Source organism: Pseudomonas sp. RW3S2, from assembly GCF_014268955.1.
Taxonomy (GTDB): Bacteria; Pseudomonadota; Gammaproteobacteria; order Pseudomonadales; family Pseudomonadaceae; genus Aquipseudomonas; species Aquipseudomonas wayambapalatensis.
In genome coordinates, this window is record NZ_JABWRM010000021.1 from 1 (window position 1) to 56,577 (window position 56,577).

Below are 56,577 nucleotides of genomic sequence, written 5' to 3' on the forward strand. Positions count from 1 at the left end.
GTACGAAAGTAGCGGGTCAGCCCTTCGAATTGAGGTGTGAAGGCTTGCCAGGGCCAGGGGAAGTGCGAGGTGATGCGGGGGCGCGGTAAACCCTCTGGTCCCTCATCCATGAAGCGGCGGATGAACTCCCATTCGTCTTGCAGCTCCGTGAAGTTGTTGGCGGCCTTGCCTACGTGGACGAGTTCGGGATGAAGTGCGCCGGCGTACGAGGGTTGCCACATGAGATCCAAAGGAAGGCCCAAGCTACCGGCAGCGGCGTATTTTTTATCAGAGCCACTGCACATGACACCGTGCCAAGGAAGTGTGACGATGCCGCCACAGTACGATGGGCGATGCAGGTAGACTTGTTGGGTAGTGCGGTTGAAACGTATCAGCAAGTGGCGGGATGTGAACATCTCGAATCGTGTGAAGCGAAGCCCAAATTTTAAGTAAAGCCATAATGTGCCTATGCCCATGGTTAGGAAGAATGATGCTAGAAAAAGTCGTTCGCCATAGGGCTCGCCGTTGTAGCTGAGTGATAGGCTGAATAGGAATTTTATGTCTTCTAAAACAATCGTTATATTTACTAATGAGTAGACTATAAGTGCGACGGATAATATGCTTATCAGTCCCCGTTTATTCTCCCACATGCCGCAACGCATTTCCAATATGTGCTCGTTGTAAGCGTAGACTGGTCCTCGACTTTTGGGGGTGTTGCTAGCTGATTTTTTTGCAGATTCAATCATCTCCTGTTCGTCGCTTTCATATATGGTTTTCCTTTTCGCTTTATTATGCTGTTTTTCAAAAGCATCGCGTTCTTCTTTTGGGTCGATGTAGGCAAGCCATGAGAGCCACTCAACAAAATACATTATATGATCTCGCTAATTGCACTGAACAAGTCTTCAAGTTCTTCTGCATCCTTTAAGTAACCTTTGTGAGATAGCTGAAGGCGGAAGCAGCATTTGCTGCACCATTTTTCTAGCGCGTTTTCATCGAGAATCAATAAGGCGATACTGGTGGCGAGCACGATGGCGCCTCCAATCCAACTCAAACGACTAAGCCAAAGCATGGCCGCTCTGTTCACCGCCAATCGTGTAGATAACTTTGAAAAGGCCGCGCCTAAGCTACTTCTGAATATATTGAGGTCACTAATCGATAGCCAGTGGAAAAGCGCACTAGCCTGTGAAAACGCTATTCCTCCTTGCCCTACGAGCAACGCGAAAGTAGCGCCTGTTCTAATTCCATAAGCTGAGGCTAATATTGATTTAGATTTATTCCGTGCTTCTAGGGCGTCGGAGATGTCCCACGTAATACTGACAATCCCCCCCACCGCCGCCAACCCGGCCCCCCACAGCCGATAACGTCCCAAGCTAACTTGCGCACCTCGCGCAGTGACGCTGTTCTCACCAACACCTCTGAGCGTCACTTCAGTACCCACTGCAAGTAGTTCCATCCCTGCGGCGGCACTGGTCAATGCGGCCGCAGTCACTTCACTCCAGAAGCGTCGGTTCTTGTCATCTTTTCTTCCTTGTAACAGCAGCAACCCCGCTTCCAGCAGAAGTAGCGCACTGGCCACGCGCAGGCGATAGAACTGATTGCCGTGTACGCCTTGCAATGTCTCGACATAAGCTCGGTCGAGGCGGCGCACGACAGGTGCTGCAACGCGACCGCGTGACGGGGTTTGGCCTTCCAGCGCCTGCTCACTCAACCGCAGGTTCAATGCTTGCTCACCCAGTGAGGCGATGAGGTAGGTGCTCAGGCGTCGGTAAAGCAAGCGATCGGCGCTACCAGGGGCACCCACTGACAAGCTCTGTCGCCCCAATTGCCCGAGCCAGGCCAGCGCGCCGGCCGTGTTGGCGGGGCTGTGTTGCGCGAGCAGGTCCAGATGGCTATCGACCTGGCTGAAGTGTGCGGCGAGTTCCTTGGCTTGTTTGAGCGCTGTATCCAGTTGCTGCAAAGGATCGTCACCCTGCGGCAGTGCGTCCAGCGTTGTGCGTGTTTGCGCAAGCACCTCGGCGATTGCGCGCTGGTTGAAGACAAACGAGCGCAGCGCCAAGTTGTCGGGGGAGATACTGTCGGCGCGCCACCATTGGGCAAGTAACTCTGCGCCGGCGGGCACGCCTTCGAGGCCGACCACGCACAGCCCCGTCTGCTGCGTAAAGCACAGGCCATTGGCGAGGTCGTTCTCGTCGTAGTGGGCAAGCGCCTTCAGAAGCTCGGGGGACTTCAACCACGTGAGGTGATCTGCCGCTCTGGACTCGGCAAGACGTTGTGCTTCGAGGCTCTGCGCATTGAACATGTCAAGGTGTTGATGCATGCCTTGCAGGTTGACCTTTGACAGGTAGCGCTCTTGGAAATGCTTTGCAAATTCGCCGTTTCTCGCACGGGTCTCAAGGTTCTGCCTTTTTAACTCACTGGCGCTGTCGAGAATGTCCTCTTTGGTCTGCGCCCACCAATCGGCCATCTGCGGGTGAACACCCTGGTCGCTGCGGGCGAGATAAGCGCGCATCGCCTCTTTATGGTGATCGACCAGCGCGGCGACTTTGCGCTCAGTGAATTGCTGATGCAATTCGCTGAATGCCTGTGCGACCAAAACCTTGCGCTCGTTACTAGGGCCGGCTTTCTCGGTGCTGGCTTCCAGCCAGTGCTTGAGGTGTTCCATGCCGGCGTTGCGCCAGGCATTGAGTTCTTGAGTAATACCGATGGCGTCCTCCACCACGATGGCGACACCCCGAGCTTCAGGTCTGTCGCCCAAAGGAGCCAGTGCTTGCCGCGCCGCAGCCAGCGAGCTGATGCTGGGTGTACTGAATACCTGGGAGTCCAATAGCCTGCGCAACAAGTCGTTGGATTCGGCGGCAAAGTCGGCGACAAGCTCCAGTTGGTCATGACGTATCGTGTAAGGCCTGGGGGTCGGACAGCTGGGACCGGCGAAGGGCGCTATATCCACGGCCGGTAGCGCGTCGCGTCGACGCAGCAATTGTCGCTGTGCCGCGAGGGTCAAAGGATCAGGGCTGTAGAACAGGCGAAGCTCAAGCAAATCGTCGAGATCCTGAACCTTGAACGCCCAAGTCATATTGCGCACGACATCCTGGAGGGTGTGGGTACCTGACGGTTGAGGCTCGGTGTTTTCAGGGTCTATGAGCGACAGGGCCCCGTTCGCGGCGATTCGATAGGGTAGATGCAGGCTGTAGCGCCCGCTGCGTTTGCGCTTTTCCATGACATACAGGAAGCCTTCACGAAGCGGGCGAATGGCGTAATCGGCATGACCCAACGCAGTGACGCGATGAGGGTGGCGCAGATGCTCAGGCAGGGTAGGTAATCGTTGGCGCTGGTGGGCACTGCCGCCAACGGCGGCATAGCGTAATGGCAGCACAGTGAAGGTCCGAGTACATGTGACGTCAGGCCCAACTGAAAAAGGATCTTGCAGTGCCTCGCAGTTCTGCCGATTGATTTCAAGCAGCGTCTCCAGATCGAGCATGAGAGGTCCTAGTGAAGTAAGCGGTGCAGATGTGTTTGAAGGCGGTGAGCAAATGGCTGTCGTTGCTCGAGTGATTCCTTCATAGCGGCCTGCCAAATGGGATCGAGTGTCAATCTGTCGCCGAGCAGCGCTGAATAGGTGACATAGGTGATCAGGTCTTGTTGCTCGATGAATCCTGCTTCTCGCGCGGCAGCGAGGTACTTGCGTACCCGACCCAGGCGCACGCTGTGGCATTGTTTAGCTTGCCCACTCGCGGCCAGTGAGCTTTTCAATTGATCGGCGAGTCGATGTTCAAGTGGGTCTCCTGCCAGCGCCTCCCAGCACGCAGGGTCTAGTGTTAGGTCGTTGAGTTCTTCGGTTGCAGATCTGTCGCCACCCATCAAACAGCACCAGGTTTCTTCATTGGCATCTGGATAAGGCACCCACCAACTATGGATGGGTGCGAACCATTCGACGATTTTGGGCAGATCCTTTCGGGCATGCAGCACACGCAGGCATTGTTCGGTGTGATAGCGCAGTAAGTAGCGTTGGCCGTCAGGTGCCCGAACTGTGTTGGCTTGCGCCAGGTGAGTGGCTAACGCAGCAGTAGGCAACGAGCTGATGATCCAGCCGCAGATGGCATCGGCTGCGAACTCGCTCAACTGCCAGAAGAGGTCGGATTGGTTCTGTAAGTTGGCGTCGGTGTTGGCCGCATATAGACCGGTGCCGAACGGGCGCAGGTTGCTGAGCTCATCCTGTTGCATCAGCGGACACAATATTCCGTGCTCCCGCTGTGCGAGGCTTTCCAACTGTTCAGTGCTTAGCTGGGAAAGTTCAAGAACAGCGGAAAGTCGATAGCCTTCTGCTTGTCGTAGAGGACGGAGTAATTTTTCGACGAAGAGGTCTTTCATTCGTGATCCCCCTCCATGCGAATGACATTGCGACCTTCTGCGATGGCTTTCAGCAAACAGCTGATGCAGATGGCTTCCGCAGGCGTTGGAGTGGAACTGATGGCTAGGTTATGCGTGCTTCCTGTTGGACTTTGTGCTACAGGGCCTTTGATTTTGATTGCAATGGCGTCAAGTGTGATGCCGCTGCCGTCAAGCGTTAGCGTTGCTCCCGGCGCCTTGATGGTTAGGCTTTGTGACACTTGGAGCTCTATGACTTGCGTTTCTTGGCGAATCGCTTGTCCTGCCCGTAGCTCGACATTTCCGACCACGTGTTGCTCCAGATGGCCGCCAATCTCTATCGAGTGATTCGCTGTGGTTTTGTCATATCTGTTGTTACCCACCTGCTCCGTACGATCTTCTGCTGTGGTGATCATGCGATGGCGGCCAATTTGAAGCAGGTCATCCCGACCTGTTTCACGATGATGGTCTCTCCCAATTTTCAGACCTTGGTCGTTACCCACTTCCTCGTGTCGGTCATGGCCAATACTGATCTGCTCATCCCGCGCTACACGTTCAGACCGATCATTTCCAATCTGTGTGGTTTCATCATGCTTGACCACATTGTTCTGATTCCGCTCGGCATGAATGAACACCTCCTGCCGCCCCAGTTCATCCTCGAAGCGCAGCTCGTTGAAACCATCCCCTTTGTGGGTCTGGCTCTTGATGGTCATGCGGGTCTTGTGTTCGGGCAGGTCGTAGGGCGGCAGTTGATCGCCGCAGTAGGTGCGGCCAGTGATCATCGGTTGGTCGGGGTCACCGTTGACATACTGGATGATCACATCCTGGCCGATGCGCGGAATGGCCATCGAGCCCCAGCTGCCACCGGCCCAGCCTTGCGATACCCGCACCCAGCAGGAGCTGAACTCGTTATTCTCGCTCTCGCGGTCCCAAGGGAAACTGACCTTGACCCGGCCCCACTCATCGCAATAGATCTCTTCGCCCTTAGGTCCGACCACAGTGGCCATGTGCGGGCCGTCGATGCGCGGTTTTGCCAGCGGAGAAGGTCGCCATTCGGTCCGACCGGGGACCAGCACGGCGGTCTGCTCATAACGCGTGCTCTGGTCGATCCCTGTGGCTTCTTCCTGCAGGCTGGTGAACTGGCTACCTTTGTGGGTAACCGCATTCACCCGCCAATGGGTATTGAGGTCATCACGCGGATGACCCGTCAGCGTGAAGCTCAAGCCCGGTTGCAGGCGTACGTCATCACCTTCGACTTGCGCCAGTCGTACATCATGACGCAGTGCCGTGATGCGGTTTTCGGTGAACGGTTTACCTACGACATCGCGCTTGTAGCGGCCTGGGTAATCGAAATATTCGTACTCGTTGGACTGATGCTCCAGGAAGGGGCCGGAGGCCCTGTGTTCCTGGCGGTAAGCCGGGTTGGTGAAGGTGTAGTCGCGCTGAACCTGGCGTGCTGTGCGCACCTGCTCGCTGTAGCTCAAGCGGCGCAAGCAGGGAACAGGCTGGTCGCCACCGCTGCTGGCTTGGTACAGCACGCTGTCAGGGGCTACAGGCTCGTCGTTATCAAAGAAGCCCTCGTCTTCATCCTCGGGCTTGATGGCGCCATGGCTGATCAACCCCAGCGATTGCAGCCGATCAGTGATGATCAGCTTGTGCAGCTTCTCACTGTGGGCGAAGCGATAGACGAAGCCTTCCTCAGCAGCAAGACGAGCGATGAACGCCAGGTCTGTCTCGCCGGCCTGGACGCAGAACTCGCGGACCTGGTGGTCCATGCTGGCACGCAGTTCGTATTGGTCGATGCCCTGACGCTTGAGCATCAGTTCAAGAATTTGCGGCACAGTCTTCTGTTGGAAGATACGCCAGTTCGAACGCAGGTCGGCGCGGGCCAGTTGCGGCTCGACCAGCGCCTGATAGTAAGTACGGTAGAAGCCGCTTTCAGCCTGGCTGAAACGGCTGACCAGGCCGTGCACGTAGCGCACAGGGCGTTCGCCATGCCAGATGGTGAACAACACCGGCTTGTCGAGCAACTGACCGAAGTCGATGTCGTTTTCGTGGCTGATCAGCTGAAGTTCGAGCGTGAACGGCTGGCTGATGCCCTCCTTGAGTGTGAACGAAACCACTTCGAATTCTGCTTTGCCAGCAAGTGGCAGAAAGCTGTAACGCAAGTCAGATTGGCTAGGCATAAGCAATCCTTGTCCGCCGTCCGAGATTCGAAATGCCCAGGCAGCGATGACTGCCGGGGCATTTCTGTTAGATCAGGCGATCGGTTTGCGCCAGTCGTCGGAACCCTCGGTGCCCGCAGTCACGTGGGTCCAAGAGATCTTGCGGTATGACAGCGAGACCTCGATAAGCTGGGTGAAATCAGCGTTATCCTTGTCTTGTGCGTGAGGCAGCACCGTATTGATATCAACGATGGTTGCATCCTCCATCTTGGTCGTGAAGAAGTGCTCCTGCTTGCCCTCTACCGAGGTGCGATACCAGTTGACTTCGACGGTGGGCAGCATTTCACCGCTGGCCAAGGCTTGATACATCAACGGCGTGGCCTTGTTCAGCGAACTGGTGAAGATGAACGGTTTGTGTACCCGTTGTCCGGCGGGCTGACCGCTTTGCGGATCCGTAGGTACGGTCACTTGGTGCTTGATTTCCTGTACCAGAATCTCGTCTTCGTGACCTTCGACGAAGACATTGCCCACCGAGTCGGAGGTGAAGGCGCCCGCAGTAATGTTGCCTTGGGTCTGGCCTTCGATCTTGATGTAAGCGGGTGTTGGCATGGCAGTTTCTCCTGCGTCCATGTGGATTGAGCACGCGCACACACGGTGGCGTGGCCATCGGAAACGATGGGCTTGTCAACGAAGCCATTGCCTCGTCAATTCGTTGAGTTCCGTTACGCCGGATGTCGGCGGGTTACTGCTGCAAAATGCCGTTGAGCGATGCCAGCACCTCTGTGGTAATGAGGTGCAGGCGGTAGCTGTAGGTGCTGTAGGCCACAGCCATGGCCGCGGCGGAAATTGCCAGTGGGCTCCACCATGGCCATTGCCGGTTCATGCGGAAGTTGCGTGGAGCCACGTTGGTGTAGGGATCGCAGACATGTACCGGTGTTGGTCCACGTAGTTCACGGATGATCCCGTGGAGCTTGTGGATCAAAGCGTTCAAGGACTCATCGCCTTTCGGTGCGATGGCGTACTTGCCCTTCAGGCCCAGGCACAGCGCGAAGTACATGAACTCCAGTACGGCTTGATAACGCTTGGGTTCTTGCATCAGGCGCGCGAGCACCGTGAAGAGTTTTTCTCCACCCCAGGTTTCGTCATGAAAGATGCTGAGCAGCGGCTCTTGGCTCCAGCAACTGGTCTTACCCCAGGGCCTGTCCATGACCGCTTCGTCGATATAGAGGCACAGCCCGTACGAGTAGGCGAGCAACTGAGGATGCTCGTAACCGTGCTGGCGCATCTCTTCCCGGATGTTGTCGATCTGGTTGCGCACCTGTTGATGCACATCCTTGATGTTGGGCAATGAATCCAGTGTGCGCAGGCGCATCACCAGGCCGAACAGGGGGGCGGCGGCATCCAGCATGGGATTGGCATAGCCGCCCCGCAGTTGGAAGTCAGGGTCGGCGAAGTAACCTTGAAAAGCAGGTTGTGCCTGCGCATTCGTGGCGATGTTGTCGGAGGATCTTTTGGCGTCCCTACCTGCGTTGGCTAACGCGTCGAAGAGGCCCCTGTTGCCATCCTGGCTGTCGTGAACACCATCTCTCATCTCATTCACTCCTGATTGCCCAGAACTGAATTTCAAGCCCTGGGAACTCGCCTGCGACATGAATGCCGAAGCCACTGGACGTCTTCATGCCAGCCCAGGCTGGGCCTCGACGGTCCAGTTCGAAGTAGGTGAAACCTGCGTGGAATGGCAAGTCCCTAGGCGCCACGGGCAGCGGCACCAATGGAATACCTGGCAGTTGCAGCGGCACAGCTTCATTCAACGATTCCAGCGAGACGACTTTTGCCTTCTGCACGAACATCTGGCGCAACGTGTGCGGTGGCAGATTGGCACGTACCGCCAGGATGAAGTCGGCTTGGTCGATCAGGCGACGGTCTTCCAGGGTGGTCGTCATCACGCCGTACTCCAACGTTTGCAATGGCAGCGAGACGGCGCGGGGTTGCAGCACAGTGCTCAGTGCCCGGCGCAGTGTGTCCTCCAGCGGCTTGAACGAGGTGCGCAATGCGGTGTGGTGATAGGCGGGGTAGTCCTGTGGTAGCCGGGTTTCGTCGGTGAAGGTGACGAACTCGCCACAGGCCTGGCTCATGTGCAGATACAGCTGCTCGGGGTGGGTCTGGCCTTGCCTGGTCAGGTGCTGGAAGCACGGCCACCAGCGGTTCATCGCCTGCAGCAGGTTGAAGTCGCGGATGTCGGCGATGCCCGACTGCCCAGAAGCGCCGATGCGGGCGGCCAGGTTGCGTGCGCGTTCGCGCAGCGTATTGGTGATCTCTTCCAGAAAGCGCTGCAGTGCCGGTATGGCGCGTACCGAAACGCTGGTGGGGTAGAACCCTTCGTCCAGTTGCAGGCTGCCATCGGGGCGCCGCTCAAGAATCCGGGTCACGGCCAAGCGGGTATAGGCGCTGCTGTCGTCGGCTTTGCGCTTGAGTTGCAAGTTGGGTACTGCCAGGTCGACCTGTACCAGGTCACCGTCTGCGCTGTGGGTGTCCTTGATTTCCTCGGCTTGAGCGCAGTATCGGAAATTGGCGGGATTGTCGGGCCAGCTCACCTCTCGGCCACCTTCGGTGCGCAGTGGCAGGCACAGGTAGATCTCGCTGTCTTTCGCCCCGTCGTCCTCGATTTCCAATGGTGGCGGGGGCGGCAGGTCGGCGGGTATATCGAACACTGTGCCGTCCGGCATGATGCCCCGCGCACGGGTGATAGCGATCTTGCCCAGGCTCAGGTACTCGTCGTTCAACTGCAGTTCGCTGAAACCATAGAACGCCGCATTGAGGCTGCCGAGGCGTTGGTGCAGGGCTGCTTCGCTGGCCCGGGCCGCCTGTTGAAAATGCTGCGGTTTGACGAACAGGCCTTCAGGCCACAGTACGGGGTTGCGTGAACTCATGAGCGCTCCGTGTCAGCGTGAGTAGGTGAGGTAGTCTGGCGTGGCATCAGTCTTCCTCCTTGAGCTGGACCTGCGTGTCGTTGAGCAACACCGACAGGATGATCTGGTGGCCGCGAGGGGGAATGCGCAGCACTTGACTCCAGGTGGCGTTTTCCTGGTTGCGGTAGTCGGCGATCACCGCGATGAAGCGGGTTTCGGGATCGATGGGCGCGAAGGGAATGAACTTGAACTGGCCCGGTCGCAGCAGGTAGTCGTCATCGCGGATGTAGGTGCTGCGCAACGCCTTGGGCGGGTCCTTGTCCAGCAGTTCGTAAACGCTGTTGCGCAGTAGCGAGTCGTCGCGCAGTTGCAGGATCTTGATCGCCATGGGCGTAGCGACAGGCTCGGCGGCCACGGTCGTGGTGTGGGGTAAGGTCAGGACCACGGCCGGGTCGTCGTAGCTGCCAGGAGTGCTTTCTTCCATGGGCGATCGCAGCAGGTCGTCGTCCTCGTCCACTGGCATCGTGACTGGCGACATGGCGGGGAACTGTTGCTGGAGATATTCGAGCAAGGTCCCGACTTTCTCGGTCAAGGCGTACGGGTCACCAGCGCTCAAACTGACGGCGTAGGGGCTCGCTTCCAGGGCGCCAGGCTGCTCGACGGATACCTCGACGCTGTGAGCGTTGCCGTTGAGCGTCGGGCTGGCGTTGATGCTGAACGCGACTTGGGTCGGGTGTTCCTTGGGCGGTCCGACGGGCACCGAGGGGTCCACGATGACCTGGCCGATCTTGCTCAGAGAAGTGCAGCCGCAGAGCCCGAACAGCGCCGTCAGCAGAGCGGCTGCGAATGGGTAACGGATCATGGGCGTTCTCCTGCAATCAGGCTTTCCAGGGGGGGCTGCTGCGCAGGTCCTGTCTCAGTATCCAGCGCCGCCAAGGGATCGCTGCCAACCCCTGGTTCGAAGACCGAGCAGATTTCAACGACGGCCTCGCGGGTGGCACAAGCCGATTGCCAGGTCTGGGCGGGTATATCGATTAGCCGTTGATCAAAGGTTCTCTGGTCAAGGCTGAACAGGTCTTCCAGCGAGCGCACATCCGCTTGTGAAAGCTGAATCTGCAGCCGGTAAGCGCCGATGCGCAGTTGGTCACCTTCGAGCAGGCGTCGGGCGGTGAGCGCCCCCACGCAGTCGAGACTGTCGTTCAGGTAAGTGCGCTGGCAGTGATCGATGACGCAGAAGCTGCCTTCGATCCAGCGAATCTCGCAGTGGACCGGCGCAACGTTCCCCTCACGATCATTGATCCGCCAGGTAGCCCCTGCGCTGCCGATGGTGCCACCGATGCGATCGAACTGATGTCGTGCCGTGACGTCGTGCTGCAACTGTTCAAGGTTGGTGATGCTCAAGGTCAAGGTGCTCATGAGCGCCCCCGAAACCGCACAACCGGGGTGATCTGGCCATGGCGGTCATCGACGAAACTGGTCCAGCCCAGGTAGGCGCCTTGGCTGGCGTGCAGGCAAAAGGGCGATAGGGCGTTCTGCTTGAGACGCAGCTCCAGGTCGTAGGCCAGGCCGTCGCGCAGCAGGAAGTCGATCAGTGCACGCAGGCGATTGAAGTTGATGCCGCTGGGCAACAGGTTGCGCAACTGATTCTGGTCGAGCTCACTGATCACGATGGTGAACTTGCTGCTGCGGGTTCGCGTGCGGCTGCCGACCATGAGCGAACTGCCCAACTGGCCATTGCTGCGGCCTAGGCTTACCAGTTGCTGGGTCGTGGTGGGGACCAAGCGGGTTTCGAACTCGCGGATCTGCACCTGCTTGAGGTCGAAGCAGTGGGCGATGATGCCGGCGACAGTGCCGGGCGCACGGCTGCGGCTGGCGATGACGCCGGCGAAGCTGAGCAGCCGACTCCAGGGCAGTGCTGTGTCGCCGCGCAGCTGTTTATCATTCAACCCGAGCAGGGCAAAGATGTACTGCGAGAAGCCGTCGGTAGCACCCGGCTGGAAACGAATGTAGTAGCGGTACTTGCGCCAGATGCGGTGTAACAGGCTGAGCAGGTAATGATTGAAGAAGTCGAAGAAGGCCGGGCGCACACCGATACCCTGCGCATGCTCATACGCCACCTGCTCCAGGTAGTAGGACGGCAGGGGGGAGTCCGTACCATGCAGGCCCATGAATGTGGTGCAGACGCGGTAGCGGTCTTGCGCCGCAGGCATGCGCTCGGCTTTGTATACGTCCGAAACAGGAAAGGTCAGCCGCGGGTCGCAGGCAAGCCGCACGCGCAGACGTGTGGCTTTGTCTGGCCAACGCGGTTCCAGATCATCACCGTGCAAGCCGTGCAGGCGCTCCAGCAACTGGAAGAAGTTGTACTGGTGTGCCTCGGCGAGCAACGTGTCGGCTAGATCAGCGGTTGCTTGCCGGTCTGGATTGGCCATGTGTAGTGCTCGGTATTGGTGATGTTGATAACTTCCAGTTGATGGAAGGAATTGATGCTGGCGTAGAGGGCGAAGAAGTGTGCGAGCACGCAACCGAACAGGTAGAGGTCGCCCTCGCAGAGGAACGCCGCCTGATCCAGCTTCAGTCGTGTGCGCAGGCCACGAACGGGCTGTCCCTTGATCAGCCAGTCCAATGGCTCTGTTTGAACATCCCTGATGCCATCGAGGCGTTTGCGGGTGGTGCGTGTCTGCTGGATATCGTGCAGCGCCGCGAAGTCGTAGGCGCGAATGACCGCCTTGAGCGGTTCAGCCGAAAGCAACGACAGGTAGTTCAGTGACATGTTGGAGATCAGGGCCCACTGCAACTGGCCGTCCAACACCGGTCGATACGGGCGGGTTGGGGCACAGATGTTGCTGTAGCTGGCAAGCGGTGGCGTCACCTCGGATATCACGTTGATGTCATCGATCGCCAGTGCCAGCGGTAGGTCGCGATTGGTACAAGTCAGGTCGATGGACGCGGTTTCCAGCTCACCGATGTAGGCGTTGGCGTCCGCGCGCACAAAGGCAATGCGGTGCGTGACCCCATCACCGCGCAGGGACTCTTCGAGCGTGTAGCGGTAGTACAGCGCCTTGCGCCCTTGAACATGCTCGATCTCATGAGCGAACGATTCGAAAGGGCGGAAGGTCCGCAGGTGTTCGCCGGCACTACCGTCGGTTGTCGTGCGGGTGCTGATTACCTGGTCGACACTGAAGATCTCATAGGCATGCCGCGCGTTCCCCCTGGGAGTGAGCTCGACCTGGGCAGCCTCATTGGACAGGTCGATTGGCTCGGCGCTGTGTGCGAACAAATTCACCGCAGGGGTACAGCACAGGCTGAAGTCTGCTTCTGCGACACGCAGTGAGTCAGGTAACTGGCGGGAGAAGTGAAATTCAAGGCCTACTTGCTGGGCCGCTTGATCAGGCCAGATCTTCTCCAGCCCCGTTAACTTGAAGAAATGGAAGCGCTCAGGGAAAACGAAGTATTCCTGGAGGATTCGGTAGCCGTCGAAGACGTTCTGCGGGTAGGGCAGTAAAGCCTCGTCTGGCCTGAAGCCTGGGAAAGCGAGGCTACTGGCGGGTAGTCGACGAACTTCACCATTGATCATCACACTGACATATTTGAGGTACTGAGCGATCCAGAGATACAGAGTGCGGGCGGTCTGGGTGTCACCGCTCAGGTGAAAGTCCAGGCTGTGGCAGCTCATCGTATTCAACGGCCGCTCTGCCAAGGTTCGCAGGTCGAGCCGAACCACCGAGCTGTCGAGTGTCTGGGTAGCGTGTACCTTTTCGATCGCGAACGGGTGGATGTCCACCTCGGTGCAGGTGCGAAATTCGCAGGGCACCCCATCCACAGGTTTGGAAAACAACCGCGAGCCCCTCGGGATACGCTGGGATTGACTGAGTGCCTGCTTGCGTGGCGTGAACTGGATGATCGTGGCGCTCGGCAGCGGCCGCAGGTAGTTGGGCCACAGCAGTTGCAGCATGGGGTGCGTCAGCTCAGGGAGGTCGTCTTCCAGCTTGAGCCGCAGCTTGGCGGTGAGGAAAGCGAAAGCCTCCATCAACCGTTCGACATCCGGGTCGCTGCCACCCTTGCCGAGCAATCGTGCAAGTTGTGGGTTGTCTTCGGCGAAGTCGTTCCCCAGCTCATGGAGGTAACGCAACTCTTCGCTGAATCTGTCCTTGAGCGACATGCGTCACCTCACTCGGGTGTGGCGGTTATGGCCGTTGACCAGCAGCTCCAGTTGCAACTGCTCTGTGTGGTTGTTGACCTGCACGTGGCAGTCCAACCTGAAATGCAGCTCCAGCGGCGCGTGGCAATCGGGCACTGCCTTGAGCGAACGCACATGCACGCGGGGCTCGAAGCGCAGGATGGTGCGGCGGATGTCCGCGCTCACTTGCTGCAATAGGTCGCCACTGCTTGCGTCGTGTCCATTGAAGTCACGCAAGCCCAGCTCGGGGCTGCTCTGCGAGCAACCCTGGCGAGCGTTGAGCAAGGTTTCGAGGTGACGCTTGATGGCGGCGAACTTTTGGCTGGCGTTTTCTTGCCGGGACGGCTCCCGGCAGACGGACTGATCCACCGTCAAGCGATCGAAAAATCCACTCATTGCGTATCGAGCCGTCCAACCAAGGAGATTTCGAAGTTCGCGCCCATGTACTTGAAGTGCGGGCGTACGGCGAGCGACACCTGGTACCAGCCTGGATCGCCGGCAACGTCCGATACCTCGACTCTGGCGGCACGCAATGGCCGGCGGCTGCGCACATCGGCAGAGGGGTTTTCCTGGTCTGCGACGTATTGCTTGATCCATTTGTTGAGCTCGGACTCAAGGTCACGGCGCTCCTTCCAGCTGCCGATCTGTTCGCGCTGCAGCACCTTGATGTAGTGGGCCAGGCGGTTGACGATGAACAGGTAGGGCAGTTGGGTGCCGAGCTTGTAGTTGGTCTGCGCTTGCAGCCCTTCCGGGGTCTTGGGGAAGTTTTTCGGTTTTTGTACCGAGTTGGCGGAGAAGAACGCGGCGTTGTCGCTGTCCTTGCGCATGGTCAGAGCGATGAAACCCTCTTCGGCCAGCTCGAACTCCTTGCGGTCGGAAATCAGCACTTCGGTCGGGATCTTGGCCTGCAGCTGGCCGAGGGACTCGTACAGGTGCACCGGCAGGTCCTCGACGGCGCCACCGGACTGCGGACCGATGATGTTCGGGCACCAACGGTAGCGGGCAAAGCTGTCGTTGATGCAACTGGCCAGCAGGAAGGCAGAGTTACCCCACAGGTAGTTGTCGTGTTTTCCGTCGATGTCCTCGTAGTAGTGATAGCTCTGGACGGGATTTTCTTGGGGGTGATAGGCCGAGCGCAGCATGAACCGCGGGCCGGTCAAGGCCGCGTGCCGGGAGTCCTCACTTTCACGGAATGCACGCCACTTGGCATGACGTGGGCCGGCGAAAATGTCCTTGATCTCTTTCAGGTTGGGCAGCTCTTCGAAGCTGCTCAGATTGAAGAACTCGGGGGACGGCGCGGCGAGGAAAGGGGCGTGAGACATCGCACCGACGGAGGCCATGTAACTCAGCAGTTTGATATCGGGGGAAGAGGGGCCGAAGTTGTAGTTGCCCACCATGGCTGCAACCGGCTCGCCGCCAAACTGACCGTAGCCTGCCGTGTAAACGTGTTTGTACATTCCACTGCAGGTGATATCGGCAGCATTCTCGAAATCATCGAGCAAGTCTTCCTTGCTGACATGCAGGACTTCAAGCTTGATGTTTTCGCGGAAGTCAGTGCGATCGACCAGAAGTTTGAGGCTGCGCCACGAGGATTCGAGCTGCTGGAACTCAGGCTGGTGCAGGATCGCATCCATCTGTTTGCTGAGCACCCGATCCACTTCGGCGATCATCTGATCGACGCGGTGTTTGTTGATTAATTGATCTGGGTCATCACTTTTAAGTATTTCGGCGATAAAGGCCGAGACGCCCTGCCTGGCGACCTGATAACCCTCTTGTGCAGGCACCAATTTGGTTTCTGCCATGATCTGGTCGAGCAAGCTGGCTGTGCCCAATGTGTCGACAGTTGTTTCAACGGCCACGGTAGTGCTGTTTTGCTTAGGCATGGGACGCTCCGCTGTCTCAGTCTTCTTTTGGCGCTTCGAGCACCAGGTCCAGTTCTTCGGCGAGTTGTTTTCGGGCGTGCTCGTTGCTCAACAGATGCTGCAGTTGCTTGCGAAACGCAGGCACATTGCCCAACGGCCCTTTGAGGGCAACCAAGGCTTCGCGCAGCTCCAGCAGCTTGTTCAGCTCCGGTACCTGACGGGCGATCCGGTCTGGCCCGAAGTCGTTGATCGACCGGAATTGCAACTGCACGGCAAGCTCTGTGCCTGGAGCCGCGTTGAGCATGGAGGGCACGGACATGCCCAGGCTTACGTCCGCGTCATTCAGTACGTTGTTGAATGTGTGTTTATCGATGCGCATGACAGGACGATCTTCCAGCGCACGGTTGTCATTCAGGCCGAAATCGCCCATGACCAGCATCTTGTGGGGAAGCTCTATTTCGGCTTGTTCATCTCCAGTGGCCGGAACATATTTGATGTTTATGCGTTCCTTGGGCGCGACTGAGCCAATATTCTTAGCCATAAAATCTATCCTTGGTCTGTAGGAAGTTTCCGTGATGCGTGAGCTTTGCAAACTTACTTGTAGGAAAGTTCTCTAAGTGTGGGGCGAATTTTCACTTTGATAGTTAGCGGTAACTTCATCATTAAAAACCTTGCATTGAGTGGTGTTAATTGGTCGAGCGGGAATTTGTAACTAAATATTTGTTTGTTGTTTTTCTCGCTTATGGCCTACGCTTTCGCCAGTTTTAAGATGCGACTGGAATTAAGCGATGCGCAGGTCTGGTCTCGGGTAAGTGCAGATTTAGAACAGGAAGTTATTGTCAGTGATTGTGCGCAATACATACGGCGTAGGGATTTCTCTGCTACTCAGTTGTATGCCGATGCCTGCATACGCTGATCGAGATTGCCCAAGGATCGTGTCCAATCTTGAGCGCCTGGCATGTTTCGACAAGTCCGCAGGAACACCGGCTCGCGTTGAGCCGCTGAGGTGGTCCGCGCCGGAGCAGGACTCACCCACCGTGCGCCGCGTGTTGGCTCATGAAGCGAGTCGGCCGCCAGAGGACCTGACGTTTCGCCTCAGCGCTGAAGGGGAGGGGTTGCTGATATCCGCACCCGCCATCGCATCGGCAACGCCGTCCCCATACTTGGTCATCAGCTGTGTGCAGAACATCTCCAGGTTGCAGTTGGTCGTTGGACGCCCGCTCGATGTAGGCCGGGTGACGGTGCAGTTGCTGGGCGAACGCCGCAATACCAACGCGACACCATGGCAGGTAATGGAAAACGGTCAGGTCCTCGACGCTGGTCGAGGTTTGCCGGGGATCGAGCAGATCAAGCAACTGATCGGCGCCCACCGCATTCACGTTCAGAGCGACAACCCGGCCATCGATGGCTTGATCTTTGATGCCCAGGGGCTTGACCCACTCATCGATGAGGCGCGCAAGACATGTCGCTGGTAGCACAGGTTTCGGCTGAAGAAATCGCCCGGCTGCTTGCGCCGATCGACCCACAGGCACCGGCTGGCCTGTTCGATGTGGAGGATGAGACATACCAGGCCATTGACCAGGAGATGGTCAAGCTGGGAGGGTTGCAGGAGACCTCGATCGACTGGACCTACATCGAAGAGGCTTCCCGGCAGTACTTGGCCCAGCAGTGCAAGCATTTGCGAATCGTTACCCACCTGAGCGCGGCATGGCTGCGCGCCGATTGCTGGCAGCGCTGGGGATTTACCTTGGAGCTGTTGGCGGGTGTGGTTGAACGCTATTGGGAAACCGCTCATCCAAAACCGGGCCCCAAGGGCTATCTGGGCAAGCGCAAGCTGGTCACCATCGTGGTCACCCGCTTGATCGAGGCGCTGCCGCGACTAGACCGCTTCACCTACAACGCCTCTCATGCCGCCCTGGCTGAGGACGGCTTGAAGCGTCTGCAACAGCAACAGGACGCCGCACAGTTGGATTCCGCGGCACTGGGCGAGCTCGAGCACGTGTTGGGCAAACACCTGGAACTTGCCAGCGGCGCTGGCGAGTCTTCGCCTACGGCTGCTGCACCCAACATCAAACCTGAATCTCTGGCGCAAGTCATTGCCAAGCCAACGCCACGCGTGTCGCTGGGCAACGAGCGAGAAACGCGGCGTGCCGTACTGAGCATGGCCGAGCTCATCAATCAGCAGGACCCCTACGACCCTACCGGCTACCAGCTACGCCGCTTCGGCCTGTGGGCACATATTCAGGCCGCGCCGCAGACCAGGCAGGACAATCGAACGGAGCTGATGGCGGTTCCGCAGGATATTGCCGGTGACTATGAAGAGGCCATCGCGGGCACGACGGTTGATGCGGCATTGCTGCAGCGGATCGAGAAAAGTGTGACGGCTTGCCCTTACTGGATTCGCGGCAGTTTCCTCGCGGCGGCCGCCGCAACCCGGTTGGCGATGGGCGAAGTGGCCGAGGCCATTCGCGCTGCCACCGCGCGGTTTGTGCTGCGCATGCCAGCGTTGCAGCAATTGTGTTTCAGCGACGGCCGTGTATTCGTGGATGACCAATGCCTGGCCTGGCTCAAGGGATCCCAAGGGCAATCCGATCAGGGTGCAGGCGCTCAGGAGTTTGCAAGCTTGCGTGAAGAGTTGACCGGCCAACTGGAAGTCGGTGGCGTCGAACCGGTTCTGCTCAGGCTGCAAGGGATGCAGGCCGATCTGCGAACGCCTCGGGAGCGCTGCCATACCACGGTGGTCGCTGCTGACTTGCTGGCTGCGCGGGGGGTGTCCTGGCTGGCGCAGGACCTGTGCGCGAGCGTTGCCCGGACGATGCAGCACACCACTGCCAGCGCCTGGGAGCCGGAGGTCTTTCAGCGGCTTCAGCAATATGCCGCCCCCCAGTTGCTGGTTGAACGGAGCAAGGAGCAGGAATCTTGATGAAGCAATTATGGAAGCAACTCAAACGCAGGGGCTTGCCGCTGGTGACGCGCATTGGCCTGGCGATGCCGCTGCTGCTCGTGCTGGCTGCTGTGCTGATGCTCGTTGCCATCTGGTGGCTCGGTCCGCAATGGACGTGGCGCGAGCAGCGACCGTTGGCCAGCATTGCCCATCGAGGGCTGGCAAGCCTGGTGCTTGTGCTGATACCCCTGGTGTGCTGGCTCGTGGTGTTGCGCAGGCGTTTTCGCCATCTGCAGGCAGAGCGCAATCAGGCAGCAGCCGTCGAACTGGATCAAACGTTGCCGTTCGTTCAAGCGCAAGAGAAGGCATTGGACCAAGGGCTTTCGCGATTTCTACACAATGCCGGTGGGCGACGAGCGTTGTACCGACTGCCCTGGTATCTGGTAGTGGGCGACCAGCATGCAGGCAAGACCAACTTCCTCGACCGTACCGAACAAAGTTTCTCTCTGACTCGCATCGACAAGGCACGGGCGCGTGGCCGACCAGTGCAAGCACTGACCTATCCGATCGGTTGGTGGATCAGCAACGATGCGGTGATCATCGATCCGCCAGGCGCTTTTATCAGCCAGGGGGCTGGGGTCGCTTCGCCTGCCGAGGAAGCAGACGCAGTGCCAGTACCTCCCACCACTTCGGCCAGATTGTGGCAGCACCTACTGGACTGGCTGCTGCGCAACCGAAGCCAGAGACCCCTCAACGGTGTGCTGCTGGTTGTCGATCTGCCTGCACTGTTGCACGGCACACCTGAGCAACGTGTCGCGCTGGCGCATGTCTTGCGCGCGCGGCTGTACGAGGTGAGCAGCCAACTGGGCTCACGCCTGCCGCTGTATGTGGTACTGAGCAAGTTCGATCTACTGGATGGTTTCGATCAGCTTTACGCCGGGCTTCCCGCTGCGGCGCGGGAAAAGATGCTGGGCTTCACCTTCAAGCTGGATGCAATTGGAACGTTCGACGCCTGGCTGGACGAGTATGGCGATCACTACGATCGGTTGATCAGCCAGTTGTTTGAGCAGGTGCTGGACCGACTCGATACATTGGGCGATGCATCACTGCGGGCGCGTCTCTTCTCATTGCATGCCCAGCTGGTTGGGCTGCGCCCGATACTACTGAGATTCCTGCAAGAAGCACTGGCAAGTGACCGTTTCACCACGCCTGCGCTGGTGCGTGGTGTGTACTGGTCTTCGGTAGTGCAGCAAGGCGACATGCTCAATGCATTCGTTCGCGAGGCTGCCCAGCCCTACAAGACAAAACTTCCGCTGCGCGAGGGTAAGGTCCAAGGCAAGGCTCTGGTCTACTTCATCCAGCATGCCTTCAGGCGCGTCATCTATCAGGAAGCCGGGCTTGCCGGGGACAACATCAGAGTGGCGCGTAGCAAGCGGCAGTTGCTCTGGGTTGGCACGGGTGTGGGCGCACTGGCTTTTCTTGTCGCCATCGCCAGTTGGCAACGCTACTTCGATATCAATGGTGCCAAGGCCGCCAACGTGCTCGCCAAAAGTCGGGAGTACAGTCATCACGAAGTGGACCAGCGACTGGACCCGACCGGGCACAACCTGCTGGAGCCGCTGGATCAGATCCGCGACGCGGTGTCGGTATTTGGCGACTACCGTGGCGCATGGCCGGGTGTGGCTGATTTAGGTTTGTATCAGGGGCGTGCCATCGGTCCGCGTGTCGATGAGGCCTACCTTAGTTTGCTCTCGAAACGCTTCCTGCCGGCCTTGGCCAGTGGGGTAGTCGATGCCATGGATGCGGCCCCGCCAGGTAGTGAACAGCAGATGGCTGCCCTGCGGATATACCGGATGCTGGAGGATCGCCAGAACCGCCGATCCGAATGGGTCGAGGAGTGGATGGCTCGCCAGTGGCAGCAAAAATTTCCTGGCCAGGGCCAACTGCAACGCGACCTCATGCGGCATCTGAAGTACGCGATGGCGTATGCCGATACCGAACTGCCGCAATACAACCAGCGAATCGCCGAGGTGCAGCAGATTTTACGCAAGGCGCCGCTGCCAGAGCGGGTCTATGCGAGCCTCAAGCAGCAGGCGGGGGAGCAGTTGCCTACAGGCCTGGACCTGCGTCATCAGGTCGGGCCGACCTTCGACGTGGTGTATCAGTCGTCTGTCGGTGCCAGGTATGGTGAAAGTGTGTTGGTAGCACCCATGCTTACGGCCAAGGGCTTCAGAGAATACTTCGAGCCGCGTAGCCAACGGTTCGCCGAAATGGCCATGGTCGACGAGTGGGCACTGGGCGAGCGCGGCCAGCTCGACTACTCGGATGCAGACCGAGAGGCGCTGGGTGAACGGCTGCGCAATTTGTACAGCGCCGATTTCATCGACAGTTGGCGGCGTGCCTTGAATGCTTTCTCGGTGGCCGACTTCCGCGATCTGGATCATGGGGTTGAGGTGCTTCAGCAGTTCACCGGCCCAGCCGCACCGCTGCATCGGCTATTGGATACGGTGAGGGTCAATACTTCGCTGTCATCTGCTGTGGAGGCAGATGCAGTTGCGCAGGCTGAGGCCTTACGACCGATAACCCGCAAGCCCGAGCAACAACAGGCGTGGGCTATTCAGCGTGCCTTTGCCGGGCTGAGCGCGATGTTGCAGGCAACGGGTGAAAAGCCCAGCTATTACGATGAAACCCTTGCTGCCATTGCCGCTGTTCATGATTACGCCAAGGCAGTGCAGGACAGTCCGGACAGAGGCAAAGCAGCACTCCAGGCAGTACTTCAGCGCTTCTCGATGACAGGACCCGATCCGATCGGCACCTTGCAACGCGTAGCCACCGGCTTGCCAGAGCCAATCAACCACCAGGTTAGAAAAGTGGCCGATCAAACGGCACAAGTGCTCAACATCGAAGCCCTGCGCGAACTGGAGCGGCGCTGGGATGCCGAGGTGTACAGCTTCTTCCAGCAGCGCCTGGCTGGGCGTTACCCCTTCGTGGTGCGGGCACCCGATGCTTCGCTGGACGACTTTGAAGCCTTCTTCGGGCCGAAGGGACGGCTGCAGCAGTTCAACGATCAGTACCTGCGTGTTTTCCTGAAGGACAATCTCGAAGCCCTGCAGGCTGGCCAGCAAGGGCGGTCGTTGATTCGCAGCGATGTGATCGAACAGTTGGAGCGAGCAGATCGCATCCGCGAAACCTTCTTCGATCAGCGTGGCAACCTGAGCGTGCAGTTCAGCATTGAGCCGCTGGGGCTCAGCGCTAACCAGCGTACCAGTCTGCTGGACCTCGATGGCCAGCTGATTTCCTACACCCATGGTCCGCGCCAGATCACCGGTATCGTCTGGCCTAATACTCTGGGGCAGCACGTGCGTAGCAACCTGACCTTGCTCAGGCAGAGCGGCAACAGTAGCAGCTTGGAGTACCGCGGGCCTTGGTCGATGTTCCGCTTGCTCAGCCGTGGCTCGCTCAATGGACGCACCGCGACCAGCGTGGACTTGAGCTTCCGGACCGGTGACGGCGTGATGCGCTATCGACTCAACGCGGAGAAGGCCTTCAACCCTATAACGCAAGAGCCTTTCAAAGGTTTCCAGTTGCCACGAGGATTGTTGCAGCAGTCGCCCAAGCTGGAGCCAACTAAGCAGGCCCGGCTATAAGCGACGCCAGCTGGAGCGATGCTGCTCGAACGTCTGGGCAACCGCAGCACGCTGACCGTACCACTGATGGCGGTGCTGGTGTGCTGGCGCGTGGCCCACGGTGTGAGTGGTGCGATTCTGTGCCTGTACGTGCTGTTCCACCTGGCCAATCATCTGACCGGGCTGGTCGGGCCCGAGCTGCACGTTGAGGTCATGGACCTTGGCCGTACCCTTTACCGGGCGGGCTTCATTGAACCGCTGCTGGTACTGGCATTCGTCTTCCAGGTGGTCAGCGGCCTGCATCTGGCCTGGCGTTGGAGCGCGCGCGTGCTGCTCGATCCCTGGAACATCCGCCTGGTGCCGCACTACGCCCTGGGTGTGTTCCTGGTACTGCTGCACCTGCTGCTGGGGCTGCGCGTGGTGATGCAGGCGCACGGTTTACAGGCTCGGGCTGTGCGTCTGATCTGGCGCAGTGGCGTGATCGCCTGCGCGGCCATTGCGCTGGCGATCATTGCCGGGATGTGCGGGGTGCGGCTGTAGCGCCGGGGGCGGCGTTCAGTTCCCCTGCGAGTCCCGTCCCCTGACATGAGTAAGCTGGTTCGAAGCCTCCGGCAAGCCTGTCACCTTGATCGAGCGCGCGCCGACGGCAAACTTGGCGCCGACCTTGGAGAAGCGTTCGAGCAACTGGAAGTTGATCGCCTGCTGGATGTCCATGTACAGGTTGTAGCCCGGGTCGAGCACGATGTAGACCGCTTCGAACTCCAACGCCTCCTTGCCGAAGCCGCGCAGGTGGGCGCGGTCGAAGCGCACCTGGCCCTGGGCCTTGATCGACTCCTCGACGATCGCCGGGGCCTTCTTCACCGCCTCGGTGGGCGTGTCGTACGACAGGCCGAACTCGAAGACGATGCGCCGTTCCTGCAGGCGCTTGTAGTTCTGGATGGTGCTGCTGATCATACCGGCGTTGGCCATGACGATCTGTTCGCCGCCGAGGCTGCGGATGCGCGTGGTCTTCAGGCCGATGTTCTCCACGGTGCCAGCGAGCGAGCCGATGACGATGAAGTCGCCGACCTCGAACGGTTTGTCGACGGCAATCGACAGCGAGGCGAACAGGTCGCCCAGCACATTCTGCACCGCCAGCGCCACGGCGATGCCGCCAACGCCAAGGCTGGCGACGAAGGCGGTGATGTTCACGCCCAGGTTCGACAGCATCGCCAGCAGCACCACCGACCACAACAGCACCCGCGCGCCCCAGCCCGACAGGGTCGCCAACGCGCTGCCGCGGTAGGCATTGCCGGTGTCGTGGCGGGCGAAGTAGCGGGTCAGGCCGAGGGCGATGGCGCGGTTGGCCCACAGGCCGATCTGCAACGCAGCGACCACGAACCACAGGCTGCCGACCCGGTCCAGCCAGCGTTCCGGCAGGTCCAGCACGCCAAGGCCGACCAGCAGCGAGGCGAGCATCAGCAGGAAGTTGCTGGTGCCTTCGAGTACCTGGGTGATGAGCTTGCTGAGCTGCCCGTCATGGCTGGACCACTGGCGGGCACGGCGCTTGAGGAAACTCAGCGCCCAGCGCGTCACCAGGAAGGTGATAACCGTCACCGTCAGTGCCAGCAGCAGGTTGAGGATGGAGATGCCGAATACCGTGGTGGTGGTCAGCAACTGCAGAAATCGTTCGTCCATCGGGTCCCCCTCCGAGGTGTTGTTGATTGCAGGGTGTGCCGTGGGCACAACCTGTTTAGAAGGGGGAGGTGGGTGAGGGTTTAATTGGATTTTGCCGGTGGCCGTAGCCGCCGCTTCGCGGGCGGATGACAGCAGGGCACCTTGGCGAGCGGATGAGAAATAATTAGAATCACTCGCATTCGTATCTCATCCTCCCTCAGCGTGCCTCCGAATGTCCGACCCCGCCGCGGCAGCCGAACCCAGTTTCAACACCCTCTATCGCGACCATCGCAGTTGGCTGCAAGGTTGGTTGCACCGGCGCCTGGGCGATGCCTGGACTGCGGCGGACCTGACCCAGGACACCTTCCTGCGGGTGCTCGCGGCGCAGCAGGGCAACGCCGTGCCGAGCCTGCGCGAGCCACGGGCCTACCTGCTGACGGTCGGGCGCCGGTTGCTGGTCAACCACTACAAGCGGCGCAGCCTCGAACAGGCCTATCTGGATGCCCTCGCCAACCTGCCCGAGGCGCTGGCGCCGTCGCCGGAGCAGCGCTGGTTGCTGCTGGAAACCTTGCAGGCCCTGGATGACCTGCTCGATGGCCTGCCTGCCGTGGTACGCCGGGCCTTTCTCTGGTCGCAGCTAGAAGGGCTGGACTACGCCAGCATCGCCGGGCGCCTGGAGGTGTCAGAGCGAACGGTGAAACGCTATATGGCCAAGGCATACGAACACTGCCTGCTGGTGGACCTGTGAGCACCCCGGTGGATGCTGGTGCACGCCAGTTGGCCCGTGAGGCGGCGCAGTGGCTGGCCTTGCAGGATGCCGGCCAGCTCGACACGGAGCAGGCTGCTGCACTGCAACGCTGGCGAGCCCGCAGTGCCGCCCATGAAGCATTGTGGCAGAAGGCCGAGGGTCTGCGTCAGCGCTTCGCCCAGGTCCCGGCGCCACTGGCGGTGGCTTGCCTGGACCGTCCCGATCCGGATCGCCGCCGCCTGCTGGGGCAAGTGCTGGGCTTCGGCGCACTGGCACCGCTGGCCTGGCTGGGTTATCGGCAGTTGCCGCTGGACGACTGGCGTGCCGACCTGCGTACCGCCACGGGCGAGCGCCGCGGCTTGACCCTGCCCGATGGCAGCCGGTTGCAGCTCAACACCGGCACTGCGGTCAATCTGGACTTCGCCGAAGGTCGCCACAGGCTGCAACTGGTGCAGGGCGAAATTGCCCTCGACACCGTGGGCCCGCTGCAGGTGCAGACCCGCGACGGTCTGGTGCGGGTGCATGGGGCCAGTTTCTGCGTGCGTGAGCGTGCGCAGGGCTGTGTGGTGTCGGTGACACGTGGCCAGGTCAGCCTGCAACCGCTGGCCGGGCCGTCGGTTCGCCTGGAGGCCGGGCAGCGGGCGATGCTGAGCGCCTCCGGGGTGACAGCCAGCCAGCCGTTCGACGCCCAACTGCCGGGTTGGCAGCAGGGGTTGTTGATCGTCGACGACCAGCCCCTGGGCGATCTGCTGCGTGAACTGGATCGCTACCGCCCCGGGCTGCTGCGTTGGGACCCGGCGCTGGAGCAGTTGGCGGTGACCGGCACCTTCCAGCTCGATGACACCGACCGCATTCTCGCCCTGCTGGCGGCGAGCCTGCCGCTTCAGGTGCATTACCGCACCCGCTACTGGGTGTCGCTGACCCCTCGCAAGAAAATTGCCTGAAGCCTGTCCCTTTTTTTGCGCCCGCTTGTCATCAAGGGTATCCACCCCTGACCTGAGAGCGTTCCGGATGTCCCGCACCCCTTTGCTTCGTCCTCTATCCCTGCACCTGATGCGCGCTGGCCTGCTGCTTGCGCTGGGGCTACCTGCGCCGGGTTGGGCCGATGAAGCGCGGCGCAGCTACCAGGTGCCGGGCGGCAGCCTTGGCGCGGTGCTGACACGCTTTGCTGGCCAGGCTGGGGTCAGTTTGTCGGTGGACCCGGCGTTGGTTGCCGGGCGCAGCAGCCTGGGGCTTGCGGGCGAATACGGGGTGGAGGAGGGCTTCGCCGCGTTGCTGCAGGGCTCGGGCCTGATACTGGTCTCGGCAGGGCCCGGTAGCTTCACCCTGGTGCGCCAGGCCGCGCCGGTCGAGGGCGCGCATGTGCTGCCCGACACCAATGTCCATGGCCAGGGCGCTGCGCTGGCAGGCGACGCCTACGCCGGCGGCCAGGTGTCGCGACGCGGCAGCCTCGGCATGCTGGGCGAGCGCGACTACATGGAAACGCCCCTGAGCATGACCTCCTACACCCGCGAGATATTGCAGAACCAGCAGGCCCGCACCCTTGCCGATGTCGTCGCCAACGATCCCTCGGTGCGCAGCACCAACCCCGCAGGTGGACGCTTCGAGCAGTTCTCCGTGCGCGGTTTCAGCCTGTACAACAGCGATGTGGCCTACGGCGGATTGTATGGCGTGCTGCCGACCTATTCGATCGACATGGAGATGGTCGAGCGGGTCGATATCCTCAAGGGGCCGGGCGCGCTGCTGGGCGGCCTGGCGCCCAATGGCAGCATTGGCGGCGGGGTCAACATCGAGCCCAAGCGCGCTGGCCAGACACCGCTGACCGAGTTCACCGCGTTGTACGCCTCGGCGGGACAGGGGGGCGGTCATCTGGACATCGGTCGGCGTTTTGGTGACGAGCAACGTTTTGGCGTGCGCCTGAACGCGGTGCGCCAGGCCGGCGACACCGAGTGGGATCACCAGCACATGGACCGCGAGGCGACGGTGCTGGGCCTGGACATGAAAGGCGAGCGTACCCGCCTGTCGCTGGATATCGGCCATCAGGCGCGTGACGTGGATGCGCCGATGGAGCGTGTCGGCCTTGCCGCAGGGCTCAAGGTGCCGGATGCCAAGGACATTCATCACAATTTCGCCCAGCCCTGGAGCTACTCGCGGGCCAAGGATACCTTCGGCGCCGTGCGCGGCGAGTACGACCTGAGCGACAACTGGATGCTGCTGGGCGCCCTGGGGGCGCGCAAGGGCGACTACGACTTCATGCGCCACGCCGTGCAGGTGGTCAACGATGCCGGGCGCTTCACCGTCAGCCCGCGCGCCTTCCAGCGCGAGGAAGACGTGGTGACTGGCACGGTCGGCGTGCGCGGCTGGTTCAACACCGGCGCGGTCGGCCATACCCTCAACATCAGCCTCAATCGCTTCGACCTGACCTTCGACAACAGCGGCGCACGCTACGCCAACGGCGTCAGCAACCTGTTCGACCCGGTGACCTTGCCCGCACCGGGCGCGCCGTTGTCCGACGACAACCCGACCCACACCAACACCGTGCTGTCGAGCCTGGCCCTGGCCGACACCCTGAGTTTCGCCGACGACACCCTGCTGCTCACCCTTGGCGCGCGCCTGCAGCGTGTCGAGGTCGACAGCTCCGAGCCCGGCGAGCCCGACCAGCGCTACGACGAGCGCGCCACCTCGCCGGCCATGGGCCTGGTGTGGCGCACCACCGAGCAGCTGTCGCTGTACTTCAACTACATGGAGGGCCTGACCCAGGGCCAGGTGGCACCGGAAACGGCGAACAACGCCGGCAAGGTCTTCGCGCCGTACCGCAGCAAGCAACTGGAGGTCGGCGCCAAGTACGACATGGGGCGCTTCAGCACCACGGTCAGCCTGTTCCGCATCGAGAAACCGTCGTACTTCACCGATGCCCAGAACAACCTCAGCGCCGACGGCCAGCAGCGCAACCAGGGCCTGGAAATCAGCCTGTTCGGCGAGCCACTGGACGGGGTGCGGGTGTTGGGTGGAGCGATGTTCCTCGATGCCGAGCAGACACGCACCGCCAATGGCCGCAACGATGGCAACCGGGCCATCGGCGCGCCGGTGGTCAATGCCAACCTTGGCGTTGAGTGGGACCTGCCGGCCATCGACGGGCTGACCCTCAGCGCCCGCGTCATCCATACCGGCAACCAGTACCTGGATGCCGCCAACCGGCAGAAGATCGACGCCTGGCAGCGTTATGACCTGGGCGCGCGCTACGCGCTCAAGCTCGGTGACAAGGACGTCACCCTGCGTGCCAGCGTCGAGAACGTGCTGGACAAGACCTACTGGGCCTCGGCCAACGTTCCCGACGGCACCGCCACCGGCCTGACCCTGTCGACCCCGCGCACGTGGTTGCTGTCGGCGACGGTCGGGTTCTGAGGGGCCGTTGCCCTGGGGGCGGCCAACAAGCGAGCAAAAATATGCTCAGCCCCCAGGCAAATCCTAGGCTGCACTGGCCGCACGCATGCCAGCCACTAAGGTAAGGTGAGAGGAAAATTCCGCGCGCCGCCCACGGCGCCCCAGAGGTGCCCATGGCTTCCTATACCTTGCGACAACTCAAGTACTTCGTCACCACGGTGGAGGCCGGCAGTGTTGCCGAGGCTTCGCGCCAGCTGTACATCGCCCAGCCGTCGATCTCCACCGCGATCAAGAGCCTGGAAGAGAGCTTCGGTGTGCAGTTGTTCATTCGTCACCACGCCCAGGGCGTGTCGCTGACCCCCAGTGGCAAGCGCTTCTACGCCAAGACCAAGGCGCTGCTGCAGATGTCCCACGAGTTCGAGCAGAACGCCCTGGCCGACAACGATACGGTGGCCGGGCAGATCGACATCGGTTGCTTCGAGACTGTCGCGCCGCTTTATCTGCCACGGCTGATCGCAGGTTTTCGCGAGCGTTATCCCGGTGTGGATATCCGCCTGCGCGACGGCGAGCAGCAGGAGCTGATCCAGGGGCTGACGGCGGGCACCTTCGACCTGGCGTTTCTCTACGACCACGACCTGGACGGCACCATCGAAGCCGAGCCGCTGATGCCGCCGCAGAAGCCCTATGTGCTGCTGCCCGAGAAGCACCGCTTCGCCAGCCAGGCCCAGGTTTCGCTGCGCGACCTTTGCCCGGAGCCGATGATCCTGCTCGATGTTGCGCCGAGCCGTACCTACTTCGTCAGCCTGTTCAACGAGATGGGGCTGACGCCGAACATCGTCTTCAGCTCGCCATCGATCGAGATGGTGCGCGGGATGGTAGGGCAGGGGTTCGGTTTCTCGCTGCTGGTGACCCGGCCGCACTCACCCTTCACTTACGATGGCAAGCGCCTGGTGACGCTGGATATCGCCGAGCCGGTGGCGCTGTCGGGGCTGGCGGCGGCGCACCTCAAGCGTGTGCAGTTGACCAAGCCTGCGCAGTTGTTCGTCGAGTTCTGTCGCGAAGAGTTGGCGAAGCTGTAAACGATTCGCGGCGGTTCGGCTACCCGAACCGCCGCGAACAGAACACCGCGGTGGCAATCAGTGCTTACTGCTCATCCGGCACCACCGCGATCACATCGATTTCCATCAACCACTCAGCCTGCGCCAGGCCCGCGACCACCAGCCCGGTGGAGATCGGGAACACGCCCTTGAGCCACTTGCCGACTTCGCGGTACACCGGCTCGCGGAAGCGCGGGTCGGTGATGTAGGTGGTGGTCTTGACGATATGCGACAGGTCGGAGCCGGCCTCTTCAAGCAGTTGCTTGACGTTTTTCATCGCCTGCTCGGCCTGTGCCTGCGGGTCGCCCAGACCGACCAGCCGGCCTTCGAAATCGGTGCCGACCTGGCCGCGTACATAGATGGTGTTGCCGGCGCGCACGGCCTGGCAGAGGTCGTTGTCCAAGGTCTGGTTGGGGTAGGTGGCCTTGGTGTTGAACATGCGGATGCGGGTATGGGTAGGCATCAGTGGGCTCCGAGGGTGCTGACGTTGCTGATCGAGGTGTGTAGCTGTTGATCCGCGCCGCGCTGGTCGCGGTCGCGGTAGGCCAGGTAGGTGCGCTGGGTGGCGATGTGGCCGGCGACGTGCTTGGCGTCGTGCCAGACGCCCCAGATGAACGACGAGCCGCGGCGCGACAGCCAGGGCAGGCCGAGGAAGTACACCCCCGGCTCGCGGGCCACGCCGCGCTGGTGCTGGGGTTTGCCATTGGCGTCGAAGGTGTCGACCTGCAGCCAGCTGAAGTCCACACCGTAGCCGGTGGCCCAGATGATGCTGGTGACGCCGGCCTTGGCCAGGTCCAGTTCCAGCAGCGGGTTGCTGACGCAGTCCGGGTCGGCCAGGCGTTGGCGCGCTTCGGGCTCTTCTGGCAGGTCCAGGCCGTTGCGCTCGATGTAGGCATCGGCGGCATCGAGCAGGGCCAGGTAGTTTTCGTCACCGCGGTTGATGTTGTCGGCCAGGTTGTCCTGGAAGCGCACCACGCCGTCTTCGAACGACTGGGTCAGGCCGACCAGGGTCATGCCTTGGTGGGCGAGGGCGCGGAAGTCCACGGTATGGCCGCCACGGGCACCGCTGACGGCAATGGTCACGTGTTCGCGGCCGGGCTTGGCGACTTCCGCGTCCCACTCACCCAGCACGCCCAGCCACCAGCAGAAGTCGCGGTTGCGGTAGGCACGTGGCGGGCGGTCGTGGGCGCCTACCGAGAGGTAGACCTGGCGCCCGGCGCGCATCAGCTCCTCGGCGATCTGCACCCCGGAAGACCCGGCGCCGACCACCAGCACCGCGCCTTCAGGCAACTGCTGCGGGTTGTAGTAGGCGGCGGAGTGGATCTGGTGCAGGCGCTCGTCCTTTGGCGCAATGGCCGGGATCACCGGTTTCTGGAACGGGCCGGTGGCAGCGACCACGCGGTTGGCACGGATCACGCCTTCATTGGTTTCGATGGTGAAGCCTGGACGGTCGCCGTTGCGCACCACGCGCTTGACCTCGATGCCGGTACGCACCGGCAGGTTGTACTTGCGCACGTAGCGTTCGAAGTAGTCGGCGACCTGGTCCTTGCCGGCGAAGGCATCGGCGTCGAGGTCGAATTCAAGGCCGGGGAAGCGGTCGTGCCAGACCGGCCCGTTGGCCACCAGCGAGTCCCAGCGCCCGGTACGCCAGGCCTCGGCGATGCGGTTGCGTTCCAGCACCAGGTGCGGCACGCCGAGTTTGCTCAGGTGTTCGCTCATGGCCACGCCGGCCTGGCCGGCGCCGACCACGAGGGTGTCGATTTCGAGATTGTTCAGTGTCATGTCCGAGCCCTTGTTCAGGCGGTTTTTGTCAGGTCGGTTGTGGAGGACCGCCGTTGCCTGGGGCCAGACTAGGGATGCACGGAATTTCGCGAAAATAGTATTTAGCTGGGGCTTGCCGATAAATTGGCGAAGGGTGGCAGCGCTGCAGCGAGCAGCCCGGCAGATTTGCCCGGCAAACCTGCGGTGCCCAGTTTTTTCCTCGCCAATGCCAAGCAAAATGCTCGTTTCGCCGCCGCCAGGGCTTGCCGAGAATGCCGGTAAACCCAGAAAGGAGCTGCACCATGACCTTCTCCATCATCGGCCGCTGCCAGGAAACCGGCCAGGTCGGCATTGCCATCAGCTCGTCCAGCATCGCCGTCGGTGCCCGCTGCCCGTGGGTGCGCGCCGGGGTCGGGGCGGTGGCGACGCAGAACATCACCTTGCCGGCCCTCGGCCCACAGATCCTCGACGCCCTCGAGCAGGGCCAGTTGCCGCCCGCCGCGGCGCTGGACCGGGTGCTCAGTGCCAACGGTTGGAGCGAGTACCGCCAGGTGACAGTGATCGACAGCCATGGCCAGGTCGCGCTGTTCACCGGCAAGGAGGCGCTGGGCGTGCACAACGCCGTGGCGGGTGAGCAATGCGCCGCAGCCGGCAACCTGCTGGCCTCGCCGCAGGTGATCGAGGCGATGGTGCACGCGTTCGAGCAGGCGGGCGGGCACCTGGCCGATCGCTTGCTGGCGGCGATGCACGCGGCCTTGGCTGCCGGTGGCGAGGCGGGCCCCGTGCACTCGGCAGCGTTGAAGATCGCCGGCGAGCTGACCTGGCCGCTGGTGGACCTGCGTGTGGACTGGGCCGAGCACGATCCGATCGGCGAACTCGACCGCCTGTGGCAGGCCTATCGCCCACAGATGCAGGATTACGTCACCCGTGCCCTGAATCCGACCACGGCTCCCAGCTACGGGGTACCGGGCGATGAGTGATCTCACCAGCCGCGCCGTGCTGGAGCGCCTGATCGGCTTTGCCACGGTCAGTCGCGACTCCAACCTCGAACTGATCGGTTTCATCCGCGATTACCTGGCGGGGCTGGGGGTCGAGAGCGAACTGTTCCTCAACGAGGAGGGCACCAAGGCCAACCTGTTCGCCACCATCGGCCCGACCGATCGTGGCGGCGTGGTGTTGTCCGGGCATACCGATGTGGTGCCGGTGGACGGCCAGGCCTGGAGTGTCGAGCCGTTTCGCCTGAGCGAGCGCGATGGGCGCCTGTATGGCCGTGGCACGGCCGACATGAAGGGCTTCATCGCCTCGGTACTGGCGGCGGTGCCGGCGTTCCTCGCCCAGCCGCTGACAACGCCGGTGCACCTGGCATTCTCCTATGACGAAGAGGTCGGCTGCCTCGGTGTACGCTCGATGCTGGAGGCGCTCGAACAGCGCCCGAACAAGCCGCGCCTGTGCCTGATCGGCGAACCCACCGAGCTCAAACCGGTGCTCGGGCACAAAGGCAAGTTGGCCATGCGCTGCCAGGTGCACGGCGCCGCGTGCCACTCGGCTTATGCACCCTATGGCGTCAATGCCATTGAGTATGCCGCGCAATTGATCGGCAAGCTGGGCGAGATCGGCGGCGAGCTGGCGCGTCACGAGCACCATGACGCGCGCTTCGATCCACCGTTCTCTACCGTCCAGACCGGCGTGATCAAGGGCGGGCGGGCGTTGAACATCGTGCCTGAGGAATGCGAGTTCGACTTCGAGGTGCGTGCCTTGCCGGGCTTTGAAGCCAAGGTCGTGGCCGAGCGCTTGCAGGCCTACGCCGAAACCGACCTGCTGCCGCGCATGCGTGCCGTCAGTGATGCCAGCGATATCCGCCTCAAGCCACTCAGCGCCTACCCGGGGCTGGCAACGCCCGAAGACAGCGAAGCGGCGCGCCTGGTGGCGCTGCTCAGCGGTTCGGAAGATTTCGGCACCGTGGCCTTTGGCACCGAAGGCGGGTTGTTCGACCAGGCGGGGATCCCGACCGTGGTCTGCGGGCCGGGCAGCATGGACCAGGGGCACAAGCCGGACGAGTTTGTCAGCGTTGCGCAACTGCAGGGTTGTGATGCGATGTTGCTGCGGTTGCGTGATTATCTCGTTGGTAACTGATTGCTACGGGGAGGTGCTTGCCGAAAGATTTTCAGCGCCTGTGAGATCGAGCGCCGCCCGCGCGGCGCTTCGCGGGCAAGCCCGCTCCCACGTTTGTTTCGGGCCAGTTATGCCTGTGCCACAGGCGCGCGACCGCCTAGTGTGTACGACTCGGTAATGCGCCGTACGCCAAAGGGGTCGCGCGAAAATGCCACAGGACTCATTGGCCCGAAACAAACTGTAGGAGCGGGCTTGCCCGCGAAGCGCCGCGCGGGCGGCGCTCGATCTCACCGGCGCTGAAAAGCCTCAGGCAAGCACCTGCCAGCCCTCACGCAATCCCATGCGAACACACCTCCGGCGCACGCGTATGTGACAGCAGCACATCCAGCAACGCCTGCGCCGCAGTGGACAACTTGTGGTCGCTCAGGGCGATGACGCCGATGCGCCGCTCGACGGTGGGCTCGACCAAGGGCACGCAACGCGCACCCAATTCCTGCATCTGGTTGATGCACAGCGCCGGTACGGCACTGACGCCCAAGCCGTTGGCGACCATGCGCCCGACCGTGGACAACTGATGGCTTTCGAACGCCACCGCCAGCCGACCATGCTCGGCGGCCAGGTGTTGCTCCAGCAGCAGGCGCACCGCCGACGGGCGTTGCAGGGCGATGAAGTCCTGGGTCAGCAGTTCGCGCCAGCTCACCTGGGGCTGCTGCGCCAGGGGTGAATCGCCAGGCACTACCGCGACGAAACGGTCCAGGTACAACGGGTGGAACTGTAGGGCATCACTGCGCTCGGGTTCGAAGCCTATGCCCAGTTCGACGCGGCGGTGGCGAACCAGCTCCAGCACCTGCTCGTTGATCACGTCGTGCACGGTGACGTTGACCTTGGGGTAGCGCTGGCGAAACACCTTCAGTGACTGCGGCAGCAGGTTCCCGGCAAAGGCCGGCATCGCCGCCACCGACACCCGCCCCAGTTGCAGGGTGAAGCGCTGGCGCAGCATTTCCTCGGTATCGTCCCAGTCGGCCAGCAGGCGCCGGGCCAGTGGCAGCAGCACTTCGCCCTCGGCGGTGAGGCTGACGCTGCGGGTGGTGCGGGTGAGCAGGGCGCCGCCGAGGTTGTCCTCCAGCGCCTTGATGGTCAGGCTCAGTGCCGGTTGCGAAATGTGCAGGTGTTCGCCGGCCTGGGCGAAGCTCTGGTACTTGGCCACGGTGACGAAGGCGCGCAGTTGCTTGACGTTCATGGCGGATCCGCTGGTTGTTTTGCAAAAGTTATCAATCGATGACGAAAACAAAATTAACAAATCAGTCGCCAGCGGTGAAGATGCCTTCCACACGCTCAAACAACTACAAAGGCGGATCAGCATGGCCGGACTGGACAAGCGCGTAGCAACCTATGAACAGGCTCTCGAAGGCCTGACCGACGACATGACGGTACTGGCCGGCGGCTTCGGCCTGTGTGGCATCCCCGAGAACCTGATCGCCGAGATCAAGCGCCGCGGAGTCAAGGGCCTGACGGTAGTTTCCAACAACTGCGGCGTCGACGGCTTCGGCCTGGGCGTGCTGCTCGAAGACCGGCAGATCCGCAAGATGGTTGCCTCTTACGTCGGCGAGAACGCCGAGTTCGAGCGCCAGCTGCTCAGCGGCGAGCTGGAAGTGGAGCTCACCCCCCAGGGCACCCTGGCCGAGAAGATGCGCGCCGGCGGCGCCGGTATCCCGGCTTTCTACACCGCCACGGGCTACGGCACCCCGGTCGCCGAAGGCAAAGAGGTACGCGAGTTCAACGGCCGCAAGTACATCCTCGAAGAGTCCATCACCGGCGACTTCGCCATCGTCAAGGGCTGGAAGGCCGACCACTACGGCAACGTGGTGTACCGCAACACCGCCCAGAACTTCAATCCGCTGGCCGCCACCGCCGGCAAGATCACCGTGGTCGAGGTCGAGGAAATCGTCGAGCCGGGCGTACTGCTGCCCAGCGAGATCCACACGCCGGGGATCTTCGTCGACCGGGTCATCGTCGGCACCTTCGAGAAGCGCATCGAGAAGCGCACCGTCAAGGCCTGAGCGCCGCCCACAGAACAACAAAGAGATCCTGACCATGGCACTGACCCGCGAACAGATGGCTCAACGCGTCGCCCGTGAACTGAAGGACGGCTACTACGTCAACCTCGGCATCGGCATCCCCACCCTGGTGGCCAACTACGTGCCCGCCGACATGGACGTGATGCTGCAGTCGGAAAACGGCCTGCTCGGTATGGGCGAGTTCCCCACCGAAAGCACCCTCGACCCCGACATGATCAACGCCGGCAAGCAAACCGTGACCGCCCGCCGTGGCGCGTCGATCTTCGACTCGGCGCAATCCTTCGCCATGATCCGTGGCGGCCATGTCGACCTCACCGTGCTGGGCGCCTTCGAGGTGGACGTGGAGGGCAACATCGCCTCCTGGATGATCCCCGGCAAGCTGGTCAAGGGCATGGGCGGGGCCATGGACCTGGTGGCTGGCGCCGAGAACATCATCGTCACCATGACCCACGCCTCCAAGGACGGCGAGTCCAAGCTCCTGCCGCGCTGCAGCCTGCCGCTGACGGGCGCCGGCTGCATCCGCAAGGTGCTCACCGACCTTGCCTACCTCGAGATCGAGAACGGCGCCTTCATCCTGCGCGAGACCGCGCCCGGGGTGAGCGTTCAGGAGATCGTCGAGAAAACCGCCGGCAAGCTGATCGTGCCGGACGATGTGAAAGAGATGACGTTCTAACGCTACTGCTTTACCTCCCCCCTGTGAGGGCGGACTCGTTGTGGGAGCGGGCTTGCCCGCGAATACGTTGGTGAATGTACCGGCGCATTCGCGGGCAAGCCCGCTCCTACAACAAGCCCCGCGCCCACAGGGGTTTTGCGTTGATCGACAAGCAACATCCACCAATAAGACCAAAAAAGGAAAACACTCGTGGCCGCTGAAATCCAAGACAGCCGCTCCGCCCGCTTTGCCCTGCGCTGCTCCAACTGGGCCGAGCGCTGGTTCCCCGACTCCTGGGTGTTCGCCGCCCTGGCCGTGATGCTGGTGTGCCTGGGGGCCCTGGCCATGGGCGCCAAGCCCACCGACACCGCCAAGGCCTTTGGTGACGGCTTCTGGAGCCTGATCCCGTTCACCATGCAGATGGCCTTCGTGGTTATTGGCGGCTATGTGGTCGCCAGCTCCCCGCCCGCTGCACGCCTGATCGACCGCCTCGCGCGCCTGCCCAAGAACGGCCGCTCGGCGGTGTGCTGGGTGGCGCTGATCTCGATGCTCGCCTCCTTGCTCAACTGGGGCCTGTCGCTGGTGTTCGGCGGCCTGCTGGTGCGTGCCCTGGCCCGTCGCACAGACCTGAAGATGGACTACCGCGCCGCCGGTGCCGCCGCCTACCTGGGCCTGGGCGCGGTATGGGCGCTGGGCCTGTCGTCCTCGGCCGCACAGTTGCAGGCCAACCCGGCCAGCCTGCCGCCGTCGATCCTGTCGATCACCGGCGTCATTCCGTTCACCGAGACCATTTTTCTCTGGCAGTCCGGGGTGATGCTGGCCGCGCTGGTGATCGTCTCGCTGGTCGTCGCCTATGCCACCGCGCCCGGTCCGAACAGTGCGCGCAGCGCCCAGGACTGCGGTGTCGATCCGACCTTCACCGCCCCACCTGCGCCGCAGCGCACCCGCCCCGGCGAGTGGCTGGAGCACAGCCCGATCCTTATCCTGCTGCTGGTGGCCCTGGCGGCCGGCTGGCTGTACCAGGAGTTCGCCACCAAGCCTGCGATCACCGCCATCTCCGGGCTGAACACCTACAACCTGCTGTTCATCATGCTGGGTGCCTTGCTCCACTGGCGTCCGCGCAGCTTCCTCGACGCCGTGGCCCGTGCGGTGCCGACCACTACCGGCGTGCTGATCCAGTTCCCGCTGTACGGCTCGATCGCCGCCATCCTCACCCAGGTGAAGGGTGCCGACGCCCAGACCCTGGCGCACCACATCTCGGTGTTCTTCACCCAGATCGCCACCCATGACACCTACGCCTTGCTGATGGGCGTGTATTCGGCGGTGCTGGGCTTCTTCATTCCATCTGGCGGCGGCAAATGGATCATCGAAGCGCCCTATGTGATGCTGGTGGCCAACGACCTGCAGTACCACCTGGGCTGGGCGGTGCAGATCTACAACGCCGCCGAGGCGCTGCCGAACCTGATCAACCCCTTCTACATGCTGCCGTTGCTGGGCGTGCTGGGCCTGAAGGCACGGGACCTGATCGGCTTCTCCTTCGTGCAACTGCTAGTGCACGTGCCCCTGGTGCTGGTGCTGCTCTGGGCGCTGGGCACCACCTTGCAGTACGTGCCGCCGGTAATGCCGTAGCAGCATCACCGCGCAATACCGCGCTGCGGGCCGCAATGGCCCGCAAGCGCTGTCCGCCGCTCGACGCCCTTGCAGGTCGAGCCGTGAAAAAAGCGTAATTTTCCCCCGTCTTCCTTCGTTTTCCTGAGAGCTGCCCTGCGTCCAGACGGACCGGGCCATCATCACCCCAAGGAGACAGGCAATGACTTCCGTTTTCGACCGCGACGACATCGTGTTCCAGGTAGTGATCAATCACGAGGAACAGTACTCGATCTGGCCCGACTACAAGGCGATCCCCAACGGCTGGCGCGCCGCAGGCAAGAGCGGTCTGAAGAAAGACTGCCTGGCCTACATCGATGAAGTGTGGACCGACATGCGCCCCCTGAGCCTGCGCCAGAAGATGGCCGAAGCTGCGGTGCAGTAAGGCGTGACGGCACTCAACCTGCTATGCCTGCCTTACTCGGGCGCCAGTGCCATGGTCTACAGCCGCTGGCGGCGCAAGCTGCCGGCCTGGTTGCAGGTGCGCCCGGTGGAGCTGCCGGGGCGCGGTGCTCGCCTGGGCGAACCCCTGCAAACCGACATGCAGGCACTGGCCCGGCAACTGGCCAGCGAGCAGCGCCTGGCGGCGAGCACGCCCTATGCACTGCTCGGCCATAGCCTGGGTGCGCTGCTCGCCTTCGAGCTGGCCCACGAGCTGCAAGCCCTGGGTTGCAAGGCGCCGGTCGCACTGTTCGCCTGCGGCACGGCGGCACCGACCCGACGTGAGTACTACGACGGCAAGGGCTGGCGCGAACCCAAGACCAATGCCGAGCTGATCGACGAGTTGCGCCAGTTGCAAGGGACCCCCGAGGAGGTCCTGGCCAATGAGGAACTCATGAGCCTGACCTTGCCGATTCTGCGCGCCGATTTCCTCATGTGCGGCCGCTACGACTATCGCCAGCGCGCGCCGTTGCACTGCCCGCTGCATGTTTTGGGCGGCGAGGCCGACCGCGCCAGCGAAGAGCAACTGCTGGCCTGGCGTCGCGAAAGCCTGGGCGATTTCTCGCTGGAGGTCTTCCCCGGCGGGCACTTCTTCATCCATGAGCACGAAGACCGGGTGCTGAGCCTGCTGGCCGCCTCTCTGGAACCTCATCGACTTTCGGCATGATTGACGTAGGCCTTTGCCTGGGGGAGGCTGGGGGCTTTCCCACAGGACAAGGGTTGTCCCCATGCTGATCGATCCCCGCCAGGCCACGCTGCTGGTCGTCGATATCCAGGAGCGCCTCATTGGCGCCATGAGCGATCCCGAGGGCACCCGCGCGCGGGCCCGCGGGCTGCTGGCCGCCACCGTCGAACTCGAACTGCCCACGGTGATTTCCGAGCAGTACCCCAAGGGCCTAGGCCCGACCCTGGCCGAACTCAAGGCCGCGGCGGCAGGGGCCGAAATCGTCGAGAAACTGCACTTTTCCTGCGTGGCTGCCGAGTGCCTGCCGGCCAGTCTGCTGGCGCGTGAGCAGGTGATCGTCTGTGGCATGGAAACCCACGTCTGCGTGCTGCAGACCGTGCTTGGCCTGCTGGGCCTGGGCAAGCAGGTGTTCGTGGTCGAGGACGTCTGTGACAGCCGCACCCCGGCAAGCAAGGCGGCAGGCCTGGCGCGTATGCGCGACGCCGGGGCGCAGATCGTGACCCGCGAGATGGTGCTGTTCGAATTGCTGGGCAGTGCCAGCCACCCGTTGTTCCGCCATATCAGCAAGACCTACATCGTCGGTGACCTGTCCTGAACCTGCGGCTGCTGGGCGCTGGGCTGATGCTGCTGGCCCTGCTGCAAGGCTGTGCCGGGCGCCGCGAGGAAGCGCCTGAAGTCGACCCTGCCCAGGTCCGCGCCCAGCTCATGCGCCTGCTGCCTGCCTCGGTCAAGGACCGCCAGGGCTGGGCCGAGGACATCCAGGTCGCGTTCACCGCCCAGGGCATCGCGCCCAGCCGCAGCAACCTGTGTGCGGTGCTGGCGGTGACCGAGCAGGAGTCCACCTTCACCGCCGACCCCCAGGTGCCCAACCTGGGCCGTATCGCCCGCGAGGAAATCGACCGCCGCGCCGCGCGTCTGCACATCCCCAGGCTGCTGGTCGATGGCGCCCTGGCCACCCCTTCGGCCAACGGCCAGAGCTACCAGCAGCGCCTGCTGGCGGTGCGCAGCGAGCGGCAACTCAGTGCGCTGTTCGACGATTTCATCGCCGGCCTGCCGCTGGGCGACAAGCTGCTCGGCGGGCTCAACCCGGTGCGTACCGGCGGGCCGATGCAGGTCAGCATCGACTTTGCCGAACGCCATGCCAAGGACTACCCCTACCAGCGCCAGGGCACGATTCGCCAGGAGGTCTTCAGCCGTCGCGGCGGCCTGTACTTCGGCATCGCCCACTTGTTGGGGTATCCCGCCCACTATGAGCGGCCGCTGTACCGCTTCGCCGATTTCAACGCAGGCTGGTACGCCAGCCGCAACGCGGCTTTCCAGGCAGCGCTGAACAGTGTGACGGGGGCGGAATTGGCGTTGGACGGCGACCTGATCGCACCAGGCTCGATCCTGCCAGGCACCACCGAGCGCGCGGCGCGCAGCCTTGGGGTGAAGCTTGGGCTGCGCAATCCACAGATTCGCAGTCAGTTGGAATTGGAGAACAGCCTGGCGCTCGAGGACAGCGCCTTGTACCGCGGCGTATTCGCACTCGCCGATGCCAAGGCGGGCAAGCCACTGCCACGTGCGGTGCTGCCAGGGATCGTGCTCAAGAGCCCGAAGATCACCCGCAAGCTGACCACGGCGTGGTTTGCGGGGAGGGTGGATGAGCGCTACCAGCGCTGCATGGCGCGCTGATCGACGCAAGGTACAGGGGCCGCCAGGCGGCCCCTGCAGAGGTCAGGCAGGCTGGGCCGCCAGGCTGTTGCTGACATTACGCCCCAGCACCAGCACGGTGACGAATCCGCAGCCGACCAACGCCGTGGCCAGGCTCAGCAGCACCGAGCTGCCCATCTGGTCGACGATCCGCCCGCCGAAGAACGAGCCCAGTGCAATGATCACCTGGAACATGGCCACGAACAGCGGCATGCCGCGTTCGACATCCTTGGGCGCGACCACGAACATCCAGATGCTGGCACAGGCCGGGAAGGCACCGAAGGCAAAGCCCCACAGCGCGATCAGCATCACCGCCCCGGTCATGCCGGTGGCGAAGTAGGGGAACAGCGCGGTGCTGACGCCGATCAGCAAGGCCACCAGCAGCAGGGTGTAGCGCACGCTGCGGTTGGCGGCGAAGCCGGCGAACAGGTTGCCGATGACGCCTGCTACACCGTAGAGCAGCAGCAGCGAGCCGATGGTTGCCCCATCGAAGCCGGAGCTTTGCTTGAAGAACGGTGCGACATAGGTGTACGCGGCAAAGTGCGCCAGGCCAATCAGCAACACCGCGATCAGGCCGACCCGCGCCAGCGGATTGATGAACAGCGCCGGCAGGTCACTGATGCGGATGGCCTTGTCCGGATTGAGCCGCGGCAGCAGGAAGACCTGCGCGAGCAGCACCGGCACACCCAGCAGGGCGGTCACCAGGAAGGTCATGCGCCAGCCCATCAGGCCGCTGAGCCAGGTGCCGACCGGCACCCCCAGCACCGTGGCCAGGGTGACCCCGACCATGATGATCGAGGTCGCCTGCGCCACGCCCACCCCCTTGGGCGCCAGGCGCCCGCTCAGGGCAATGGCCGTGGCCCAGAAGCCACCGATGCTGATACCCAGCAGCACGCGGCCGAATAGCAACAGGCTGAAATCGCTGGCATAGGCCACCACCGAGTTGGCGATGATCATGATCAGCGTCAGGCCGATCAGCAGGTAGCGGCGGTCCATGGCGCCGATGCCTACCGACAGCAGCGGGGCGGCGAGGGCGGCCATGATCCCGGGCAGGGTGACCATCAGGCCGGCCTGGCCGGCACTGATGCCCAGGTCGCTGGCCACATCGTTGAGCACGCCCACCGGCAGGAATTCACTGGTGACCAGGGCGAAGGCGCCCACGGCAACCGAGAGAATCGCCAGCCACTGCTGTTTGACGCTCTGTTGGTTATGTTCAAGAAGGCCATCGGGGGCCTGATTGACGCTTGGCATGGTACGGATTCCAAGTGTTGTCGCCTGGAGCAGGCGCAGGAGGCGGGAAAATAGGAGGGCGATTATAGGAGTCGGTTTTGCAAGGCCCATAGGCAGGCCGTTCGATAGTAATCATCAGTGTGATCGATGGAAGGCTCTAGCTTCTGGATTGCACCCAACCCAGGCGCAGGAGCGATCATGAAAATTACTAAGGTTGAATGCAAAAAAAATGAGTTTGCTTCATGAGTGCCTGATCTCGACAATTCCCCCACTCGGAACCGGACATCCGTATCGGCAGGCACCTTCGCTGCGCGAGGCGTTCCAGGTTTACCTCAGGAATCAGGATTCAGATCACCATGGCCAAAGACTTCACTTTCGCGATCAAGCGGATTTGTTTCGATGAGCACTACCAGCCCTCGGACAACACCCGCATCACCACCAACTTCGCCAACCTGGCGAGGGGCGAGCAGCGCCAGGAAAACCTGCGCAATACCTTGCGGATGATCGACAACCGCTTCAATGCCCTGGCCCATTGGGACAACCCTGAAGGTGACCGTTACAAGGTCGAGCTCGAAATCATTTCCGTCGAGATGGACCTGGGGGCTGACAGCACTGCCGATGCGCTCCCGTTGATCGAGATCCTGAAAACCAACATCGTCGATCACAAAACCAACGAGCGCATCGCCGGGATCGTAGGGAACAATTTTTCTTCCTATGTGCGTGATTACGACTTCAGCGTGCTGCTGCTGGAGCACAACAAGGGCAAGCCTGGCTTCGGCACCCCGGATGATTTCGGCGACCTGCATGGCAAGCTGTTCAAGTGCTTCCTGAACTCGCAGGCCTACAAGGCCAACTTCAGCAAGTTGCCGGTCATCTGCCTGAGCGTCTCCAGCAGCAGGACCTACCACCGCACGCAAAACCAGCACCCGGTACTGGGGTTCGAATACCGTCAGGATGAATACTCGTTGACGGATGAGTACTTCAGCAAGATGGGCTTGAAGGTCCGTTATTTCATGCCCGCGAACAGCGTCGCGCCCTTGGCGTTCTACTTTACGGGCGACCTGCTTGCCGACTACACCAATCTCGAGCTCATCAGCACCATCAGCACGATGGACACTTTCCAGAAGATCTACCGGCCGGAAATCTACAACGCGAACTCTGCGGCAGGGCAATCCTATCAGCCAAGCCTCAAGCACCAGGATTATTCGTTGACCCGAATCGTTTATGACCGCGAGGAACGCAGCCGCCTGGCGATCGAACAAGGGCGGTTTGCCGAGGAGCACTTCATCAAACCCTATCGGGCGGTTCTCGAGCAGTGGTCTGCTCAGTACGCAATCTGACTTATAGAATTCACAAGGCTTCCATCATGAAAAAACTGCTCCCTACCTCAACCGCCGGCAGCTTGCCCAAGCCTTCCTGGCTGGCGCAGCCCGAGACCCTCTGGTCGCCCTGGAAACTGCAGGACGAAGGGCTTGTCGAGGGCAAGCAGGATGCACTGCGTCTGGCGTTGCACGAACAGCAGCAGGCCGGTATCGACATCGTCAGCGACGGCGAGCAAACTCGCCAGCACTTCGTCACCACCTTTATCGAACACCTCAGCGGCGTTGATTTCGAGAAGCGCGAAACCGTGCGGATCCGTGATCGCTACGATGCGAGTGTCCCGACGGTGGTGAGTGCAGTCGAGCGTCGCAAGCCTGTGTTCGTCGACGACGCCAGGTTCTTGCGCCAGCAAACCCGTCAACCCATCAAGTGGGCGCTGCCGGGTCCCATGACGATGATCGATACGCTGTACGACGCCCACTACAAGAGCCGCGAAAAGCTGGCGTGGGAATTTGCCAAGATCCTCAATCAGGAAGCCCGGGAGCTGGAGGCGGCGGGTGTCGACATCATTCAGTTCGACGAGCCTGCCTTCAACGTCTTCTTCGACGAGGTGAACGATTGGGGCGTCGCCACCCTGGAACGGGCCATCGAAGGCCTCAAGTGTGAAACGGCGGTGCACATCTGCTACGGCTATGGCATCAAGGCCAACACCGACTGGAAAAAGACGCTGGGGTCGGAGTGGCGCCAGTATGAGCAGGCGTTCCCAAAGCTGCAGAAATCCTCTATCGATATCGTTTCGCTCGAATGCCACAACTCCCACGTGCCCATGGATCTGATCGAGCTCATCCGCGGCAAGAAAGTGATGGTCGGCGCCATCGATGTGGCCAATCACGCCATCGAGACTCCGGAAGAAGTCGCCAATACCCTGCGCAAGGCCTTGCAGTTCGTCGATGCCGACAAGCTTTATCCGTGCACCAACTGCGGCATGGCGCCACTGCCACGTCGCGTCGCGAGTGGCAAGCTCGAGGCGTTGGTCGCAGGCGCGGATATCGTTCGGCAAGAACTGTCGAACTAGGGTCTGTCTGTCATGTCGCAGCTTGGAACCGCCATCGAGCCTCTGCGTTTTCGCGAAGCGCTCGGGCATTACGCCTCCGGTATCACGGTGGTGACTTCGTTCATCGATGACCAGCCGATCGGCTTTACCTGCCAGTCGTTCTACAGCGTGTCGATGAGCCCGCCCCTGGTGTCGTTCAGCGTGATGTCGAACTCGGCCAGCTACCCGAGGATTCGCCAGGCCGGTCGATTTGCAGTCAACATCCTTTCGGATGAGCAGGTCGGTATTTCCAACCAGTTCGCGCGCCGTGGCACCGACAAGTGGCACGGCGTCGAATGGCAGTCGTCGCCTCTGGGGAATCCACTCATCGTCGGCAGCCTGCACTGGCTCGATTGCGAAATCCACGCCGAACATGCCGCAGGCGATCACCTGATCGTGATTGGGGAAGTGAAAGCGCTGAACCTGCAAGAGGCCGGGGCGACGCAGCCGTTGCTGTATTTCAAGGGACAATACTGCAACCTCGCGGCCTTTTGAGCGGTTCAGGTTTCGCTATTTTGCACAGGGTTGAAGTTCTGCCCATGATCGACTTGAGACACCTGCGCACCATCGACGCCCTGCGGGAAATGGACAGCCTGCACGACGCCGCCGAACGCCTGCACCTGACACAATCCGCGCTGTCGCACCAATTTCGCGAGTTGGATATTTCCTTTGCGACGCTGGAGGGGGTCAATGCCCTGTCGGGGCGCGTCATCTGAGACGGGCAGATCGGCCCAGCGCCCCCGTTGGCCCGAGCGCTCGACACAGCCGGGGCAATCGCCGACCATCAAGTGCCCTGCACAAGGGTACTCAGGAGCGAATGCCATGGATTGCCTTAAGACGCTGTATATAGAACGCCTTGTTCTCACCCCTCTGCAATTGGAAGACGCGCCTGCGATCCAGCAGTTGTTTCCGCAGTGGGAGGTGGTCCGTTATCTCGATCGCCGCGTGCCATGGCCGTACCCGGAAGACGGCGCGTTGGTCTACGTGCGTGATATCGTCCTGCCAGCCATGGCCGCGGGCCGTGAATGGCATTGGATGATCCGCCTGCGCGGTGAAGACCCGCGCATCATCGGCAGCATCAGCCTGTACGACGAACCCGGGAACAACCGGGGTTTCTGGCTTGCGCCACGGTGGTGGGGGCAAGGCTACATGCGTGAAGCCTGCCGGGTGGTCAATGCCTATTGGTTCGAGACCTTGTCTCGCCCTGTCATGCAGGTGCCCAAGGCCGTTGCCAGTCACGCCTCGCGAAAAGTCTCTGAGCATGAAGGGATGCGCCTGGTGGACAAGCGCGACGGGCATTTTGTCTCCGGGCCGTTTGAGGTGGAGATATGGGAGATGACGCGCCGTGAATGGCTCGCCCGTTCCTTGGGTTGACGCTGCCGGACATTTCCGTAGAATCGCGCGCCCTATTCAACATGCATGGCGAAAAGGAGCTTCGATGCAGCGGATCATGATTGTCGGCCAACCCGGCGCCGGGAAGAGCACATTGGCGCGCAAGCTAGGCGAATACACAAGGCTGCCGGTGGTGCATATCGACACCATCCACTGGCAGCCCGGCTGGGTCGAGCGCAGCCGGGACGAGAAGACACGCTTGTGCCATGAAGTGGAGGCGCGCGATCGCTGGATTTTCGAAGGCGGCCATTCAACCACCTGGAGCAATCGACTGGCTCGCGCCGATCTTCTGATCTGGATCGACCGGTCGGCGACGCTGCGATTCTGGCGGGTGCTGACCAGAGCGCTGCGTTATCGCGGACAGCCCCGTCCGGACTTGCCGCACAACTGCCCGGAGCGGCTGGCCAACTTGCCGGCGTTCTTCAGGTTCATGTGGCAGACGAAGCGCTCGGCTCGAACGAAGATGGAGCAACTTGCGGCGAGCGCGCCGGTGGGTTGTCGGGTGGTCTGCCTGCGCTCCGATCGGGACACCAGCGCATTTCTCGCGAGCATGCAGCCGACGCCCAGGAGTGCTCAATAAGGACTGGCAGTCGGTCGCACCACAAGCTCGCTGACATCCACATCATCCGGCTGCTCGATGGCATAGACCAGCGCCCGGGCAATCGCGTCGGCCTCCAGCGCCACGCGTCGGAATGTTCTCATGGCCTCGCGGGCCGTGTCGTCGGTGATCGTGTCGGCCAGCTCCGATTCCACCACCCCAGGACACACCACCGTCACCCTGATCTTGTCGGTTTCCTGGCGAAGGCCATCGGAGATCGCCCGAACGGCGTACTTGGTCGCGCAATACACAGCAGCGGTGGGGGAGACCGAAAGCCCGCCGATCGACGAGATGTTGATGACCTGACCATGTCCTTGCGCCTCCATGCCTGGGAGCACCGCGGCGATGCCGTGCAGCACTCCGCGCACGTTGACGTCGAGCATCCGGTTCCATTCCTCGACTTTCAGCGAGTTCAGTGGCGACAGCGGCATTACCCCTGCGTTGTTGATGATCACATCGACCTTGCCGTACTGCGCCTTGGCAAACTCGACAAAGGCTTGCATGGAATCGAGGTCGGTCACGTCCAGTGCGCGGGCACTTGCCGAGCCGCCTTCGGCGCGGATTTCACTCACCAGCTGTTGCAGGCGATCGATACGGCGGGCGCCGAGTACCACGTGAGCACCCTTGGCGGCGATCAGCCTGGCGGCGGCTTCACCAATGCCGCTGCTGGCGCCGGTGATCAGCACGACTTTATCGTTGATGTTGGACATTTGCGTATCTCCTGTACATGAAGGTTCAGGCGTCTGCAGGGAAGGCAGACGTTGCTGCTGGGTACGGAGAAAAGACTAAGGTTGTGGGGCGGCACGATGCGTGCCGAAACCTGCGCGACCTTTGCCTATTCGTGTCGGTGATCCGCGCAGCCTCGTGCCACGCGCCGGAGCGGAAGGATCAGGCAACTCGACGACAGTTTCGACCTAACGCAGGGGTTTTTCGCGGGGGACAATGGGTGCCTGGCCCTGACGACGCCGCCAGGTAGCCCCCATGGTCTGCCCTCACACCAAGACCGTGATACAACGCCGAATTCCAACATGCGAGAGCCCTTGAATGGCGCAGAACGATGCTTTTCTCCTGCAAACCACTGCCTTGTACCGTGGCGAGCTCGTCCGCTCGCTGACCGAGCGCTTTACCGCGCCGGGCGTTTACGAAACTGCCATCGCGCCGCTGCACGTGATTCGAATGGATGCGCCGTCAGACATCATCCATACCGTGCACAAACCGGCGCTGTGCCTGATCGTGCAGGGGCAGAAAGAGGTGGGCCTGGGCGAGGAGCGTTATCTGTACGACCCCCTCAACTACCTGGTGGTGTCGGTGACGCTACCGGTGTCTGGTCGGGTGCTGACAGCCAGCGCGCAGGCGCCTTATTTGTGCATCCGCCTGGACTTCGAGCCAACCGAGCTTGCCCAGGTGATCGCCGATGCGCCGCCCGCGGGCGTACCGGATGAGCCCGAGCGCGGGTTATTTCTCGAACAGATCGATGTGTCGCTGCTGGAAACCATGTTGCGCCTGGTGCGGTTGCTGGAGTCGCCACGGGATATCGGCATGCTCGCGCCATTGGCACTGCGTGAACTGCACTACCGTCTGCTGCGAGGCGTGCATGGGCGTCGGCTGTACGAGTTGGCCATGGGCGACTCGCAGACCCGGCGCGTGAGCAAGGCCATCGACTGGTTGAACAACCACTACACCCAGCCGCTGCGCATCGAGCAACTGGCGCGGATCGCGAACCTGGGCAGTTCGACCTTGCATCACCGTTTCAAGGCAGTCACCGCCATGAGCCCCTTGCAGTACCAGAAGCTATTGCGCCTGCAGGAGGCTCGGCGGCTGATGTTGGGGGAGGGGCTGGATGTGTCGAGCGCCTGTTATCGGGTCGGCTATGAAAGCCCGTCACAGTTCAGCCGCGAGTACAGCCGCCAGTTTGGGTGTGCGCCGTCTCGGGACATAAACCTGGCCCGGCGGCCATCATGAAGATGCCACTGCGGGCCGAGCAGCTGGTGCCAGTGCTTGACCGTGGCTTGTACGAAGCGATCGCCGGTCCATGCTCTGATCTGCCGAAACAGGCGTTTCGTCATCCTTTGACCAATACGGCCACCACAGCGTCGACAGTGTTCCTGAGCCCCGCCACCGTATCCTCCGGATCGCTGTCGACCACCACCAACCTGGCGCCTGCCGCCTCGATCACCTTGAGCACCTGCGGCTCAGGCTGACGATGGTGCAGCACCAACGCCACATCCTGCGTCTTGAGGGTCTCTCCCAGCGCCTTCAGCGCCGCTTCGTCCCACTTGCCATCTGCCGGCAGTGCCTGTGACACCACATCCAGGTTCAACCCGCTGACCAGATAGCCCAGACGTTCCGACAGGCTGACCACGCTGAGGTTATCGGCCTCGGCCAGGCGTGTCTGGCTGCTGGAGGTCAGCTCCAGCATCTGTCGCTTGAGCCCGGCAAGGTTGGCCTGGATCTTGTCCTTGTCAGCGGGGGACAAGCGCTCCAGGTCGTTGGCCACCACATCGGCCATGCGCCCGAGGTTGATCGGGTTCAACCAGGGATAGCTGGCGAATGCATTGTCGCCATCCACCGCGATGCCGGGCAGGGCGCCATCGACCGGGCGCGCGGCATCGATTTCGACGATGCGGATGTTGCTGCGCCGCGCCATGGGATAGAGCGGGTCGTCATGCCAGATCGAGCGCACGCCGATCACTGCCGTGGCCTGCTGAGCATCTTTGTGCAGGCTCGCACCGCCACGCCCCTCGAAGTACGACGGCTGGCGGCTGGCTGGAAGGTTGGCCGGTGCTGCGCGCTTGAGCTGCACCGAGGTGCCGTCGAGCAAGGCGACAGCGAGGCTGTGGGTCACCGGCAGGGTGGTCAGCACTTGCGTGGCTGCTGCGCTGCTGGCGGGCTGTGCGGCCAGCACCAGGGTGGGCGCGCCGGCCAGGACCAGGGCCAGGGTGAGGCGTTTGAGCGTGAGGTTCATGCCGGGTTTCCTTGCAGGCGTGGGACGAGGGCGCGGGCGAGGGCCGCGAGGGCGAAGCACATACCGGCTACCAGGATGATTGCAGCGCCGGAGGGCACGGGCAGGTCGAAGACGATCGGCAGCAGGATGCCGAGCAGGGTGCTGAGGGTGGCGATCAGCACCGAGGCGAAGAAGAAGCCCTTGAGCGACTGGCTGACCAGGCGCGCGGCGGCAGCGGGGATCACCAGCAGCGCACCGACCAGGATGGCGCCGATCACCTTCACCGAGGCCACGGTCACCAGGGTCACCAGCACCACGAACAGGTAGTCGAGGGTCTTCACCGCCACGCCGCGCACGGCCGCCAGTTGCGGGTTGAAGCTGGCGAGGATGATGCGGTTGTACAGCGGCAGGGCCAAGGCCAGCACCAGCACGGCAACGATGCCGAGCACCAGCAGGTCGTGAGGGCTGACGGTAAGCACCGAGCCGAACAGCACGTTCTCGAGGATGTGCACGTTGATCTTGCCCGCCAGCATCAGCAGCAGGCTGGCACCCAGGGCCAGCGAGACGGAGAGGAACACGCCGATCAGGGTGTCCGGCGAAAGGCCCGTGCGGTTGCGCAGGAAATTCAGCAGGATGCCGAACAGCAGGCAGTAGCCGAACAAGCTGCCGTAGGGCCCGGTATAGGGCTCGCCAAGCAGGATGCCGATGGCCACGCCCGTGAGTGCGGCGTGGCCGACGGCCTCGGAGAAGAACGCAAAGCGCTTGACCACCACCAGGGTGCCGAGCCCGCCCAGCACCGGGCCGATCATCAGGCCGGCGATCAGGGCGTTGATCACGAACCCATAGGCCAGGGCCTCGGGCAGGTAGCCAGCGGTGGCCCATTGCTGGACCAGTTGGCGGAAAGCTTCATAACTCATCAGGCAAGGCTCTCGCTGCGCGGGTGGACGGAGAACAGCCCGAGCAGGCGCTCCGGGGTCAGGGCCTGGGCGGGCGGGGCGTCGAACAGCAGCTTGCGGCTCAGCCCGGTGACGCGGTCGGCCAGGCGCAGTACCGCTTCAAGGTCGTGCTCGATCCACAGCACCGTGGTGCCGGCCTGGCGCCAGCCGTGCAGCAGTTGCTCGAACACCTGGATACCGGCTTCATCCAGCGCCGACATGGGTTCGTCCAGCACCAGCAGTTGCGGCTCGGGGATCAGCCCCTGGGCCAGCAGCACGCGCTGGCGCTCGCCACCGGACAACGCGCCCATGCGCCGCTTGCGCTTGTCGAGCATGCCGACCTTGGCCAGGGCGGCGTCGATGTCGGGTCGCACACGGCGCGACAGGCCGAGGAACGCCGGGCGCTGCTGGCACATGGCGGCCATGAAGTCGTCGACGGTCATCGGCAGGCCACGGTCGAACTCCAGCGCCTGCGGCACATAGCCGATCACCTCGCGTTCGGTGGGCCAGTGCAGGGTCAACTGGCCCTGGTGCGGCATCTGCCCGAGCAGGGTCTTGATCAGCGAGCTCTTGCCGCCACCATTGGGACCGACGATGGCATGCACGCTGCCGGCGGCAACGCTGAAGCTCACCTGCTCGAGGATGCGCGTGCGCCCAAGGGTGAGGTCGATGCCGGCGAAGTCGATGCGCGGGCCCTGGGCGCTGACCAGGTTGGCCGCGGCGGTCATGCGCGGTTCTCCTGGATGGCCTTGACCACGGTCTCGAGGTTGCGCTTCATCTCCACTTCGTACTTGTCGGCGGTGTATTCGCCGTAGGAGATGTGGGTCAGCGGATAGATCTTCACCCCGGACTCGCGCTCGATGGTCTCGACGTAGGCGGACGGGAAGTCCATCTCCGAGAAGATCACCTTCACATCCAGGGCCTTGAGCTGGTCGATGGTTTTCTTCAACTGCGCCGGGCTCGGCTCGATGCCATGGGCCGGTTCGACCACTGCAGTGACCTCCAGCCCGAAGTCGCGCACCAGGTAGTCGTAGGCGGCGTGGATGGTCGCCACGCGAAACTCCGCGCCCGGTGCCTCGGTGACCTTGGCCAGGGCTTCGGCGCGCAGCGCGCGCAGGCGCTTGGCATAGGCGCGGGCGTTCTGGGTGTAGAACTTGGCGTTGTCCGGGTCGAGCTTGCCCAGCTCGCGGGCAATGTTGTTGACCTGGGCGATGCTGGCGCTGATCGACAGGAAGGTGTGCGGGTTGACCACCTTGCCGGCGCCGCGCGCGGCGATGCCGGTGGCGGCCAGCAGCGGGACGTTCTGGTTGGACTCGATGGTCTTGATGGCGGGCTTTTCGCTGGCGGCGATCATGCGATCGGCGAAGTCGTCGTGGCCGATGCCGTTGAGCACGATTACGTCCAGGGTGCCGATGCGCTTGATGTCTTCGGCGCGCGGCTCGTAGGCATGCGGGTTGAAGCCTGCCGGAATCAGCGGCACCACTTCAGCCTTGTCGCCGACGATATTGCTCACGTAGCTGTAGTAGGGGTGCAGGGTGATGCCGATGCGCAGCGGTTTGCCGCTGTCGGCCAGGGCCAATGCCGGGAGCAGGCAGGCCAGGAGAAAGGCGAGGGCGGAGCGGAGCATGGCGCGGTCCTTGGGTTCAGTGACGGTGTTCGCGGGTGACCCCGGCGTCGTAGTGGCTGACGATTTCCTGCCAGCCGGCGGCGATCAGCGCGGCCTGGCCAAGATCGTCGGGGGCCCGGGTGCTGCGGTCGCGGCGCAGCCACACCTGGGCCGGTGCGGTGTCGGCCTGCGGCAGGATCAACAGGAAGCTGCCGGCAACGTCGGCGTCCTGGCTCGAGCCCAGGTAGGCGCCACTGGCCAGCCACTGCCACTGATGGCGGCCCCGGCTGGCACTGCTGGTGTCGTCGACGAAGGGCGGCAGCGCATCATCGGCCAGTGCCTGCACCGCGGGCGCCTGGCCGTTTTCCTGGCGCAGGGCGAGGATTTCCTCGGTGGCCACGTGCAGGTCGGTGTAGACGCCCTGTTCGGCGGCGTTGAGGTCGCGGCGAGCGTCGATCTGGTGGCTGGCGATGGGCTGTTCGTCGACCCGTTCACCGCGCAGCCCGACCACGGTCGCGGCGAGGGCGGCGATCAGCGCGGCGGCCAGCAGCACATAGAGGGTTTCGTGCCCGGCGCCGGCTGGGCGGATGACTTGGGCGCGGCTCATGGCGAGCCTATATCGGCATGGTCGACTTCCACCACGTGGCCGGGGCCGGCGTCGAACAGCACGTAGAACTCGCCGTCGGGGCGCTTGAAGGTGAGGGTCGAGTCGTCGCCAAGCTTGCCGCCGACCAGCACTTGCTCGTCGTAGCCGATCACATCCAGCGTCACGCCCGGCGCGCCGCTACCGTCGGAGAAGCCGCCGGTGCACTTGATCTGATCGCCCGCCACCGGTACGCAGTCGCACATCGGGTTGTGCGCCAATGCCGGCAGGGCGGTGAAGGTCAGCAGGGGCAGGGCAAGCCTGCGCAACAGGTGTTTCATCATTTGCCTCCTTGTTTCTCGAGCCAGGCGACAGTGGCCGGCGATGCCTTGGCCAGCGGTACGGATGCCTGGTGCATGCTGCCGTCCCAGCCTTCGATGGTGATCCAGATCTCGGCGTCTGGGCGGGTGCGGGGCGGGATCGGCAGCGAGGTGCTCATGCGGTAGGGCGAGCCGAAGAAGATCGAGCCGGCGGCGCGCAGGTTGCGCGGCTTGCCGATGCGCAGGTAGATGGCCTTGGCGCCTTCGGTGCAGGTTTGGCAGAGCGCGGCGTTGAACACCTTGAAGTGCCCGGCCGGGCCGTCCGCACGTGGCGCTTCGTCGCGCAGCTCGGCCAGGTCCAGGCGCCAGCGGTCGACCTGGATGTCCTTGACCACGTTGGCGCCCAGGCCGCTGTCACCGCGGAACAAGCTGGCATCGGCGAAGTACTTGGGCATGAAGCCCAGCGGGATGAGGATCAGCAGGATGTTGAAGTGGAAGCGCCATTTCAACCACCACTGCTTCAGGCCGCTGGGCGGCAGGGTCTGGGTCTGGCTCATGGCTGGGCCTCCACGGGGGTGTCTTCATGCCTGCGCACGCGCGCCGGGCGCTCGCTGCGCTTGAGCGCCGCGGCGGTGGCCTGGGCGGTGCGCTTGGTCCAGATCAGCAGGCCACTGAGCACCATCAGGGTGAGCACCAGGCCGAAGAAGAACCAGATCAGCTTGATCGGCAGGCCACCGAAGTCGCCGGTGTGCAGCGGGCGCATGGATTCGGTGACGAACTCCAGGGTCGAGCGATCGCCGAGCAGGAACTGGCTGTCGACGTTGCGGGTGTACGGGTTGACCTCGGCGGTCTGGAACATCAGCGGATACCAGCCTCGTCCGCCCATGCTGATATGGCTGTAGGCGGTGGCCGGCAGGGTGATGAAACTGATGTCCAGGCCCGGGATGGCCTCCTGGGCGATGCGGGCGGCCTCGTCCAGGTCGATGCGCGGCACCGGATTGCCGTCCGGGCTCTGTGGCACTTGTTCGCGGGCGATGACCGGCACGATCGGCTCGGTGGAAATGGTGACGTGGTTGTCGCCGAGAATGGCCTGGATCAGGAACCAGGTGCCGGTGATCGAAATCACCGCGATGAACCAGATCGACCACACCCCGGCCAGGCGGTGCAGGTCGCCCCAGAAGATTCGCGAGCCATGCTGGGTGCGCACTGGCTTGAAGAACCCGCGCCAGAATTTCTTGTACACCACAAGCCCTGTGACCAGCGAGGCGAGCATTGGCAGGCCGAGCAACGACACCAGGTACCAGCCCCAGCTATAGCCGTTGGTGAACGGCACCAGCCACCAGCCGTGCAGGGCGCGGGTAAAGGCCTGGAAGTTGAAGTCGGGGGTCTTGCCCTGGATGGCGCCGGTATAGGGGTTGACGTAGAGCGTCGGCGACGTGCCGTCGGGATAGGTGACTGCGGCCTCGAGGGCGAAGTGCGAGCCATCCGGCTGGCTGATGAAGCGCACCGCCATGTCCGGTTCGGCCTTGTTCAGCGCACTCAAGACCTGCTGGAAGCTTAGCCGCTCGGCGTTGTCGTCCGGTTGGCTGGCACGCACGTCGGGGTTCGCCAGCCAGACGATCTCCTGGCTGACCACCGCGAGCATGCCGGTGAAACAGACGATCAGGACAAAGAACCAGATCGGCAGTGCAAGCCAGCTGTGGACCAGGAACCACAGCTTGGACTTGGATTTTTTAGTTTGTCGGGCCATCAGTCGTTCTTCTGAGGAAAATTGCGGTCGAGTTTCATCTCAACCTTGAAGGCTGCATCTAATAGGACGAATGAGAATCAGAAACCTGAAGCCTCAAATGAAAGCAAATGTTTCAAGCCAGCCCCACTCCCGCTCCCGCTCCCGCTCCCGCTTTTGCTCTTGCTTCTAAGCGCGCGATATCCCAGGCGCCACCAATCGCGACCTCAGGAGGCCGAGCAGAGGCGTCTGTAGGGCCCTGGCGCGCAGCGCCCTTCGGCGTCCCGCCGAAGTCGCGAGATGTAGACTTGCGCAGCAAGTCGGAGTCCGCGAAGGCCCGGAAGGCGCCGGCGCGAGGGAACCCCGGAGCGCAGCGCAGGGGCCGTATGTGGGAGCAAGCGGTTTTTGCCTACTTTTTTCCAAGAAAAAAAGTAGGTCGCCGTAAAGGCGAAAAGGTGAATCCGCGTCGTCACAGAAATCGGATATTCACCCGCCACGAGCACCCCCATCGCCGCTAAAAGCTCCCCCCACACCCCCCCAAAAACCTAACTTTTTGCAAGATGTATCCGTTTCGTAGGGATAGCCGGGCCCCGCCCGATACCCCACCCGTACGGAAGCAATCTGATGAATGCCGAGAAGTCCCTGCAACTGGCCCGCCGTTTCATTGAACTGCCGCTGGAAAAGCGCCGCGTGTTCCTCGAGACCCTGGCCAAGGAGGGCATCGACTTTTCCCAGTTCCCCATCCCCGCCGGTGTCGAGGCCCCAGACCGCCAGGCGCTGTCCTACGCCCAGCAACGCATGTGGGTGCTCTGGCAAATGGACCCCCAGAGCGGCGCCTACAACCTCCCAGGCGCCGTACGCCTGCTAGGCCAGCTGAACGAAGCCGCCCTGGAGCAGGCCTTCGCCACCGTACTGGCCCGTCACCAAAGCCTGACCACCGTCTTCGAACCCCAGGCCGATGATCGCCTGGAGCAGGTCCACCGCCCGCTCGCGCGCGTGAACATCGAGCGCGTCGACCTGCGCAACCTCGCCGCCGACCAGCGTGAGGCACAGGTCCGTGCCGAAGCCGAGGCCGAGTCGCTACGCCCGTTCGACCTGGCGCAAGGCCCACTGCTGCGGGTGCGCCTGCTGCACCTCGATGCGCAGGAGCACGTACTACTGCTGACCCTGCACCACATCGTTTCCGACGGCTGGTCGATGAATGTGCTGATCGATGAGTTCAGCCGCGCCTATGACGCCTTTGCTGCAGGCCAGGCACCGCAGTTGCCAGCACTGCCCATCCAGTACGTCGACTACGCCCTGTGGCAGCGCCGCTGGCTCGAAGCGGGCGAGATGGAGCGCCAGTTGCAGTACTGGCAGGCCCAGCTGGGCGAGGAGCAGCCGGTGCTGGAGCTGCCGCTGGACCACGCGCGCCCGGCCACTCCCAGCTTCAGCGGCAGCCGCCAGTCATTCCCGCTCGACGCGGCACTGACCGAGCAGGTGCGCGGTTTTGCCCGCCAGCACAACCTGTCGCTGTTCATGGTCCTGCTCGCCAGTTTCGGCATGCTCCTGCAACGCTACACCGGCCAAAGCGACCTGCGCATCGGCAGCCCGGTGGCCAACCGCAACCGCGCCGAGGTCGAGGGGCTGATCGGGCTGTTCGTCAACACCCAGGTGCTGCGCCTGCAGCCACAAGCGCAACAGGACGTGCTGGGTTATCTGCAAGCGGTACGTCAGACCGTGCTGGGCGCCCAGGCGCACCAGGACCTGCCGTTCGAGCGCCTGGTCGAGGCGCTCAAGGTCGAGCGCAGCCTCAGCCACGCACCGCTGTTCCAGGTGATGTACAACCACCAGCCGCAGGTCGCCGACCTGACCACCGTCACCCTGGCGTCCGGCCTGCAACTGGCGCCGCTGCAATGGCGCAGCCGCACCACCCAGTTCGACCTCAGCCTCGACACCTACGAGCAAGGTGGCGTGCTGCACGCGGCCTTCACCTATGCCAGCGACCTGTTCGACGGCGCCACCATCAAGCGCATGGCCCGGCACTGGCAGGCCCTGCTTCGAGGCCTGGTCGAGCAGCCGCAGCAAGCGCTGTGGCAGGTGCCGATGCTCGATGACGCCAGCCTTGCCACCGTGCTCCAGGACTGGAACGCTACGGCCCGTGACTACCCGCTCGAACGCCCGGTGCACCAGCTGTTCGAAGACCAGGCACGCCGCGCGCCGCAGGCCCCGGCCCTGGTGTTTGGCGAGCATGCGCTCAGCTACGCCCAGCTCGACGCCCGCGCCAACCAGTTGGCCCACTACCTGCGCGCCCAGGGCGCCCGGGGCGACAGCCTGGTCGGCATCAGCGTGCAGCGCAACGTCGAAATGGTGGTGGGGCTGCTGGGCATCCTCAAGGCCGGTGCTGCCTATGTGCCGCTGGATCCGGAGTACCCCGCAGAACGCCTGGCCTACATGATCGAGGACAGCGGCATCGACCTGCTGCTGACCCAGCAGGCACTGCTCGACAGCCTGCCGCTGCCCCAGGGTGTGCAGTGCGTGGCGCTCGACCAGTTGCTGCTCGACGAGCAACCCACCAGCGCCCCGTTGGTGGATATCGACCCCGAGCAACTGGCCTACGTCATCTACACCTCCGGCTCCACCGGGCGGCCGAAGGGCGCCGGCAACAGCCACCGGGCCCTGGCCAACCGCCTGCACTGGATGCAGGAGGCCTACGCCATCGGCGCCGACGACACCGTGCTGCAGAAGACCCCCTTCAGTTTCGACGTGTCGGTGTGGGAGTTCTTCTGGCCGCTGATGACTGGCGCGCGCCTGGCGGTGGCCGCGCCGGGTGAACATCGCGATCCGGCACGCTTGATCGAGACCATCCGCCGCTTCCAGGTCAGCACCCTGCATTTCGTGCCGTCGATGCTCCAGGCGTTCATCCACGAG

52 protein-coding genes and 1 pseudogene (1 of these 53 only partly in view) are annotated in these 56,577 nt (G+C 62.5%); 25 read left to right on the forward strand and 28 right to left on the reverse strand.

The window, feature by feature from the left end:
• The 14 genes from HU748_RS23040 to tssB all read right to left on the reverse strand — a co-directional run.
• A partial coding sequence (locus HU748_RS23040; RefSeq protein WP_186722076.1) for a hypothetical protein occupies positions 1-848 on the reverse strand: 848 nt, incomplete at its 3' end.
• On the reverse strand, positions 848-3,457 hold the full coding sequence (locus HU748_RS23045; protein ID WP_186722077.1) for a T6SS effector BTH_I2691 family protein: 2,610 nt from the start codon (positions 3,455-3,457) through the stop codon (positions 848-850). The genes HU748_RS23045 and HU748_RS23040, both read right to left, overlap by 1 nt.
• Before the next feature lie 8 nt (positions 3,458-3,465).
• Complete coding sequence (locus HU748_RS23050) at positions 3,466-4,347, reverse strand: DUF4123 domain-containing protein (RefSeq protein ID WP_186722078.1); 882 nt, start codon at positions 4,345-4,347, stop codon at positions 3,466-3,468.
• Positions 4,344-6,530: a type VI secretion system tip protein TssI/VgrG gene (gene tssI, locus HU748_RS23055; RefSeq protein ID WP_186722079.1), complete on the reverse strand. Its 2,187-nt coding sequence runs from the start codon at positions 6,528-6,530 to the stop codon at positions 4,344-4,346. The genes HU748_RS23050 and tssI overlap by 4 nt, the downstream gene beginning before the upstream one ends.
• 72 nt (positions 6,531-6,602) lie before the next feature.
• Positions 6,603-7,118: an Hcp family type VI secretion system effector gene (locus HU748_RS23060; RefSeq protein WP_186669712.1), complete on the reverse strand. Its 516-nt coding sequence runs from the start codon at positions 7,116-7,118 to the stop codon at positions 6,603-6,605.
• A gap of 133 nt (positions 7,119-7,251) precedes the next feature.
• Positions 7,252-8,100: a type IVB secretion system protein IcmH/DotU gene (gene icmH / locus HU748_RS23065; protein ID WP_186722080.1), complete on the reverse strand. Its 849-nt coding sequence runs from the start codon at positions 8,098-8,100 to the stop codon at positions 7,252-7,254.
• A gap of 1 nt (position 8,101) precedes the next feature.
• Positions 8,102-9,439: a type VI secretion system baseplate subunit TssK gene (tssK, locus tag HU748_RS23070; protein ID WP_186669710.1), complete on the reverse strand. Its 1,338-nt coding sequence runs from the start codon at positions 9,437-9,439 to the stop codon at positions 8,102-8,104.
• A gap of 46 nt (positions 9,440-9,485) precedes the next feature.
• Complete coding sequence (tssJ, locus tag HU748_RS23075) at positions 9,486-10,280, reverse strand: type VI secretion system lipoprotein TssJ (protein ID WP_186722082.1); 795 nt, start codon at positions 10,278-10,280, stop codon at positions 9,486-9,488.
• Positions 10,277-10,834 (reverse strand): FHA domain-containing protein, encoded by a 558-nt coding sequence (locus HU748_RS23080; protein WP_186722084.1) that lies wholly within the window; start codon positions 10,832-10,834, stop codon positions 10,277-10,279. The genes tssJ and HU748_RS23080 overlap by 4 nt, the downstream gene beginning before the upstream one ends.
• On the reverse strand, positions 10,831-11,847 hold the full coding sequence (gene tssG, locus HU748_RS23085; RefSeq protein ID WP_186722086.1) for a type VI secretion system baseplate subunit TssG: 1,017 nt from the start codon (positions 11,845-11,847) through the stop codon (positions 10,831-10,833). The genes HU748_RS23080 and tssG overlap by 4 nt, the downstream gene beginning before the upstream one ends.
• Positions 11,811-13,577 carry a type VI secretion system baseplate subunit TssF gene (tssF, locus tag HU748_RS23090; RefSeq protein ID WP_186722088.1) on the reverse strand — a complete coding sequence of 589 codons (1,767 nt, stop codon included), beginning with the start codon at positions 13,575-13,577 and terminating at the stop codon, positions 11,811-11,813. The genes tssG and tssF overlap by 37 nt, the downstream gene beginning before the upstream one ends.
• A 3-nt stretch (positions 13,578-13,580) precedes the next feature.
• Positions 13,581-13,991, reverse strand: coding sequence for a type VI secretion system baseplate subunit TssE (gene tssE, locus HU748_RS23095; protein WP_186669704.1), 411 nt, complete (start codon positions 13,989-13,991; stop codon positions 13,581-13,583).
• Entirely contained in the window at positions 13,988-15,478 is a 1,491-nt protein-coding gene (gene tssC / locus HU748_RS23100) for a type VI secretion system contractile sheath large subunit (protein WP_186669703.1), read from the reverse strand. Before tssC ends, tssE begins: the two co-directional genes overlap by 4 nt.
• Before the next feature lie 16 nt (positions 15,479-15,494).
• Positions 15,495-15,998 carry a type VI secretion system contractile sheath small subunit gene (gene tssB, locus HU748_RS23105; protein ID WP_186710589.1) on the reverse strand — a complete coding sequence of 168 codons (504 nt, stop codon included), beginning with the start codon at positions 15,996-15,998 and terminating at the stop codon, positions 15,495-15,497.
• A gap of 358 nt (positions 15,999-16,356) precedes the next feature.
• Here tssB and vasI point away from each other — a divergent pair, with 358 nt between their 5' ends.
• Genes vasI through HU748_RS23125 form a run of 4 tightly spaced genes read left to right on the forward strand, consistent with a single transcriptional unit; the run spans position 16,357 to position 22,507 of the window.
• A complete protein-coding gene (gene vasI / locus HU748_RS23110; protein ID WP_238343442.1) occupies positions 16,357-16,932 on the forward strand; it encodes a type VI secretion system-associated protein VasI in 576 nt (191 codons plus the stop codon).
• Positions 16,920-18,380, forward strand: coding sequence for a type VI secretion system protein TssA (gene tssA, locus HU748_RS23115; RefSeq protein ID WP_186722090.1), 1,461 nt, complete (start codon positions 16,920-16,922; stop codon positions 18,378-18,380). The genes vasI and tssA overlap by 13 nt, the downstream gene beginning before the upstream one ends.
• Entirely contained in the window at positions 18,380-21,988 is a 3,609-nt protein-coding gene (gene tssM / locus HU748_RS23120) for a type VI secretion system membrane subunit TssM (RefSeq protein WP_186722092.1), read from the forward strand. Before tssA ends, tssM begins: the two co-directional genes overlap by 1 nt.
• Positions 21,989-22,006: 18 nt before the next feature.
• Positions 22,007-22,507, forward strand: coding sequence for a hypothetical protein (locus HU748_RS23125; RefSeq protein ID WP_202885240.1), 501 nt, complete (start codon positions 22,007-22,009; stop codon positions 22,505-22,507).
• A gap of 15 nt (positions 22,508-22,522) precedes the next feature.
• Here HU748_RS23125 and HU748_RS23130 read toward each other — a convergent pair whose 3' ends face one another.
• On the reverse strand, positions 22,523-23,644 hold the full coding sequence (locus HU748_RS23130; protein ID WP_186722094.1) for a mechanosensitive ion channel family protein: 1,122 nt from the start codon (positions 23,642-23,644) through the stop codon (positions 22,523-22,525).
• A 211-nt stretch (positions 23,645-23,855) separates the two neighbouring features.
• On the opposite strand from HU748_RS23130, the gene HU748_RS23135 reads away from it, so the two are divergent.
• The 4 genes from HU748_RS23135 (at position 23,856) to HU748_RS23150 (ending at position 28,834) form a co-directional block, all read left to right on the forward strand.
• On the forward strand, positions 23,856-24,371 hold the full coding sequence (locus tag HU748_RS23135; protein WP_186669697.1) for a sigma-70 family RNA polymerase sigma factor: 516 nt from the start codon (positions 23,856-23,858) through the stop codon (positions 24,369-24,371).
• A complete protein-coding gene (locus HU748_RS23140; protein ID WP_186722096.1) occupies positions 24,368-25,315 on the forward strand; it encodes a FecR domain-containing protein in 948 nt (315 codons plus the stop codon). The genes HU748_RS23135 and HU748_RS23140 overlap by 4 nt, the downstream gene beginning before the upstream one ends.
• Positions 25,316-25,382: 67 nt before the next feature.
• Entirely contained in the window at positions 25,383-27,776 is a 2,394-nt protein-coding gene (locus HU748_RS23145) for a TonB-dependent receptor (RefSeq protein ID WP_186722098.1), read from the forward strand.
• Between the two features lie 152 nt (positions 27,777-27,928).
• The gene (locus HU748_RS23150; protein ID WP_054892743.1) at positions 27,929-28,834 is read left to right on the forward strand and encodes a LysR family transcriptional regulator; all 906 of its coding nucleotides are present in this window, start codon (positions 27,929-27,931) and stop codon (positions 28,832-28,834) included.
• 64 nt (positions 28,835-28,898) lie between these two features.
• Here the strand turns inward: HU748_RS23150 and HU748_RS23155 are convergent, their stop codons facing one another.
• Together HU748_RS23155 and HU748_RS23160 are read right to left on the reverse strand one after the other, a co-directional pair.
• Positions 28,899-29,315: a RidA family protein gene (locus HU748_RS23155; RefSeq protein WP_063544388.1), complete on the reverse strand. Its 417-nt coding sequence runs from the start codon at positions 29,313-29,315 to the stop codon at positions 28,899-28,901.
• The gene (locus tag HU748_RS23160) at positions 29,315-30,634 is read right to left on the reverse strand and encodes an NAD(P)/FAD-dependent oxidoreductase (protein WP_186722100.1); all 1,320 of its coding nucleotides are present in this window, start codon (positions 30,632-30,634) and stop codon (positions 29,315-29,317) included. The genes HU748_RS23155 and HU748_RS23160 overlap by 1 nt, the downstream gene beginning before the upstream one ends.
• 281 nt (positions 30,635-30,915) lie before the next feature.
• On the opposite strand from HU748_RS23160, the gene HU748_RS23165 reads away from it, so the two are divergent.
• Both HU748_RS23165 and argE read left to right on the forward strand, forming a co-directional pair.
• Positions 30,916-31,593, forward strand: a complete 678-nt coding sequence (locus tag HU748_RS23165; protein ID WP_186711116.1) for a DUF1028 domain-containing protein — start codon at positions 30,916-30,918, stop codon at positions 31,591-31,593.
• Complete coding sequence (argE, locus tag HU748_RS23170) at positions 31,586-32,746, forward strand: acetylornithine deacetylase (RefSeq protein WP_186722102.1); 1,161 nt, start codon at positions 31,586-31,588, stop codon at positions 32,744-32,746. The genes HU748_RS23165 and argE overlap by 8 nt, the downstream gene beginning before the upstream one ends.
• 307 nt (positions 32,747-33,053) lie before the next feature.
• Here the strand turns inward: argE and HU748_RS23175 are convergent, their stop codons facing one another.
• Positions 33,054-33,965 carry a LysR family transcriptional regulator gene (locus HU748_RS23175; RefSeq protein WP_186722104.1) on the reverse strand — a complete coding sequence of 304 codons (912 nt, stop codon included), beginning with the start codon at positions 33,963-33,965 and terminating at the stop codon, positions 33,054-33,056.
• A gap of 121 nt (positions 33,966-34,086) precedes the next feature.
• Here HU748_RS23175 and HU748_RS23180 point away from each other — a divergent pair, with 121 nt between their 5' ends.
• The 7 genes from HU748_RS23180 to HU748_RS23210 all read left to right on the forward strand — a co-directional run bounded on the left by HU748_RS23180 (position 34,087) and on the right by HU748_RS23210 (position 39,902).
• Positions 34,087-34,785, forward strand: a complete 699-nt coding sequence (locus HU748_RS23180; RefSeq protein WP_054893208.1) for a CoA transferase subunit A — start codon at positions 34,087-34,089, stop codon at positions 34,783-34,785.
• A gap of 34 nt (positions 34,786-34,819) precedes the next feature.
• The gene (locus HU748_RS23185; protein WP_054893209.1) at positions 34,820-35,476 is read left to right on the forward strand and encodes a CoA transferase subunit B; all 657 of its coding nucleotides are present in this window, start codon (positions 34,820-34,822) and stop codon (positions 35,474-35,476) included.
• Between the two features lie 189 nt (positions 35,477-35,665).
• The gene (locus tag HU748_RS23190; protein WP_054893210.1) at positions 35,666-37,084 is read left to right on the forward strand and encodes a TIGR00366 family protein; all 1,419 of its coding nucleotides are present in this window, start codon (positions 35,666-35,668) and stop codon (positions 37,082-37,084) included.
• Between the two features lie 181 nt (positions 37,085-37,265).
• Positions 37,266-37,487 carry an MbtH family protein gene (locus HU748_RS23195; RefSeq protein ID WP_054893211.1) on the forward strand — a complete coding sequence of 74 codons (222 nt, stop codon included), beginning with the start codon at positions 37,266-37,268 and terminating at the stop codon, positions 37,485-37,487.
• Between the two features lie 3 nt (positions 37,488-37,490).
• Positions 37,491-38,210, forward strand: a complete 720-nt coding sequence (locus HU748_RS23200) for an alpha/beta fold hydrolase (protein WP_186722106.1) — start codon at positions 37,491-37,493, stop codon at positions 38,208-38,210.
• 61 nt (positions 38,211-38,271) lie between these two features.
• Entirely contained in the window at positions 38,272-38,823 is a 552-nt protein-coding gene (locus HU748_RS23205; RefSeq protein WP_186722108.1) for a hydrolase, read from the forward strand.
• A 26-nt stretch (positions 38,824-38,849) separates the two neighbouring features.
• A complete protein-coding gene (locus HU748_RS23210) occupies positions 38,850-39,902 on the forward strand; it encodes a DUF1615 domain-containing protein (RefSeq protein ID WP_186722110.1) in 1,053 nt (350 codons plus the stop codon).
• Positions 39,903-39,944: 42 nt separating this feature from the next.
• Here the strand turns inward: HU748_RS23210 and HU748_RS23215 are convergent, their stop codons facing one another.
• Positions 39,945-41,171 carry an MFS transporter gene (locus HU748_RS23215; protein ID WP_186711112.1) on the reverse strand — a complete coding sequence of 409 codons (1,227 nt, stop codon included), beginning with the start codon at positions 41,169-41,171 and terminating at the stop codon, positions 39,945-39,947.
• Between the two features lie 335 nt (positions 41,172-41,506).
• On the opposite strand from HU748_RS23215, the gene HU748_RS23220 reads away from it, so the two are divergent.
• The 6 genes and pseudogenes from HU748_RS23220 to HU748_RS23245 all read left to right on the forward strand — a co-directional run bounded on the left by HU748_RS23220 (position 41,507) and on the right by HU748_RS23245 (position 45,535).
• The gene (locus HU748_RS23220; RefSeq protein WP_186722112.1) at positions 41,507-42,490 is read left to right on the forward strand and encodes a DUF1852 domain-containing protein; all 984 of its coding nucleotides are present in this window, start codon (positions 41,507-41,509) and stop codon (positions 42,488-42,490) included.
• A 26-nt stretch (positions 42,491-42,516) separates the two neighbouring features.
• On the forward strand, positions 42,517-43,545 hold the full coding sequence (locus tag HU748_RS23225; protein WP_186722114.1) for a methionine synthase: 1,029 nt from the start codon (positions 42,517-42,519) through the stop codon (positions 43,543-43,545).
• Positions 43,546-43,557: 12 nt separating this feature from the next.
• A complete protein-coding gene (locus HU748_RS23230; protein ID WP_186722117.1) occupies positions 43,558-44,058 on the forward strand; it encodes a flavin reductase family protein in 501 nt (166 codons plus the stop codon).
• A gap of 44 nt (positions 44,059-44,102) precedes the next feature.
• Positions 44,103-44,225, forward strand: a pseudogene (locus HU748_RS23235) (LysR family transcriptional regulator); the annotation flags it as partial.
• A 160-nt stretch (positions 44,226-44,385) separates the two neighbouring features.
• A complete protein-coding gene (locus HU748_RS23240) occupies positions 44,386-44,937 on the forward strand; it encodes a GNAT family N-acetyltransferase (protein WP_186722118.1) in 552 nt (183 codons plus the stop codon).
• Between the two features lie 64 nt (positions 44,938-45,001).
• Positions 45,002-45,535: a zeta toxin family protein gene (locus HU748_RS23245; RefSeq protein ID WP_186722119.1), complete on the forward strand. Its 534-nt coding sequence runs from the start codon at positions 45,002-45,004 to the stop codon at positions 45,533-45,535.
• Here the strand turns inward: HU748_RS23245 and HU748_RS23250 are convergent.
• Positions 45,529-46,263, reverse strand: a complete 735-nt coding sequence (locus tag HU748_RS23250; RefSeq protein WP_186722120.1) for an SDR family oxidoreductase — start codon at positions 46,261-46,263, stop codon at positions 45,529-45,531. The genes HU748_RS23245 and HU748_RS23250 overlap by 7 nt on opposite strands.
• 334 nt (positions 46,264-46,597) lie before the next feature.
• On the opposite strand from HU748_RS23250, the gene HU748_RS23255 reads away from it, so the two are divergent.
• Positions 46,598-47,515, forward strand: coding sequence for an AraC family transcriptional regulator (locus HU748_RS23255; RefSeq protein ID WP_186669677.1), 918 nt, complete (start codon positions 46,598-46,600; stop codon positions 47,513-47,515).
• A gap of 100 nt (positions 47,516-47,615) precedes the next feature.
• On the opposite strand, the gene HU748_RS23260 is transcribed toward HU748_RS23255, so the two are convergent.
• Genes HU748_RS23260 through HU748_RS23295 form a run of 8 tightly spaced genes read right to left on the reverse strand, consistent with a single transcriptional unit; the run spans position 47,616 to position 53,691 of the window.
• Positions 47,616-48,518: a zinc ABC transporter substrate-binding protein gene (locus tag HU748_RS23260; protein WP_186669676.1), complete on the reverse strand. Its 903-nt coding sequence runs from the start codon at positions 48,516-48,518 to the stop codon at positions 47,616-47,618.
• Positions 48,515-49,414 carry a metal ABC transporter permease gene (locus tag HU748_RS23265; RefSeq protein WP_186711106.1) on the reverse strand — a complete coding sequence of 300 codons (900 nt, stop codon included), beginning with the start codon at positions 49,412-49,414 and terminating at the stop codon, positions 48,515-48,517. The genes HU748_RS23260 and HU748_RS23265 overlap by 4 nt, the downstream gene beginning before the upstream one ends.
• Entirely contained in the window at positions 49,414-50,160 is a 747-nt protein-coding gene (locus HU748_RS23270; RefSeq protein ID WP_186669673.1) for a metal ABC transporter ATP-binding protein, read from the reverse strand. The genes HU748_RS23265 and HU748_RS23270 overlap by 1 nt, the downstream gene beginning before the upstream one ends.
• On the reverse strand, positions 50,157-51,059 hold the full coding sequence (locus HU748_RS23275; protein ID WP_186722121.1) for a metal ABC transporter substrate-binding protein: 903 nt from the start codon (positions 51,057-51,059) through the stop codon (positions 50,157-50,159). Before HU748_RS23275 ends, HU748_RS23270 begins: the two co-directional genes overlap by 4 nt.
• Positions 51,060-51,075: 16 nt before the next feature.
• A complete protein-coding gene (locus HU748_RS23280; RefSeq protein WP_186722122.1) occupies positions 51,076-51,645 on the reverse strand; it encodes a DUF6162 family protein in 570 nt (189 codons plus the stop codon).
• Complete coding sequence (locus HU748_RS23285; protein WP_186669670.1) at positions 51,642-51,962, reverse strand: hypothetical protein; 321 nt, start codon at positions 51,960-51,962, stop codon at positions 51,642-51,644. Before HU748_RS23285 ends, HU748_RS23280 begins: the two co-directional genes overlap by 4 nt.
• Positions 51,962-52,498, reverse strand: a complete 537-nt coding sequence (locus tag HU748_RS23290) for a thiamine pyrophosphate-binding protein (protein ID WP_186722123.1) — start codon at positions 52,496-52,498, stop codon at positions 51,962-51,964. The genes HU748_RS23285 and HU748_RS23290 overlap by 1 nt, the downstream gene beginning before the upstream one ends.
• Positions 52,495-53,691: a PepSY domain-containing protein gene (locus tag HU748_RS23295; protein ID WP_112897992.1), complete on the reverse strand. Its 1,197-nt coding sequence runs from the start codon at positions 53,689-53,691 to the stop codon at positions 52,495-52,497. The genes HU748_RS23290 and HU748_RS23295 overlap by 4 nt, the downstream gene beginning before the upstream one ends.
• A gap of 600 nt (positions 53,692-54,291) precedes the next feature.
• Between HU748_RS23295 and HU748_RS23300 the strand changes: the two genes are divergently transcribed.
• A protein-coding gene (locus tag HU748_RS23300; protein WP_186722124.1) for a non-ribosomal peptide synthetase crosses the window boundary here: on the forward strand, positions 54,292-56,577 show its start. Its footprint extends 13,197 nt past the window's final position; only the first 2,286 of its 15,483 coding nucleotides appear in the window; the start codon lies at positions 54,292-54,294; its stop codon lies off the right edge, out of view.

Bases quoted from the DNA above. Each gene is read 5' to 3' on its own strand.
- HU748_RS23260 (WP_186669676.1), bottom strand. From the start codon at position 48,518: ATGAACCTCACGCTCAAACGCCTCACCCTGGCCCTGGTCCTGGCCGGC.
- HU748_RS23250 (WP_186722120.1), bottom strand. From the start codon at position 46,263: ATGTCCAACATCAACGATAAAGTCGTGCTGATCACCGGCGCCAGCAGC.
- HU748_RS23265 (WP_186711106.1), bottom strand. From the start codon at position 49,414: ATGAGTTATGAAGCTTTCCGCCAACTGGTCCAGCAATGGGCCACCGCT.
- HU748_RS23150 (WP_054892743.1), top strand. From the start codon at position 27,929: ATGGCTTCCTATACCTTGCGACAACTCAAGTACTTCGTCACCACGGTG.
- HU748_RS23210 (WP_186722110.1), top strand. From the start codon at position 38,850: ATGCTGCTGGCCCTGCTGCAAGGCTGTGCCGGGCGCCGCGAGGAAGCG.
- icmH (WP_186722080.1), bottom strand. From the start codon at position 8,100: ATGAGAGATGGTGTTCACGACAGCCAGGATGGCAACAGGGGCCTCTTC.
- HU748_RS23240 (WP_186722118.1), top strand. From the start codon at position 44,386: ATGGATTGCCTTAAGACGCTGTATATAGAACGCCTTGTTCTCACCCCT.
- argE (WP_186722102.1), top strand. From the start codon at position 31,586: ATGAGTGATCTCACCAGCCGCGCCGTGCTGGAGCGCCTGATCGGCTTT.
- HU748_RS23280 (WP_186722122.1), bottom strand. From the start codon at position 51,645: ATGAGCCGCGCCCAAGTCATCCGCCCAGCCGGCGCCGGGCACGAAACC.
- tssJ (WP_186722082.1), bottom strand. From the start codon at position 10,280: ATGATCCGTTACCCATTCGCAGCCGCTCTGCTGACGGCGCTGTTCGGG.
- HU748_RS23295 (WP_112897992.1), bottom strand. From the start codon at position 53,691: ATGGCCCGACAAACTAAAAAATCCAAGTCCAAGCTGTGGTTCCTGGTC.
- HU748_RS23045 (WP_186722077.1), bottom strand. From the start codon at position 3,457: ATGCTCGATCTGGAGACGCTGCTTGAAATCAATCGGCAGAACTGCGAG.
- HU748_RS23135 (WP_186669697.1), top strand. From the start codon at position 23,856: ATGTCCGACCCCGCCGCGGCAGCCGAACCCAGTTTCAACACCCTCTAT.
- tssB (WP_186710589.1), bottom strand. From the start codon at position 15,998: ATGGCTAAGAATATTGGCTCAGTCGCGCCCAAGGAACGCATAAACATC.
- HU748_RS23125 (WP_202885240.1), top strand. From the start codon at position 22,007: ATGCTGCTCGAACGTCTGGGCAACCGCAGCACGCTGACCGTACCACTG.
- tssG (WP_186722086.1), bottom strand. From the start codon at position 11,847: ATGGCCAATCCAGACCGGCAAGCAACCGCTGATCTAGCCGACACGTTG.
- tssK (WP_186669710.1), bottom strand. From the start codon at position 9,439: ATGAGTTCACGCAACCCCGTACTGTGGCCTGAAGGCCTGTTCGTCAAA.
- HU748_RS23275 (WP_186722121.1), bottom strand. From the start codon at position 51,059: ATGCTCCGCTCCGCCCTCGCCTTTCTCCTGGCCTGCCTGCTCCCGGCA.
- tssM (WP_186722092.1), top strand. From the start codon at position 18,380: ATGAAGCAATTATGGAAGCAACTCAAACGCAGGGGCTTGCCGCTGGTG.
- HU748_RS23195 (WP_054893211.1), top strand. From the start codon at position 37,266: ATGACTTCCGTTTTCGACCGCGACGACATCGTGTTCCAGGTAGTGATC.
- tssF (WP_186722088.1), bottom strand. From the start codon at position 13,577: ATGTCGCTCAAGGACAGATTCAGCGAAGAGTTGCGTTACCTCCATGAG.
- HU748_RS23255 (WP_186669677.1), top strand. From the start codon at position 46,598: ATGGCGCAGAACGATGCTTTTCTCCTGCAAACCACTGCCTTGTACCGT.
- HU748_RS23245 (WP_186722119.1), top strand. From the start codon at position 45,002: ATGCAGCGGATCATGATTGTCGGCCAACCCGGCGCCGGGAAGAGCACA.
- HU748_RS23050 (WP_186722078.1), bottom strand. From the start codon at position 4,347: ATGAAAGACCTCTTCGTCGAAAAATTACTCCGTCCTCTACGACAAGCA.
- vasI (WP_238343442.1), top strand. From the start codon at position 16,357: ATGCCTGCATACGCTGATCGAGATTGCCCAAGGATCGTGTCCAATCTT.
- tssC (WP_186669703.1), bottom strand. From the start codon at position 15,478: ATGCCTAAGCAAAACAGCACTACCGTGGCCGTTGAAACAACTGTCGAC.
- HU748_RS23215 (WP_186711112.1), bottom strand. From the start codon at position 41,171: ATGCCAAGCGTCAATCAGGCCCCCGATGGCCTTCTTGAACATAACCAA.
- HU748_RS23290 (WP_186722123.1), bottom strand. From the start codon at position 52,498: ATGAGCCAGACCCAGACCCTGCCGCCCAGCGGCCTGAAGCAGTGGTGG.
- HU748_RS23145 (WP_186722098.1), top strand. From the start codon at position 25,383: ATGTCCCGCACCCCTTTGCTTCGTCCTCTATCCCTGCACCTGATGCGC.
- HU748_RS23180 (WP_054893208.1), top strand. From the start codon at position 34,087: ATGGCCGGACTGGACAAGCGCGTAGCAACCTATGAACAGGCTCTCGAA.
- HU748_RS23285 (WP_186669670.1), bottom strand. From the start codon at position 51,962: ATGAAACACCTGTTGCGCAGGCTTGCCCTGCCCCTGCTGACCTTCACC.
- HU748_RS23225 (WP_186722114.1), top strand. From the start codon at position 42,517: ATGAAAAAACTGCTCCCTACCTCAACCGCCGGCAGCTTGCCCAAGCCT.
- tssI (WP_186722079.1), bottom strand. From the start codon at position 6,530: ATGCCTAGCCAATCTGACTTGCGTTACAGCTTTCTGCCACTTGCTGGC.
- HU748_RS23185 (WP_054893209.1), top strand. From the start codon at position 34,820: ATGGCACTGACCCGCGAACAGATGGCTCAACGCGTCGCCCGTGAACTG.
- HU748_RS23205 (WP_186722108.1), top strand. From the start codon at position 38,272: ATGCTGATCGATCCCCGCCAGGCCACGCTGCTGGTCGTCGATATCCAG.
- HU748_RS23160 (WP_186722100.1), bottom strand. From the start codon at position 30,634: ATGACACTGAACAATCTCGAAATCGACACCCTCGTGGTCGGCGCCGGC.
- HU748_RS23130 (WP_186722094.1), bottom strand. From the start codon at position 23,644: ATGGACGAACGATTTCTGCAGTTGCTGACCACCACCACGGTATTCGGC.
- tssA (WP_186722090.1), top strand. From the start codon at position 16,920: ATGTCGCTGGTAGCACAGGTTTCGGCTGAAGAAATCGCCCGGCTGCTT.
- HU748_RS23080 (WP_186722084.1), bottom strand. From the start codon at position 10,834: ATGAGCACCTTGACCTTGAGCATCACCAACCTTGAACAGTTGCAGCAC.
- HU748_RS23230 (WP_186722117.1), top strand. From the start codon at position 43,558: ATGTCGCAGCTTGGAACCGCCATCGAGCCTCTGCGTTTTCGCGAAGCG.
- HU748_RS23220 (WP_186722112.1), top strand. From the start codon at position 41,507: ATGGCCAAAGACTTCACTTTCGCGATCAAGCGGATTTGTTTCGATGAG.
- HU748_RS23155 (WP_063544388.1), bottom strand. From the start codon at position 29,315: ATGCCTACCCATACCCGCATCCGCATGTTCAACACCAAGGCCACCTAC.
- tssE (WP_186669704.1), bottom strand. From the start codon at position 13,991: ATGAGTGGATTTTTCGATCGCTTGACGGTGGATCAGTCCGTCTGCCGG.
- HU748_RS23270 (WP_186669673.1), bottom strand. From the start codon at position 50,160: ATGACCGCCGCGGCCAACCTGGTCAGCGCCCAGGGCCCGCGCATCGAC.
- HU748_RS23165 (WP_186711116.1), top strand. From the start codon at position 30,916: ATGACCTTCTCCATCATCGGCCGCTGCCAGGAAACCGGCCAGGTCGGC.
- HU748_RS23175 (WP_186722104.1), bottom strand. From the start codon at position 33,965: ATGAACGTCAAGCAACTGCGCGCCTTCGTCACCGTGGCCAAGTACCAG.
- HU748_RS23060 (WP_186669712.1), bottom strand. From the start codon at position 7,118: ATGCCAACACCCGCTTACATCAAGATCGAAGGCCAGACCCAAGGCAAC.